General features: G+C 72.2%; 46 protein-coding genes (2 of these 46 cut by a window edge). 22 read left to right on the top strand and 24 right to left on the bottom strand.

What is annotated here, in order from left to right; all coding sequences use genetic code 11:
• Nucleotides 1–972, top strand: partial view of a 1,2-phenylacetyl-CoA epoxidase subunit PaaE gene (paaE, locus tag LPA41_RS31035; RefSeq protein WP_229074587.1) — the 3' portion only. It extends 84 nt beyond the left edge of the window; the window shows 972 of its 1,056 coding nt (coding positions 85–1,056); the start codon falls outside the window, past its left edge; its stop codon occupies nucleotides 970–972.
• A 122-nt stretch (nucleotides 973–1,094) separates the two neighbouring features.
• Here the strand turns inward: paaE and LPA41_RS31030 are convergent, their stop codons facing one another.
• The 5 genes from LPA41_RS31030 to LPA41_RS31010 form a co-directional block, all read right to left on the bottom strand.
• Nucleotides 1,095–1,697, bottom strand: a complete 603-nt coding sequence (locus tag LPA41_RS31030) for a class I SAM-dependent methyltransferase (RefSeq protein WP_229074586.1) — start codon at nucleotides 1,695–1,697, stop codon at nucleotides 1,095–1,097.
• 43 nt (nucleotides 1,698–1,740) lie between these two features.
• Entirely contained in the window at nucleotides 1,741–2,445 is a 705-nt protein-coding gene (locus LPA41_RS31025) for a TIGR03089 family protein (RefSeq protein WP_229074585.1), read from the bottom strand.
• A 53-nt stretch (nucleotides 2,446–2,498) separates the two neighbouring features.
• Nucleotides 2,499–2,780, bottom strand: a complete 282-nt coding sequence (locus tag LPA41_RS31020) for a peptidoglycan-binding protein (protein ID WP_229074584.1) — start codon at nucleotides 2,778–2,780, stop codon at nucleotides 2,499–2,501.
• Nucleotides 2,781–3,022: 242 nt separating this feature from the next.
• Nucleotides 3,023–3,496, bottom strand: a complete 474-nt coding sequence (locus tag LPA41_RS31015) for a DUF732 domain-containing protein (protein WP_229074583.1) — start codon at nucleotides 3,494–3,496, stop codon at nucleotides 3,023–3,025.
• Entirely contained in the window at nucleotides 3,493–3,666 is a 174-nt protein-coding gene (locus tag LPA41_RS31010; protein WP_229074582.1) for a hypothetical protein, read from the bottom strand. The genes LPA41_RS31015 and LPA41_RS31010 overlap by 4 nt, the downstream gene beginning before the upstream one ends.
• 280 nt (nucleotides 3,667–3,946) lie before the next feature.
• Between LPA41_RS31010 and LPA41_RS31005 the strand changes: the two genes are divergently transcribed.
• Nucleotides 3,947–4,813: a S1C family serine protease gene (locus LPA41_RS31005; protein WP_229074581.1), complete on the top strand. Its 867-nt coding sequence runs from the start codon at nucleotides 3,947–3,949 to the stop codon at nucleotides 4,811–4,813.
• Between the two features lie 69 nt (nucleotides 4,814–4,882).
• Here LPA41_RS31005 and LPA41_RS31000 read toward each other — a convergent pair whose 3' ends face one another.
• The 5 genes from LPA41_RS31000 to LPA41_RS30980 all read right to left on the bottom strand — a co-directional run bounded on the left by LPA41_RS31000 (nucleotide 4,883) and on the right by LPA41_RS30980 (nucleotide 13,206).
• Nucleotides 4,883–8,377, bottom strand: a complete 3,495-nt coding sequence (locus tag LPA41_RS31000; protein ID WP_229074580.1) for an ABC transporter ATP-binding protein/permease — start codon at nucleotides 8,375–8,377, stop codon at nucleotides 4,883–4,885.
• Between the two features lie 91 nt (nucleotides 8,378–8,468).
• The gene (locus LPA41_RS30995; RefSeq protein ID WP_306469719.1) at nucleotides 8,469–9,713 is read right to left on the bottom strand and encodes a styrene monooxygenase/indole monooxygenase family protein; all 1,245 of its coding nucleotides are present in this window, start codon (nucleotides 9,711–9,713) and stop codon (nucleotides 8,469–8,471) included.
• Between the two features lie 1,014 nt (nucleotides 9,714–10,727).
• The gene (locus LPA41_RS30990) at nucleotides 10,728–11,132 is read right to left on the bottom strand and encodes a hypothetical protein (protein ID WP_229074578.1); all 405 of its coding nucleotides are present in this window, start codon (nucleotides 11,130–11,132) and stop codon (nucleotides 10,728–10,730) included.
• Between the two features lie 98 nt (nucleotides 11,133–11,230).
• Nucleotides 11,231–12,421, bottom strand: coding sequence for a metallophosphoesterase (locus tag LPA41_RS30985; protein WP_229074577.1), 1,191 nt, complete (start codon nucleotides 12,419–12,421; stop codon nucleotides 11,231–11,233).
• A gap of 113 nt (nucleotides 12,422–12,534) precedes the next feature.
• Nucleotides 12,535–13,206 (bottom strand): nucleoside/nucleotide kinase family protein, encoded by a 672-nt coding sequence (locus tag LPA41_RS30980; RefSeq protein WP_229074576.1) that lies wholly within the window; start codon nucleotides 13,204–13,206, stop codon nucleotides 12,535–12,537.
• 133 nt (nucleotides 13,207–13,339) lie between these two features.
• Here LPA41_RS30980 and LPA41_RS30975 point away from each other — a divergent pair, with 133 nt between their 5' ends.
• Complete coding sequence (locus LPA41_RS30975; RefSeq protein WP_229074575.1) at nucleotides 13,340–14,413, top strand: ScyD/ScyE family protein; 1,074 nt, start codon at nucleotides 13,340–13,342, stop codon at nucleotides 14,411–14,413.
• A 9-nt stretch (nucleotides 14,414–14,422) separates the two neighbouring features.
• Here the strand turns inward: LPA41_RS30975 and LPA41_RS30970 are convergent, their stop codons facing one another.
• On the bottom strand, nucleotides 14,423–15,088 hold the full coding sequence (locus tag LPA41_RS30970; protein WP_229074574.1) for a hypothetical protein: 666 nt from the start codon (nucleotides 15,086–15,088) through the stop codon (nucleotides 14,423–14,425).
• Between the two features lie 466 nt (nucleotides 15,089–15,554).
• Here LPA41_RS30970 and LPA41_RS30965 point away from each other — a divergent pair, with 466 nt between their 5' ends.
• The 3 genes from LPA41_RS30965 to LPA41_RS30955 all read left to right on the top strand — a co-directional run bounded on the left by LPA41_RS30965 (nucleotide 15,555) and on the right by LPA41_RS30955 (nucleotide 18,821).
• Nucleotides 15,555–16,517, top strand: a complete 963-nt coding sequence (locus LPA41_RS30965; protein WP_229074573.1) for a sulfotransferase domain-containing protein — start codon at nucleotides 15,555–15,557, stop codon at nucleotides 16,515–16,517.
• Nucleotides 16,518–16,585: 68 nt separating this feature from the next.
• Nucleotides 16,586–17,497 (top strand): hypothetical protein, encoded by a 912-nt coding sequence (locus LPA41_RS30960; RefSeq protein ID WP_229074572.1) that lies wholly within the window; start codon nucleotides 16,586–16,588, stop codon nucleotides 17,495–17,497.
• Between the two features lie 337 nt (nucleotides 17,498–17,834).
• Nucleotides 17,835–18,821: a serine/threonine-protein kinase gene (locus LPA41_RS30955; RefSeq protein WP_229074571.1), complete on the top strand. Its 987-nt coding sequence runs from the start codon at nucleotides 17,835–17,837 to the stop codon at nucleotides 18,819–18,821.
• Between the two features lie 13 nt (nucleotides 18,822–18,834).
• Here LPA41_RS30955 and LPA41_RS43105 read toward each other — a convergent pair whose 3' ends face one another.
• Nucleotides 18,835–19,749, bottom strand: a complete 915-nt coding sequence (locus tag LPA41_RS43105; RefSeq protein WP_229074570.1) for a universal stress protein — start codon at nucleotides 19,747–19,749, stop codon at nucleotides 18,835–18,837.
• The gene (locus LPA41_RS30945) at nucleotides 19,746–21,200 is read right to left on the bottom strand and encodes an amino acid permease (protein WP_229074569.1); all 1,455 of its coding nucleotides are present in this window, start codon (nucleotides 21,198–21,200) and stop codon (nucleotides 19,746–19,748) included. Before LPA41_RS30945 ends, LPA41_RS43105 begins: the two co-directional genes overlap by 4 nt.
• A gap of 296 nt (nucleotides 21,201–21,496) precedes the next feature.
• On the opposite strand from LPA41_RS30945, the gene LPA41_RS30940 reads away from it, so the two are divergent.
• The 3 genes from LPA41_RS30940 (at nucleotide 21,497) to LPA41_RS30930 (ending at nucleotide 23,228) form a co-directional block, all read left to right on the top strand.
• Nucleotides 21,497–21,829, top strand: a complete 333-nt coding sequence (locus LPA41_RS30940) for an STAS domain-containing protein (RefSeq protein WP_229074568.1) — start codon at nucleotides 21,497–21,499, stop codon at nucleotides 21,827–21,829.
• A 2-nt stretch (nucleotides 21,830–21,831) separates the two neighbouring features.
• Complete coding sequence (locus LPA41_RS30935) at nucleotides 21,832–22,569, top strand: arginase family protein (protein WP_229074567.1); 738 nt, start codon at nucleotides 21,832–21,834, stop codon at nucleotides 22,567–22,569.
• 62 nt (nucleotides 22,570–22,631) lie between these two features.
• A complete protein-coding gene (locus tag LPA41_RS30930; protein ID WP_229074566.1) occupies nucleotides 22,632–23,228 on the top strand; it encodes a hypothetical protein in 597 nt (198 codons plus the stop codon).
• Nucleotides 23,229–23,235: 7 nt separating this feature from the next.
• Here LPA41_RS30930 and LPA41_RS30925 read toward each other — a convergent pair whose 3' ends face one another.
• Genes LPA41_RS30925 through LPA41_RS30910 form a run of 4 tightly spaced genes read right to left on the bottom strand, consistent with a single transcriptional unit; the run spans nucleotide 23,236 to nucleotide 29,128 of the window.
• Nucleotides 23,236–24,504, bottom strand: coding sequence for a cytochrome P450 (locus tag LPA41_RS30925; protein ID WP_229074565.1), 1,269 nt, complete (start codon nucleotides 24,502–24,504; stop codon nucleotides 23,236–23,238).
• A gap of 34 nt (nucleotides 24,505–24,538) precedes the next feature.
• Entirely contained in the window at nucleotides 24,539–26,746 is a 2,208-nt protein-coding gene (locus LPA41_RS30920) for a glycoside hydrolase family 9 protein (protein WP_229074564.1), read from the bottom strand.
• 32 nt (nucleotides 26,747–26,778) lie between these two features.
• Nucleotides 26,779–28,017, bottom strand: coding sequence for a RimK family alpha-L-glutamate ligase (locus LPA41_RS30915; protein WP_229074563.1), 1,239 nt, complete (start codon nucleotides 28,015–28,017; stop codon nucleotides 26,779–26,781).
• Between the two features lie 16 nt (nucleotides 28,018–28,033).
• Nucleotides 28,034–29,128: an esterase family protein gene (locus LPA41_RS30910; protein ID WP_229074562.1), complete on the bottom strand. Its 1,095-nt coding sequence runs from the start codon at nucleotides 29,126–29,128 to the stop codon at nucleotides 28,034–28,036.
• A gap of 77 nt (nucleotides 29,129–29,205) precedes the next feature.
• Between LPA41_RS30910 and LPA41_RS30905 the strand changes: the two genes are divergently transcribed.
• The 6 genes from LPA41_RS30905 (at nucleotide 29,206) to LPA41_RS30880 (ending at nucleotide 37,035) form a co-directional block, all read left to right on the top strand.
• On the top strand, nucleotides 29,206–29,649 hold the full coding sequence (locus tag LPA41_RS30905; RefSeq protein ID WP_229074561.1) for a DUF5990 family protein: 444 nt from the start codon (nucleotides 29,206–29,208) through the stop codon (nucleotides 29,647–29,649).
• A 197-nt stretch (nucleotides 29,650–29,846) separates the two neighbouring features.
• Nucleotides 29,847–33,164, top strand: a complete 3,318-nt coding sequence (locus LPA41_RS30900) for an SNF2-related protein (RefSeq protein ID WP_374238230.1) — start codon at nucleotides 29,847–29,849, stop codon at nucleotides 33,162–33,164.
• On the top strand, nucleotides 33,157–33,918 hold the full coding sequence (locus LPA41_RS30895; protein ID WP_229074559.1) for a hypothetical protein: 762 nt from the start codon (nucleotides 33,157–33,159) through the stop codon (nucleotides 33,916–33,918). The genes LPA41_RS30900 and LPA41_RS30895 overlap by 8 nt, the downstream gene beginning before the upstream one ends.
• 588 nt (nucleotides 33,919–34,506) lie before the next feature.
• Nucleotides 34,507–34,782: a DUF6412 domain-containing protein gene (locus tag LPA41_RS30890; protein WP_229074609.1), complete on the top strand. Its 276-nt coding sequence runs from the start codon at nucleotides 34,507–34,509 to the stop codon at nucleotides 34,780–34,782.
• A gap of 435 nt (nucleotides 34,783–35,217) precedes the next feature.
• The gene (gene yidC / locus LPA41_RS30885) at nucleotides 35,218–36,108 is read left to right on the top strand and encodes a membrane protein insertase YidC (protein ID WP_229074558.1); all 891 of its coding nucleotides are present in this window, start codon (nucleotides 35,218–35,220) and stop codon (nucleotides 36,106–36,108) included.
• A gap of 309 nt (nucleotides 36,109–36,417) precedes the next feature.
• Nucleotides 36,418–37,035 (top strand): hypothetical protein, encoded by a 618-nt coding sequence (locus LPA41_RS30880; RefSeq protein ID WP_229074557.1) that lies wholly within the window; start codon nucleotides 36,418–36,420, stop codon nucleotides 37,033–37,035.
• Nucleotides 37,036–37,089: 54 nt separating this feature from the next.
• Here the strand turns inward: LPA41_RS30880 and LPA41_RS30875 are convergent, their stop codons facing one another.
• From LPA41_RS30875 to LPA41_RS30865, 3 genes are all read right to left on the bottom strand, one after another.
• A complete protein-coding gene (locus tag LPA41_RS30875) occupies nucleotides 37,090–38,511 on the bottom strand; it encodes an SDR family oxidoreductase (RefSeq protein ID WP_229074608.1) in 1,422 nt (473 codons plus the stop codon).
• 169 nt (nucleotides 38,512–38,680) lie between these two features.
• Nucleotides 38,681–43,747: an MMPL family transporter gene (locus LPA41_RS30870; protein WP_229074556.1), complete on the bottom strand. Its 5,067-nt coding sequence runs from the start codon at nucleotides 43,745–43,747 to the stop codon at nucleotides 38,681–38,683.
• A 79-nt stretch (nucleotides 43,748–43,826) separates the two neighbouring features.
• Nucleotides 43,827–44,684 (bottom strand): hypothetical protein, encoded by an 858-nt coding sequence (locus tag LPA41_RS30865; protein ID WP_229074555.1) that lies wholly within the window; start codon nucleotides 44,682–44,684, stop codon nucleotides 43,827–43,829.
• 237 nt (nucleotides 44,685–44,921) lie between these two features.
• On the opposite strand from LPA41_RS30865, the gene LPA41_RS30860 reads away from it, so the two are divergent.
• The gene (locus LPA41_RS30860; RefSeq protein ID WP_229074554.1) at nucleotides 44,922–45,437 is read left to right on the top strand and encodes an FKBP-type peptidyl-prolyl cis-trans isomerase; all 516 of its coding nucleotides are present in this window, start codon (nucleotides 44,922–44,924) and stop codon (nucleotides 45,435–45,437) included.
• A 65-nt stretch (nucleotides 45,438–45,502) separates the two neighbouring features.
• Here LPA41_RS30860 and LPA41_RS30855 read toward each other — a convergent pair whose 3' ends face one another.
• From LPA41_RS30855 to LPA41_RS30845, 3 genes are all read right to left on the bottom strand, one after another.
• Entirely contained in the window at nucleotides 45,503–46,294 is a 792-nt protein-coding gene (locus LPA41_RS30855; RefSeq protein ID WP_229074553.1) for a YaaA family protein, read from the bottom strand.
• Nucleotides 46,295–46,358: 64 nt separating this feature from the next.
• On the bottom strand, nucleotides 46,359–46,703 hold the full coding sequence (locus LPA41_RS30850) for an STAS domain-containing protein (RefSeq protein WP_229074552.1): 345 nt from the start codon (nucleotides 46,701–46,703) through the stop codon (nucleotides 46,359–46,361).
• A gap of 71 nt (nucleotides 46,704–46,774) precedes the next feature.
• Complete coding sequence (locus LPA41_RS30845; RefSeq protein ID WP_229074551.1) at nucleotides 46,775–48,526, bottom strand: copper resistance protein CopC; 1,752 nt, start codon at nucleotides 48,524–48,526, stop codon at nucleotides 46,775–46,777.
• 110 nt (nucleotides 48,527–48,636) lie between these two features.
• Between LPA41_RS30845 and pgm the strand changes: the two genes are divergently transcribed.
• The 3 genes from pgm (at nucleotide 48,637) to LPA41_RS30830 (ending at nucleotide 54,039) form a co-directional block, all read left to right on the top strand.
• On the top strand, nucleotides 48,637–50,286 hold the full coding sequence (gene pgm, locus LPA41_RS30840) for a phosphoglucomutase (alpha-D-glucose-1,6-bisphosphate-dependent) (RefSeq protein ID WP_229074550.1): 1,650 nt from the start codon (nucleotides 48,637–48,639) through the stop codon (nucleotides 50,284–50,286).
• A 78-nt stretch (nucleotides 50,287–50,364) separates the two neighbouring features.
• On the top strand, nucleotides 50,365–52,650 hold the full coding sequence (locus LPA41_RS30835) for an EAL domain-containing protein (protein ID WP_229074549.1): 2,286 nt from the start codon (nucleotides 50,365–50,367) through the stop codon (nucleotides 52,648–52,650).
• A 45-nt stretch (nucleotides 52,651–52,695) separates the two neighbouring features.
• Nucleotides 52,696–54,039 (top strand): MFS transporter, encoded by a 1,344-nt coding sequence (locus tag LPA41_RS30830; RefSeq protein WP_229074548.1) that lies wholly within the window; start codon nucleotides 52,696–52,698, stop codon nucleotides 54,037–54,039.
• 18 nt (nucleotides 54,040–54,057) lie between these two features.
• Here LPA41_RS30830 and gndA read toward each other — a convergent pair whose 3' ends face one another.
• Entirely contained in the window at nucleotides 54,058–55,497 is a 1,440-nt protein-coding gene (gene gndA, locus LPA41_RS30825; protein WP_229074547.1) for an NADP-dependent phosphogluconate dehydrogenase, read from the bottom strand.
• A 135-nt stretch (nucleotides 55,498–55,632) separates the two neighbouring features.
• Here gndA and LPA41_RS42785 point away from each other — a divergent pair, with 135 nt between their 5' ends.
• The 3 genes from LPA41_RS42785 to LPA41_RS30810 all read left to right on the top strand — a co-directional run.
• Complete coding sequence (locus tag LPA41_RS42785; protein WP_229074546.1) at nucleotides 55,633–57,021, top strand: GGDEF domain-containing protein; 1,389 nt, start codon at nucleotides 55,633–55,635, stop codon at nucleotides 57,019–57,021.
• A gap of 127 nt (nucleotides 57,022–57,148) precedes the next feature.
• Nucleotides 57,149–57,463 carry a type II toxin-antitoxin system PemK/MazF family toxin gene (locus tag LPA41_RS30815; protein ID WP_229074545.1) on the top strand — a complete coding sequence of 105 codons (315 nt, stop codon included), beginning with the start codon at nucleotides 57,149–57,151 and terminating at the stop codon, nucleotides 57,461–57,463.
• Nucleotides 57,464–57,620: 157 nt separating this feature from the next.
• On the top strand, nucleotides 57,621–57,671 hold the start of the coding sequence (locus LPA41_RS30810; RefSeq protein WP_229074544.1) for a SpoIIE family protein phosphatase. 1,782 nt of this gene lie beyond the right edge of the window; only the first 51 of its 1,833 coding nucleotides appear in the window; it begins with the start codon at nucleotides 57,621–57,623; its stop codon lies off the right edge, out of view.

The raw sequence follows: 57,671 nt of genomic DNA, 5'->3' as shown, positions 1-57,671 counted from the left end.
CCGCCCGAGCTGGCCGGCCGGTTCGACTTCCGGCCGGGCCAGTCGCTCACCGTGCGGCGCGGCGGGGGCGTCGACGAACGCCGGACGTACTCGATCTGTGCCCCGGCCGGTGCGCCACCGAGGATCGGGGTCCGTGAGGTGCCCGGCGGGCTGATCTCCAGCTGGATCGTGCGCGACCTGCGGCCCGGCGACCTGATGGAGGTGGCGCCGCCGTCCGGCAGCTTCACCCCCGACCTGAGCACCGGCGGCCGGCACGTGCTGATCGCGGCGGGCTCGGGCATCACGCCGGTGCTGTCGATCGCCGGTTCGCTGCTGCGGGATGCGGCGGCCGAGGTGGTGCTGCTCTACGGGAACCGGCGCTCCGGGACGGTGATGTTCGCCGAGGAGCTGGCCGACCTCAAGGACGCGTACCCGGACCGGCTCCAGATCGTCCACGTGCTGTCCCGGGAGCCCCAGGAGGTCGACCTGTTCAGCGGGCGGCTCGACGCCGACCGGCTCCGGGCACTGCTGCCGCTGCTGGTCGACGTGCCGGCGGTCGACCACTGGTGGCTGTGCGGGCCGTTCGGCATGGTCACGGCGGCGACCGAGACCCTCGGTGAAGCCGGGGTCGAGCCGCAGCGGATCCACCGTGAGCTGTTCTGGGTCGACGAGGCGCCACCCGAGCCGGTCCGCGACGAACCCGGGCCGCAGGGCCCGAGCAGCGAGGTGACGGTGGTGCTCGACGGGCGGTCCACGACGGTCGACGTCGAGGACGGCACGGCCCTGCTCGACGGACTCCAGCGATCCCGGCCCGACCTGCCGTTCGCGTGCAAGGGCGGGGTGTGCGGCACCTGCCGGGCCCGCGTGGTCGACGGCGAGGTGACGATGCGGCGCAACTTCGCGCTGGAACCCGCCGAGGTGGCCGCCGGGTTCGTGCTCACCTGCCAGGCACGGGCGGTGTCGCCGAAAGTGGTGGTCGACTTCGACCAGTGAGGCACGTCCGGCGAGAGCCAACGGCCGGGACCCACGCACGCGTGCGTGGGGGTGAACGCGGGCCCGCCGGCCGGCGGGGTGAGCGCCCGGCACGACCGCCGGTGCCCACCCCGCACCGCATGTCATCCCGGCAGCTGGGCCAAGGCGAAGATCTGGCTCTCCGGCGGACCGCCGGCGGGGGTGAAGTCGACGGTCTCGATGCTGAGCACGGTGAAACCGGTGCGCTCCAGCAACGCCGTCAGGTCGGGCTGCGGATATCCGGACACCCGCACCGGCATGCCGAGGAACTCGACCGGCACACTGTCGGCGTCGAAGTTGACCATGCCGATGGCGACGTACCCGCCGGGCGTGAGCCAGCCGGCGACCTTCCGCAGCGTCGTCTCGATCCTGGCCTTGCTCAGCATGAGCAGGGAGAAGAACGCGGTCACCGCCTGGAACGACCCGAAGTCGGCGGGCAGTTCGGCGAAGTCGCCCTGCACGAACTCGGCCGCCGGCACCTGGGAACGGGCCGCGGTCAGCATGCCCGCGGAGATGTCGACCCCGACGACGCGGTGGCCGGAATCGGTCAAGGTCTTCGCCGTGGGTACGCCCGTGCCGCACCCCAGGTCGAGCACCGACGAACCGGCGGGAAGCAGGTCACTGATGCGCTCGGTGAGCGCGGCCTGGAACGGATTGTGGCTGTGCTCGCCCTGGTATTTCTCGGCGAGCTGATCGAAAACCTCCATGCGCGGGACGGTACGGGGAAACGATCTACAGTGGAACGTCCGTTCAGAGGAGACGGGTGATGCGTTCGGTGGCGATCCGCCCGTCCAGCCGGCCCCGGTCCAGGTTCGCGCACAACACGATCGACGCCCCCGCGGTCAACGGGGCCATCAACCAGATCATCGGCTCCTCGACGGTCGACGTCTCGATCAGCACCCGGTCACCGGCGACGATCCCGCGCGACCGGGCCACTTCGGCGGCCACCGCGCCGTACTCCCCGAACGTGGTCCCGTCGACGGTCGCGACCTCGCGTTCGCCACCGCTGCCCGACGGCGGCTGCGCACCCCAGTGAGCCAGCGCGGCCGGCGGATAGTCGCGGTACCCCATCGGCACGTCCGGGGTGGGCGCGCCGGCGGGCGCGAGCCCGAGCACGAACCGATGCGGCGCCGCCGGGATCTCCTCGAGCCAGCTGCCGACCCGCCGGCGCTCCACGAACGTGACATCCAGCGCCGGACCCCGGTCGGGGGAGAGCCCGGCCGACGCCCAGCCCCGGAACGACACCTCGATCCCCGCCGCCCAGACACCGAGCAGCACGACGGCGGTCTGCCAGTGCGGCGGCAGCAGGACGCCGGCCCGGTGGCCGGGCCGCAGACCGCACTCGCTGGTCAGCAGGTCCGCGGTGGCGGCAACCCAGGCGCCGAGCTCGGGCGCGGTGAGGCCGGTGCGTTCCCCGGTGGCGTCGTCGTAGAAGGTGAGAATCTCGCTGCCCATCGCCATCCCACGATATCGGTGGCGGGGCGCGGCCCGGAATCACCCGCTGGGGGTCAGGCCGCGTGGAGCAGGTGGCGGTCGCGGGCGCCGGCGGCGTACCGAACCAGCAGGTGAACGGTCTCCGGCCCGGCCTCGCCGTCCGCGTCCAGACCGGTCCGGGCCTGGAAGTAACGCACCGCCTCGGCCAGTTCCGCCGCGTCGGGCCCGATCGTGACACCCAGGTCCGCGAAGAGGGCACGCAGCGTCACCGGATCGGCGGGCGGGGTGTGATCCGTCCAGCCGATCAGGCCGCCGACGGCGGTGCCGACCACGCTGAGCATTCCTCGTGCGGACATCGTTGCCTCCCGGTGCGAGCTGGTACATCCAGCTTCGCGGGACACCCTGTGCACGACATCTGACGGAAGGCTGCGGTTCCGGTGGGCCTCTGCCACTTTCGGCCGAGGCCCCCTGCCACCCGAGGGCGTCGGGCTAGGCGATCAGATTCGGCCACTGATCGAGTACGAGCTACGCGTCCCACCCCGGGCGGAGGGCACCGGAACTCCCGCATGCAACGGCATCGCGGCACCCACGGCCGAACTCAGGTGTGGCAGAGGTGGGACCGGGCCAGTCTCACGAGTTCGCGGGCGTCGGGAGTGCTCAGGCCGTACTCGCCGAGGCTCTTGGCCACCACGACCCGCCGCTTGCCGGCGGCGAGTCCCTGGCAGGCCTGATCTCCCAGCTCGCTGATCTCTTCCGGTCGCAGGTCGAGCGCTACTGCGGGGATCTCGGTGCGTACCGCGGCGACGAACCCGGCCGACGGCGCCGGCGCCGGCCAGACCGGCTCGAGCACGGCCGGTGCGCCGGGTGCCGAGGGCGACGCCGCCGAACCGAGGGACGCCGACACGGCGGGTGACGGTACGAGGCGGACGGTCAACGATGCGGAGGGTGACGGCGCGGGGGAGGTGACGGCCGGGGCTGCTTCCTTCCACTGCGGTACGGGCTGCGGCGCCCCGCATCCGGTGACCGCCGGGACCGCCGCGGCGGCCAGCAGGACGAGGCCGGCTCGCCTCACCGCTGCTCCGGTTCCGCGTCCGGAGCAGCCACCGCGTCGGTGTCGCGCTCGGTGGCGAAGCGGGGGAGCAGCGTCGGCAGCGCGCCACGCAGAGCGGCCGCCGGTTCGGTGATCGTCGGGCCGAAGGGACGACGTTCGACAACCGTTCGTGTGGTGTTCGTGGGGGACACGCGGGGAACCTTAAAGGCCGCCGGCCCCGGTGCCCGGCGGCGCGCCGGACGCGCCCGGATGTCCAGGCTGAGCCACCCGGACGGGCGACCGCGCTCACTCCGACGAGGGACAGTGCGCGCTGTCGGCGACGGGCGCAAGCGACGGCGTGGGCCGCGCGGACCCGGCGGTGGGCGGCGCGGACCCGGCGGTGGGGTGCGCGGGGATCGAAGCTGACGCGCGCACAGGGAAGTCACAGACAGCTCACCGCTTCGCGACAACGTGGCGGCGCATCGTCGAGGCATGACCGATCTGCTGATCCGCCCCGCGAACCTCGACGAGCAGCCGCCCACCCCGCCGGCGCCGCCCCTTCCGCCGGTCATGGCCGGGCCACCGCGGGATCCGCGCTGGGCGAAGCGGATCGCCGGTGGCGCCGCGGTGCTGGTGCTGATCGGCGGGGGTGGCAGCGCCGGTGCCTACCTGATGGAGGAGCACCTGGCGAGCCGGGCAGCGGCGGTGCCGGCCGGCCAGGCCGCGGCTGTCAGCGAGACCGTCACCGAGGGCAGCGACCTGGCGCCGATCGTGGCGAAAGTGCAGCCGAGCGTCGTGACCGTGCTGGTGGACGGCGCGCGGTCGTCGTCGCTCGGTTCGGGTGTGGTGATCGGCGCCGACGGCCTGATCCTGACCAACAACCACGTGATCGAGTCGGACGGCACGGTGAGTGTGCGGTTGTCGACCGGCCGGACGGTTCCGGCGCGGGTCGTCGCCGCCGACGCCACGCACGACCTGGCCCTGGTGCAGGCGACCGGCCTGTCCGGGCTGGCGCCTGTCACGTTCGCCACCGACGACAGCATTGCCGTGGGCGACACCGTGCTCGCGTTCGGGGCGCCGCTGGGCCTGGAAGGAACCGTCACCTCCGGCATCGTCTCGGCCCTGGATCGCAGCCTGGACACCGAGGGCGAGCAGCTCGGCGGCCTGCTGCAGACCGACGCCCCGATCAACCAGGGCAACTCCGGCGGCGCCCTGGTCGATCTGTCCGGCCGCGTCGTCGGCATCAACGTGGCGATCGCGACCGCCGGGGACAGCACCGGGAGTGTGGGTCTCGGTTTCGCCATCCCCGCGGACATGGTCACGTCGGTGGTGTCCCAGCTGAAGGCGCAGATCAGCTGACGAGCCGGCCCGAGCTCAGGCCAGGCCCCGGCTCGGCGCCGGATCGAGGACCGGCGCCAGCCGGGACGCTCAACCCGCCAGGTGACCCCAGCGGCCCTCCAGCTCCTGCCACGACCCCTGCGCCTCCGCCCGGCCGCCGATCAGCACCAGCACCCGGTCGGCCTGTGCCAGCGCGGCCCGTTTCGACGTCGAGCCGACCACTGTCACCCCGTGCGCGCGCAGCGCCCGCCACAGTTCCAGCTCCGTCGTCACGTCCAGCGCGGACGAGACGTCGTCGGCGATCAGCAGCTCGGTACGCGGCGCGAGCGCCCGGGCCAGCGCCAGCCGTTGCAGCTGACCACCGGAGAGCCGGGTGCCCTTGTGCCCGATGAGCAGCTGCAACCCGCCGCCCGCCGTGGACAGGTCGTGTTCCAGCTGGGCCACCTGCACCGCGTCGGCCGCGTCCACCTCATGACCGAGCTGGATGTTGTCGGCCACCGTCCCGGAGAGGACCCGGGGCAGCTGGGCGACGTACCCCACCTGGTTGGGCCGCAGGAACATCTCCGGTTCGCGCACCGGGTCGCCGTTCCACCGCAGTTCGCCGGTGTGGTGCACGATGCCGGCGAGGGCACGCAGCAGCGACGACTTGCCGGAGCCGACCGGGCCGACGACGAGCACGAGTTCGCCACGTTCGACGGTGAGGTCGATGTCCCGTACGCCCACCGCTCCGTTCTCGTGCACCGCGCTGAAGTGACGCAGTTGCAGGGCGCGCAGCGGGTTGCGGGGTGCCGACGGCGGCGCGGGCGCCGTGCCGGTGGAGATGTCGACCCCGGGCACCGCCGAGGAGTACGCCGAGACGCCGGACATCGCCACCGTGCGCTTCGTCCACACCCGCGCCGACGGGAAGTGCGACACCAGGGACGCGATCGTCCACGCGAACCACCGCGCCGACCCCAGCGTCGCCACCGCGATGAGGGTGGCGGCCGGGCTGAGCTGGCCGGTCAGGTAGAGGTACCACGCCGCGATGGGCAGCAGCCCGCTGGCGACGGACGGGGTGGAGCGCGCCCACACCTGGATCGCGATCTCGCGTCGCTGCAGCTCACTGCGCTCGCCGTCGAGGCGGGCCAGATGGCGCAGCACCGGCTCGGTCGCACCGGCCAGTTTCACCGTGCGCGCCGCCGACAGCGACGACACCAGCGAGGTGGCGAACGCGGCCCGGGCCGCCACCGTGCGCCTGGCCGCCTTCTCCAGCCGCGGCCCGAACAGGGTCGCCGCCAGCCCGGACAGCACCATCGTGCCGACGAACAGTGCCGCCGGCACCGGTGACTGTGCGGTAAGCGTCATGACCACGACGGTGATCACCGCAACCCCGTTGTCGATCAGGTTGTCGGCGAGCATGACCACCCGCTCGGTGTCGCCGCCCTGCGCGACCACCTCGGCCGGGGTGTGCTTGCTGACCCGGCGCGGGCCGATCTGGCCGTGCACGAGCCGCAGACTGATCCGCAGCATCTGCCGGACCCACCACTCCGGGAACCAGGCGCCGGTGAAGTAGAGCGTCGGGATCAGCGCCAGCAGTGCCGCCGCGATGCCGATCGCCGGCGGCAGCGGGCTGCCCTGCCCGTCGACCACGTCGGCCCAGAGCAGCGGCAGGATCGCGCCGTCCAGCCCGAACAGGACCAGCAGCACGAACAGGCCCACCGCGCCGAGGCCGAACCGCTTGTCGTTCGTCGCGAGCCGCACGATCTCGCGCATGGTGCGGGTCGGCGGCACCTCGGGCAGCGGTGGCGGCTCCACGCTGGGCAGCGGGCCGGTGAGCGCGTCCGGGCCGAGCTCCACCTGCAGGGCGGTGTCCCAGTCCGGGTCCTCCTTCTCCGCGACGAGCACGCCGCCGGTGGTGGTGGGCTGCGCCGCCGGTACCGCGAGGTTGCTGCTCGCCAGCAACTCGGCGAACCGGCGTGACTCGTGCAGCGGGCCCTGTTCGAGGACGCGGCCGTCGGCGAGCACGACCACCTCGTCGCAGCGCTGCACCGAGGAGAGCCGGTGCGCCACGATGACCCCGATCCGGCCGTCGAGCAGGCGGTCGGTCGCGCGCTGCACCCAGGCCTCGGTCACCGGGTCCATCCGGGCGGTGGCCTCGTCGAGGATCACCACCTGCGGGTTGCGGACCAGGATCCGGGCGAACGCCACCAGCTGTTCCTGACCGGCGGAGAGCTTGTAGCCGTTCTCGCCCAGCCGGGTGCCGAGACCGTCCGGCAGGCCGGCGGCCCAGGCGGTCAGGCCCAGTTCCGCCAGCGCGTCACCGGCGGCGGGGAGCAGCTCCGGGTCGAAGAGCGCGATGTTCTCGGCGAGGGTGCCGGCCAGGATCTCGGTGCGCTGCGGGACGATCGCGGTCCACCGGCGCAGGGCTTCCACGCCGATGTCGTTCACGTCGGTGCCGCCGAGGAACACCGTGCCGCGCGGCACGTCGACCGCCCTGGTCAGGACCTTGGCCAGGGTCGACTTGCCGGAACCGGTGCGGCCGATGAGCGCGTAGGAACGCCCCCTGCGAAACGTCACGCTGACATCCCGCAACGCCGGCGGCCGGTCGCTGTCGCTCTCGCCGTACCGGAAGGTCAGGTTCCGCACCTCGAGATCGCCGGCCACCGGGTCGACGCCCTCGGTCGGCTCCTGCGCGACCTGGCTGAGCAGCTGCACCCGGCTCCAGGCGCCGAGCGCGTTCTGCAACTCCGGGACCATGCGGGTGACGTGTTCCAGCGTGCCGCCGAACCCGAGGGCCAGGAGCCACACCCCGGTCAGGCGCGCGCCGTCGATCTGCCCGGCCACGAGGGCCCAGGCCCCGGCGACGACCAGGACCGCGATGAGCGTACGGGTGATCGCGCCGGCGCCCATCGTGATCTTCGACGACGATCGCCACACCAGCCGGCCACGGCGCAGCACCTCGGCCGCGCGCGCCGCGTACAGCCGCAGCACGTAGGGCGCCGCCAAGCTGGTGCGTACGTCGTCCTGGCCGTGCACCGCCTCCTCCATCACCGCCGCGAGGTCGGACCAGGCCTCCTCCTCGGCGATGCGCAGCGGCGAGATCCGCTGCACCGGCTTGTTCATCACGACGAAGAGCAGCACCGACACGACGATCATCGCGAGCGCCGCGGGCACCCAGACGAAGAACGCGGTGACGATCGAGAGGGTCGCCACCGCGAGGGACTGCGCCAGCCGGACACCGCTGCCGCGCAGCTCCGCACCGACCTGGTAGACGTCCGAGTCGATCCGGTCGAGCAGCTCACCGACCGGCGTGTTCTCCAGGGTGGGCACGTCCTGGCCGAACGCGACCCGGTTGAGGTTGCGCCGCACCCGGGCTGCCCAGTCCGCGGTGAGACGGGCGACCACCAGGCCGACCACGACGTCGCTCAGCACGCCCGCGACGAGCGCCCCGACCAGCACGGTGAACAGCGGCCACGAGCGGTCCACCAGCACCGGGCCGGCGACGGCGAGGGCGATCGCACCGCCCGCCGCGCCGAGGACGATCAGGAACGCGACGAGCGCGGTGCGACTTCGGCTTGTGGCCCACAGGTCGCGGAGCAGACGCATGGAGGAGTCCTCGAGCAGTTGGAACGGGCGGTGCCCTCATCCTGCTCGGCGGCCGGTAGGCGGCTCAACCGGTTTATTGCCGGCTTTCAGCTCAAGCCGCCTGCTGAGCGACATTCCGCAGGAATGCCTCCGCGGACTGCGGGTCGGCGAACCAGCCGAGCAGGTCGTTGGGGTCGGTGAACCCGTACGCGAACCGTCGCGCCACCACCGGATTCGTCGCCGCCGCACCCAGGAGCTGCTGCACGTGCGGCGGCAGCGGCCGCACCATCGCGTTCGTCCAGAGCGTCGCGGCCCGCCCGTGCCGCTCCCAGAACGACTCGAACGTCGCCGTCATCCACGCCTCGTCGAACGGCTCGTCACCCCGTCCCAGGATGGCGCGCAAGTAGTGCGCGGCCGCCTTCGCCGCGGTGTTCGCGCCCTGCCCGGTGACCGGATCGTTGCAGATCACCACGTCACCGATGCCGAGCGCCCGGCCACCGCCGGCCAGGTGCGCGACAGGTCTGCGCATGGTCGGCGTGAACCGGCCGGTCAGGGTGGCCCGGTCACCGGCGAGCCGGACGTTCGCGCACCGCTCGTAGAACCACGGCACATTCTCCTTGATCAGGGTCAGCGTCGTCTCGAGGTGCTGCTCCGGAGCCGTACCCTCCCAGACGTCCAGCGGGCCACCCGGCACCACCTCCCAGAACAGGATGTGGCACGGCCCGGCGGCGGTGAGAGCCGGGATCACGAACAGCTCGCCGTGCCCCGGGACCGCGTGAAACTCGACGTGCGGCTCCGGGCGGGCCGGGTCCGGCACCAGCCCCTGGACGTACGCGACCGCGAGTCCCCGCTGCGGCGCCTCATACGGTGACCGTTCCGGATCGCGCTCGAACGCCTCCATCAGATCGCCGCGACCGGCCGCGACGACCGTCAGGTCGTACCGTCCCGTCGACGCCAGCACATTCAAGTAGTCAAGACTGACCGGCTGGTAGACCACCTCGACGCCGGCCTGCTCCGCATCGGTCAGCCAGCGCGCCATCTTGATCCGCTGGTCGACCGCGAAGGCCGGCCTGTCCAGCGGCGCGGTGAACTGCAGCACCCGGTTCCCCGGCGGCGCCGCCAGCGACATGTGCAAACCCTGGATCGCCGGCGCCACCCGGTCGTAGTGGCTCAGCCCATAGGCCCGCTCGGCCGCCAGCGCCGGATCGAACATCACCTGCGTCGACATCGGCCACCCGTCAGTGAGCTCCCGAGGCGTCCGCGCTGCCATGAGGGTGACCTGATGGCCTTCGGCTTTCAGGCTGAGCGCGAGCTGCAGGCCGGCCTGTCCGGCCCCGACTATCAGGATGTTCCGCAAGATGTGTCCCCCCGTGGTCCTTGGAAGCGTTGATCGAGCACGCTCCCACGGGAAAACGGTACACAGTGAAGTCCGAATATGACTATCGGTAAGATCACTGCCTTATGTAGATCCTCCCCAAAGCCTCAGGCCTCACAAACACGCCACCCCGCCCGTCGCCGCTCACCCGACTCGCCAGCCGCGTGCGCCATGCCGCCGGCGTTCGTCGTGCTGGCCGCCGCCCCCGGCCGGCCGCGTCCGCCGCCCCCGGCCGGCCGCGTCCGCCGCCCCCGGCCGGCCGCGTCCGCCGCCCCCGGCCGGCCGCGTCCGCCGCCCCCCGGCCGGCCGCGGACCGCCGTCCTGGCGGGTCAAGACTGCTTCCCCCGCCGTGGCGCCCAGTCGACTGGGTCCCTGTACGCCATCACCAGCCCTGTCAATGCCGTGCCGCCGTGAGTTTCGGCTGCATCGGTGCGGCGTCCTGGAATACGTGTTCATTCAGGACGAACAAAGGTGAGTTCAGGGGCGCTCGGGAGCAGTGTGTGGAGTCTCGGCGGGCCTATGGCGTCTCTCAAACTCCACGAACGCCTCCGTAGCCGTCTCTAAGACTCCACGAACGCCTCGGTATGTCGTCTGCCGTCGGCCTTCGGTGGTGGCCGCTCGCCACCGACGGACGTCCACCACTGCTGGAGAGGGGTGCGGGGAAAACGCAAACCGGGCGCGTGGCAGCGACACGGCCGGAGTCGACTGGTGCCGGCTGAGCCGGCGCGGGTGGTGAGTTGTCCGGGCGCCGCGGCCGCAAGGGGTCGCGTGCTGCGGCAGCCTGATCTTCGGTGCGGGACTGCTCGGTCGCCTGACCCGGCATGACTTACCGCCCCGGTCGTGCGCGTGGTCCGTTGTCACCGGGCAGGGTGGCTCCGACCGCGCCGCCCATGGCGAGATGTTGATCTGCCGGCGCTACGACATCGCTGTGATCAAGGGGTCAGAACCGCGATTTCGCACCGCTGGCAGGTCAACACCGCCCCGCCAGATTCAGCGCTACGACCGGCGGGGCCGTTGCAGGGGTGGGTACAACGCCTCGGCCGGCCCGCGCCGGAACAGTGCCGCTGGCCGACCGGTGGGAAGGCTGCGCAGGTCTCCGGTGGGTTCCACGTTGATCTGGTTGCGTCGGGGCGAGCCGGGCGCACGCCACCTTCGAGATCCGCGCAGTCCAGCGGCGGGCCCACCGTCTACCAGGCGCAAATGCCCGCGCAGCACCGGGTCGTGGTCGAAGGCGAGCCCGCCCGGGCCGGGGCCGACCGGCGCCCAGCGCGGGCGCCGCGTAGGTGGCGACCTGCCGCAGGTCCGGGGGGTGATGCCGCGCAGCCTGGTCTCCTCGGCGAGCTCGCGGGCGGCGGCGTCGAGCAGGTCCTCGCCGGCCCGCAGGACCTTCCACCAGCGCAAACCGGGCAGAGAGAGTTGGCGCCGGCTGCTTGACAAGGCCATAGGAACCCCCGGGCCGGCCGGGGGGCAGAAGCCGGGCCGGCCGGGGGCGTGCGGGGCTAGTGCGGGGTGGGCGCGGCCCGCAGGGTGAGGAGGGTGATCTCGCTGGGGGCGAAGATGCGGAACGGTGGGCCCCAGAAGCCGGTGCCTCGGCTGGTGTAGAGCTGGGTTCGTTCGGAGTGCCGGGACAGGCCCTGCAGGACGGGCTGGTCGAGGCGGACCAGGTAGTGGAAGGGCCACATCTGGCCGCCGTGGGTGTGGCCGGAGAGCTGGAGGTCGACGCCGTGCTGGACGGCGGCGTCGATCTGGTGGGGCTGGTGGGCGAGGAGCAGGACCGGCAGGGACGGGTCGGTGCCGGCCAAGGCGGCCTCGTGGTCGGCGTGGTGGCCGGGGAGGCCGGAGCCGGCTGCGGTGCGGTCGTCGACGCCGGCGATGATCAGGGAGTCGCCGCCGCGGGTGATGACGATGTGACGGTTGTGCAGGGCGTCCCAGCCGAGGGACGTCATGTGGTCGACCCAGCCGAGGGCGCCGCTGTAGTACTCGTGGTTGCCCGTCACATAGACCCGCGCGAACGTGGCCCGCACGTCACCGAGGGGCGCGGCCTGTGAGGTGCGCTGGGCGACCTGGCCGTCGGCGATGTCGCCGGTGTGTGCGACGACGTCCGGCTCCAGCGAGTTGATCACCCTGGTGACGCCCTGGGACCAGCGGGAACGGTCGATCGGGCCGTAGTGGGTGTCGGTGATCTGGACGACCTTCAGCCCGTCGAGCCCGGGACCGAGGCGTGGCACTGTCACGTCGACGCGGCGCACCCGGGACACGCGCATGGCCTCCGTGTGACCCCAGACCAGCAGCACCACGGAGATCAGCAGGACCACTGCCGTGACGACGCGGGAACGCACCGGGTCGTCGACGCCCGCGAGCCGCAGCACCAGGTCGAGCACCTGCCCGATCACCGACCACGTGAACAGCACCCAGACGACGCCGAGCAGCGTGTCGGCGATGACCGACGCGGTGTCGCTGTGCCCGCCGTGCCCGCGGAACATCAGCACCGGGAAGGCGAGCGCGACGAGCACGAACACCGCGGTCCCGGCGAGCCGCACCTCGAGCGGCCACGCATTGCCCGAGAAGAACAACGTCATCAGCGGCACGCCGAACAGCAGCGCGACCACCGCGAGCACCACAAATCCGAAGATCGCGCGCCGCGGCGAACGCCGCTTCGGCTCGCTCTCGACCGCCTCACCCACCGACATGAGCGCAAGCATGCCACCGGGGTCCGACAAACCCCAAGGAGTACGGTCACCGGCCGCCCCCAACCGCGGCCTACCCCGCGCCCGGCTGCGCCGCTACCGCATGTCTCCCCAGCTCACCGTGGCGAAAGGCATCGCAGAAGACCGTCCGGGACGAGGAGGTCCGCCCGATCCCGGGTGGCCGCGATCACTGCTGCGTTGCGTTCGTCGCTGCCGGTGGCCCAGGCCACCGCCCGGTCCTGCGGCTTGCCGTACCGCACGTGCCGCTCGATCAGCCGCCGCAGCCGTTCGCCCCGGTCGAGGTCGGTGTACCAGACCTCGGTCAGCAGCTCCCGCACCGCGCGCCAGCCGGGTTCGTCGAGCAGCAGGTAGTTCCCCTCGGTGACGATCAGCCGGGCGGCCCGCGGCACCGGCACGGCACCGGCGATCGGCTGTTCGAGGACCCGCTCGAAGCCCGGCGCGTAGATCACCGGGTCGTGGTCGTCGTGCAGGCGGCGCAGCAGGGCCGCGTACCCGTAGGCGTCGAAGGTGTCCGGCGCACCCTTGCGCTCCCGCCTCCCGAGGCGGTCGAGTTCGGCGTCGGCGAGGTGGAAGCCGTCCATCGGCACGTACGCCACCCAGTCCGCCGCGGCGCCCTCCGGCGGGTCGGCCGCGAGCGCCTCGACCAGGCGTTCGGCGAGGGTGCTCTTGCCGGCACCGGGTGGCCCGGCCACCCCGAGGACCGCCCGCCGGCCGCCGGTGACCAGGCCGCGGGCCCGGGCGACGAGGCCGGGGAAGGTGAGCGTCATGCGGGTGACCGTACCCGTACGCCGGCCGTGGTCGGATCGAGGACTCTCCGGGCTGCCGGTCCGTTCGGCCCATATGCGGGTTCCGGTGGCGGGCGGAGTCTGGCGACGGAGAATTTCGAACACGGGGGAACAAATGATCGCAAAAGGAATCGTCGCGGCCGTCGTGGGGGCTGCCGCGCTGATCGCCGCGAGCCCGCCCGTCACCGCCGCTCCGGCGCTGCGGACGGTCGCGAGCGGACTGGACAATCCGCGGGGGATCGCCTTCGGGCCGCGCGGTGAGCTCTATGTCGCCGAGTCGGGCCGGGGCGGCCCGGGTCCGTGCCAGGCCGGTCCGGAGGGCGGGCAGGTCTGTTTCGGCAGGTCCGGCGCGATCACCGTGCTGGCGGCCGGCCGGCAGTGGCGGGTGGCGACGGGGCTGCCGTCGCTGGCCTCGCCGGCGGGCACCGAGGCGTCCGGTCCGTCGGACGTGTCGGTCGGCGCCGACGGGCGGCTGCACTACACGGTCGGCCTGGGTGGCAGCCCGGACCTGCGCACGCGGGTGCCGCAGCTGGCCGGCACGGCGAAGCTCTACCGGGCCGGCCGCACCCCGGTCGTGCTGGCCGACCTGGGCGAGCACGAGCGCAGCGCCAACCCGGACGGTGTGACACCGCCGGACACGAACCCGACCGCGGTGCTCACCGCGAAGCGGGGCCAGCTGGTGGTGGACGCCGGCGGCAACTCGCTGCTCCGGGTCGCCGCGCGGGGGCGGGTCGCCACGGTGGCCGTGTTCGGCGCTCGCACCGTGCCCGGGCCGGACGGCACGCCGGTGCGGATGGAGTCGGTGCCGACGTCGGTGGCGCGCGGCCCGGACGGCGCCCTCTATGTCGGCGAGCTCACCGGATTCCCGTTCCCGCCCGGTCAGGCCCGGATCTGGCGGATCGCGCCGGGGCAGGCGCCCCGGGTGTGGGCGACCGGCTTCACCAACGTCATCGACCTGGCCTGGGCGCCGGACGGCCGGCTCTACGTGCTGGAGATCGCCCATCGGGGACTGCTCTCCGGCGACCGGACCGGCGCGCTGATCCGGGTGGATCGCGACGGCGGGCAGCGGGTGGTGGCGTCGGCCGGGCTGACGGCGCCGGGTGGGCTGGCGGTGCGCGGCCGGTACGCGTACGTCAGTAATTGCAGTGTCTGTGCGGGGACCGGCTCGGTGGTGCGGATCGGGCTCTGAGTCCGGCGATCAGGCGTGGTGGACGCTGAGCCCGAGCCGCAGGCCGGCGACGCCCGCGGGGGAGAGCGGCCGCGCGGTGGCCCGGCACAGGTCGGCGCGGATCGGGGACGGCAGCTCGTCGCCGAGCGCGCACAGCACCGGGTAGAGGTCGAGCACCTGCCGGTGACTGAGCGCCCCGGTGCCGATCAGCAGGCCGTTGAGCGCGGTGCGGCTCTCCGCGAGCTCGGAGCAGAGCTGCATCCGCCACGCCACGTCGTGCACGTGGTCGGCGAACTCGCGCGCGATCCGGTTGCCGGAGGGCGCCCGCAGGCCGCCGATCGAGGACTGCCGGAACCGGGCCACGGACGGGGCGAGCCGGCAGGCGATGCCGAGCCGGCGGGCCAGCTGCGGGACGGTCAGCACGTCGAGCCCGGCGGAGCAGCTGTCGCAGAGCCGTTCGTAGGTCTTGGCGTGCACCACGGAGGCGGGGCGCTGGCAGGCGCCGTCCAGTCCGCAGATCGGGTCGAGGATCACCTCGGTGAGGGTGCCCTCGTGGTCGAAGCGCCCGACGGCGAACCAGGTCGCCGGGGTGGTGCGGTATTGGGCCAGCGCGGCACGGGCACTGACGTAGCCGTCGGGGTCGACGCCGATGCGGGGCACACCGTGCTCGGTGTGCAACTGGATGAGTCGGAACATGGTGCGCGCTCCCGGGGTAGAGCGGTCTTCGGTGTCGTTCTCCGATACGTCCGCTGACGAATAAAGGTTCACTTGTCACTCTTAGTTAGCAATCAGTGACGACGTCTGTGCAGCTGAGCGTGTTGGAGGTGAGTGGAGATTACTCGCTGTAGCGAGTAAAGGCCAGCGTCAGCCGGGGCTTTTCCGGATCGCTAACGTGGTGTGATGGCAACCGATGACGCGGCCTGTGTCTGCGGGCACGAGCGCCGCGCACACGACCATCACCGGGCGGGCACCGACTGTGCGCAATGCGGCTGTCCCCGGTTCCGCCGGGCTGGCGGCTGGTGGCGCCGCCTGCTGTTCGGCCGCTGACGGGACAGCGGGGCGCGGGCGATGCCGGCGCGGGCGGTGCCGGCGACCCCGTCCAGCACGTGGACCCGGGATGCGAAGTCCTAGTTGATCTGTAGGCTAAGTTCCGTCGAACGGAGTGCGAGTCGCCACCTGGGGGTACCCGATGCCACTGCCCGACTTCCTGATCGCCGGCGTCCCCAAGGCCGGGACCACGGCCCTGCACGCCGCGCTCACCGGGCATCCCGACCTCTTCCTGTCGCCAGTCAAGGAGCCGAAGTTCTTCCTCTCCGACGGGCCGCCGCCGGCCGTGGGCGGTCCGGGGGACGTGCAGACCTATCAGGAGCATGTCTGGCGGCAGCCGGACTACGAGGCGCTGTTCGACCGTGCGCCGGCGGGCGCGCTGCGCGGTGAGGCCACGCCCTTCTACCTGTACGACCTGGCGGCCCACGGGCGGATCAGGAAACTCGTCCCGGACGTCAAACTGATCCTGCTGTTGCGCGACCCGGTGGACCGCGCGCACTCCAACTGGACGCACCTGTGGGTGGCCGGCCTGGAGGAGAAGGCCGACTTCCTCGAGGCGTGCCGGGCCGAGGAGCAGCGCAAGGCGGCCGGCTGGGCGGACTTCTGGCACTACGTCGGCCTGGGGCTGTACGGCCGGCAGTTGCAGCACCTCTATCGGCACTTCGCACGTGACCAGGTGCTGCTGCTGCGGTACCGCGACCTCAAGGACGACCCGGCACGCACGCTGGACCGGGTCTGCTCGTTCCTCGGCGTGCGGACCGGGGTGCTGTCGTCGATCCCCAAGGAGAACGTGAACCGGCACTTCGTCGAGGACAACGCGGTGAACCGGGTGCTGCGCGGCCTGCTGCGCACCGGCGGGACCGTCGGGCACCGCTTCCCGGTGCCGCTGCGCCTGGCCGCCCGGGGTCCGCTGCTCACCCTGCTGCACCGCCGCGCCGGCAACCGGCCGGTGACCACGCCGGCCGAACGCGCCGCGCTGCTGCCGCACTTCGCCGACGACATCGCGCTGCTCCAGGACGTGACGGGGGAGCGGTACGACGACTGGCTCAGCCTTGATCGACACGCCCGCGCCGCCTGAAAACCCACTTGACCGATAGATGATGCAAGACTCGACGGGTTCCGTCGCCGTGACCCAGGGGAGCCCCATTGACCACCGGAACGACCGCCCTGCCACTGCCGCGCTGGGAGGACTCCACCGTCGTGGTGGAGCCGCCCGGCACCGAGCCCGGCGCCTGGTCCGGCGCGCCCAGCACGGTCGTGGCCGACGGCCAGATCTACCTCGCCTACCGCCTGCGCCTGCCGATCGGCGCCGGCCGCGGCATCGCCAACGTGGTGGCCCGCTCCGCCGACGGCCTGCGCTTCACGGTGGTGGCCGAGATCGGCAAGGACGGCTTCGGCGCCGAGTCGCTGGAGCGCCCGGCGCTGGTCCGTACGCCCGAGGGGCGCTGGCGGCTCTACGTCAGCGCCGCCACCCCGGGCACCAAGCACTGGCGGGTCGACCTGCTGGAGGCGGCGACGCCCGAGGGGCTGGCCGACGCGGTGCCGCGGACCGTGCTCGCCGGTGACCGGGAACAGGGCGTCAAGGACCCGGTGCTGCACCACGACGAGCACGGGTGGCACCTCTGGGCGTCGGTGCACCCGCTGGAGTCGTGGGACGACGCCGACCGGATGACCACGCGGTACGCGACGAGCCCGGACGGCGTGCGGTGGACGTGGCAGCGCACCGCCCTGTCCGGCCGGCCCGGCACGTGGGACGCCCGCGGTGTGCGGGTGACCTCGGTGCTGGTCACCGGCGACGAGATCATCGCGTCCTACGACGGGCGTGCCACGGCCGGGGAGAACTGGGAGGAGCGCACCGGGGTGGCCCGGGGCGTGCGGCTTGCCGACGGTACGTTCGGCGACCTCACCGCCGACGACCGGGACCCGGTGGGCAGCCCGTACCCGCCGTTCGGCCTGCGCTACCTGAGCCTGGTCGGCCTGCCGGACGGCCGGCAGCGGCTCTACTACGAGGCGACCCGGGCGGACGGGGCGCACGACCTGCGTACCGAAGTGGCTTGATTGTCGCTCTGAGTGACCCACCCGGAGCGTGCGAAATTCGCTGAGCTGGCCATTCCCTGGCCCGGAGCTCGACAGCTGAGAGTCCGGTCACTCTGGGTGGGGTTGGATCATCGTTGGTGCCGTCCGTGCCCTACCGTTCTCCAGGACGCCAGGTGCACCGGAAAACGGCCGCACTGTCCGATGGCGGAGCCGCGCCCACAAGGCGGCGGCTCCGCCATTTCCGTCCCTCGGCCACCCGTGCGAGTGCCTGCGGCCCGGGGTGGCGGTTTGTGCCTGGGAAGCCCGGGTAAGTCCCCGTCGGTCCGGGTGGGGTCCCGGAGGGCTGAAGGGGGCATTGATGCGCACGTTGGGCGGGCGTTACCAGCTCGTGAACCGCATCGGCCTCGGCGGGATGTCGGAGGTCTGGCGCGGCCACGACGCGGTGCTCGACCGCCCGGTGGCCGTCAAGATCATGACTCCGGCGGTGGAGGGCACTCTCGGTCAGATCGGCGTCGACCTGGTCCGCACCGAGGCCCGCTCGGCCGCCCGGCTGGCGCACCCCAACGTCGCCGGGGTGCACGACTTCGGCACGTCGCCCGCCGGTGACCGCGACCTGCCGTACATCGTGATGGAGCTGGTCGAAGGGCAGACGCTCAGCGCACACCTCGCCGCCGGCCCGATGGACTGGCAGATCAGCGTCCGGATCTGTGCCGAGGTCGCCGCCGCGCTCGCCGCCGCGCACGCCGAGAACGTGGTGCACCGCGACATCAAACCGGCCAACATCATGCTGACCCCGGCCGGCGCGAAGGTGCTCGACTTCGGCATCGCCGCCGCCGTCGGCTCGCCCGACCCGGACCCGGACGGCCCGGTCATGGGTACCCCCGCCTACATCGCCCCGGAACGCTTCGAGGGGATGCCGGCGACCCCGGCGAGTGACATGTTCGCCCTGGGCACGCTGCTCTACCACTGCCTGAGCGGCCGGTTGCCCTGGCGCGCGCGCACCAACACCGAGCTGGTGATGGCGCAGCGGTACGAGGACGCGCTGCCGCTGCCGCCGATCGAGGGACTGGCGCCCGAGGTGATCGACCTCTGTTCACGCTGCCTCTCCCGCGACCCGGCGGAACGGCCGACCTCGCTCGTCGCCGCACTGCTGCTGGCCGAGGCGGTGGACGCGCGGGTCTACGTGCCGATGGCCGAGTTCGGCCTGGAACCGCACCGGCCGGCGGCGGTGTCGCCGTGGGACGAACAGGCCGCCGGGGCGCCGACCACCGCCGCGCCGGACGTGCCGGAGCCCGTGTGGGCGGGTGGCGACGGCGACCGCGTCGGCCGCCACCGCAAGGACTGAGCCCGCACCGGTCTCACCCGGCGCGCGGGACCACCACCACGGGACGGTGGGCGCGGCGCAGCAGCCGGGCCGACACCCCGCCGAGCAGCACCCGGCGCGCCGGGCCGTAACCGCGGGAACCACAGAACAGCACGTCCACCTCGGTCAGCTCGGCCAGCGACTCCACCACGTCGCCGGAGCGCAGCTCCCACCGCACGGCCACGTCCGGTACGGACTCGGCGGCCCGGTGCAGCGCCTGCTCGTACGTCTCTCGCGCGGTGTCCAGGAAGGCCCGCTCGGCGTCCTTGCCCAGCATGAAAGGCATCGCCGCGTCGCCGCGCGCCACCACCGTGACCAGCAGCAGCGGGACACCGGTGCGCCGGGCCAGCCGAGCGGCCGCCTCCAGCGCGGCCCGGCCGTCCGGGGTGTCCACGTAGGCGACGCCGATCCGCCCGATCGTGCCCGGCGGGTCGGGCAGCCCGGCCGGCGCCACCGCGACCGGGCAGACGCTGCCGGCCAGCAGGCGCTCGGCGGTGCTGCCCGGGAACAGCCGGCTCGTCGGCGCCGCCGCCCCCGAGCCCACCACGAGCAGCGCCGCCTGCCGGTGCTCGGCCAGGTCGTGCAGGCCGTGCGCGGCCGAGCTGGACGCGACCACCTGGTACTCCACGCCGGGCGGGTCGCCGAGCGTCTCCCGCGCCGCGGCGAGCACCCGCTCGGCCGCGGCGTGCCGGTCGGCGATCCACTCCGCGTCCACCCGGCCCGAGCCGAGCGCCGACGGCGCCGGGTGGACCACCGCCACGACCAGCGGGACGTCCAGGGTGGTCGCCGCCCAGTGGCCGAGCGCGAGGGCGTCCTTGGCAGCCGCGCCCGGGTCGGCGCCGACCACGACCGGACCGGCGGTCACGGCTGTTCCGCGTCGCTGCGCGTCGCCGGCCGCACCGGCGGTCACGGCTGTTCCTCGTCGCTGCGCGTCTCGGGCCGCTCCGCCGGGCTGTCCACCGCTGCGGCGGGCCGGCGCAGCCGGGAGTGGCGGTACCCGTAGAACGCGTAGATCAGCAGGCCGGCGACGAGCCAGGCGATGAACCGGAGCCAGGTGTCCAGCGGCAGGTCGGACATCAGGTAGACGGCGAACGCGATGCCGATCAGCGGCAGCAGCGGCGACCACGGCACCCGGTACGGGCGGGGCATGTCCGGCCGGGTCCGCCGCAGCACGATCACGCCGATGTTGACCAGGACGAACGCGAACAGTGTGCCGATGTTGACGAGCTTCACGATCTCGCCCAGCGGGACCAGCGCGGCCAGGACGGCGATCAGGATGCCCAGGCCGATGGTGAGGCGCGCCGGAGTGCCGTACCGCTGGTTGACCTTCGCCAGGCGCTGCGGCAGCAAGCCGTCGCGGCACATGGCGAAGAAGATCCGGGTCTGGCCGTAGAAGATCACCAGGACCACGCTGGTGATGGCGACGACCGCGCCGAGGGAGAGCACCGCGGCGGCCCAGGTGATCCCGGCGCCCTCGTCGAGTGCGGTGGCCAGCGGCGCCTCGCTGCCCGACATCTGCTCCGGCGTGGCGATACCGATCGCGCCGCCGACCGTGAGCACGTAGAAGACCGTGCAGATGAGCAGCGAGCCGATGATCGCGAGGGGCAGGTCCTTGGCCGGGTTCCGCGCTTCCTCGCTGCCGGTGGAGACCGCGTCGAACCCGATGTAGGCGAAGAAGATGATCGCCGCGGCCGCCGTCACACCGTCCACCCCCTCCGGCGCGAACGGCTTGAAGTTGCCGGTGCTGAAGTTCGCGGCCGCCACGACGATGAAGAAGATCAGCACGGCCAGCTTGATCACGACCATGACCAGGTTGGCGCGGGCGCTCTCGGTCACCCCGCGGACCAGCAGGAACGTGATGGCCAGGACGATGAAGACGGCCGGCAGGTTGAAAATGCCGCCGTCCTCGGGGGACTTGGCTATCGCATCCGGCAGGGCCACCCCGAACGCCGCGTCCAGGAACGCGTTGAGGTTGCCGCCCCAGCCGACCGCGATCGCGGCGACCGACACCCCGTACTCCAGGATCAGGTCCCAGCCGATGATCCAGGCGACCAGCTCGCCGAGCGTCGCGTAGGTGTAGGTGTAGGCGCTGCCGGAGACCGGAATCGACGATGCCAGCTCGGCGTAGGACAGCGCCGAGAACGCGCACGCCACGGCGGCCAGCACGAACGACAGGATCACCGCCGGGCCGGCCAGGTCGGCTCCCTCGCCGATGACGACGAAGATGCCGGTGCCGATGATCGCGCCGACCCCCATTGCGGTCAGCTGCGTGGAGCCGACCGCCCGCTTCAGCTGCGCATCCCCCGACGTATCGGTGATCAGCGATTTGACGTCGCGGACCGCGAAGATTCCCGGCTTCATGGCGCCTCCCTTCGGCAGCCCCCGCCGCCGTGCCTGTCACCGTGTCCCGCCGGGACGCGATGTCGCAAGATGATCGGCGCGATACGCCCAATCGGCTCGCTCGAGTTGCGCACGGCCGTGACGGCGGGCGGAAAACCGCCCCGCGTCCCTGCCGGTGGGCGGAAAACCGCTTGCGGCGTACGCCGTGTGCGCCGTGATCGCCGAACGACGCGGCAGCCTGCGAGAGGCCCGATCCGGGCGGTACGGTGAGGCTGACGGGCACGTGCCCCGGCTCGGAGGCGAGAATGGGTGAGGCCGTGATCACGACACGGCGACAGGCCGACGGCGCGATCGTCGTCGAGATCCGGGGCATCCTGGACGCCGCCACCGTCGACCCGGTCCGGTCCCAGTTGCTCGGCGTCCTGCAGCGCGACCGGCCCCGGCTCCTGGTCGTCGACATGATGTTCGTGACCTTCATGGACTCGTCGGGCATGCGCGCGCTGGTCGCCGCGCACGGAGCGGCGCGGGACATCGGCGCCCGGGTGCAGTTGCGGAACCTCAGCGAGTTCGTCCACCGCCAGCTGCGGATCACCGGCCTGACCGACCTCTTCGGAGTGCCGGCGGTGAACACCGGCGGTTATAGGCTGTGAGCGTGACGATCCTGGTGCCGTTCCACCAAGACACGCCCGTCGACCTGCCGGCCGCCGGCACCGCCGTCTCGCCGGTCCTGGACGCTCCCGGCCACTGGGACCGGATGGCCGCGGTGTGGGAGGCGACAGCAGCCGCCGTGGCCGCCGCCGGTCCTCGCCCGCTCGTGCTCTCCGGTGACTGCCTGATCGCCGGCGCGGTCGTCGCCGGCGTGCAGCGCACCGGCGTCGACCCGGCGCTCGTCTGGTTCGACGCGCACGGCGACCTGCACACGCTGGAGACCAGCACGTCCGGCTACCTGGGCGGCCTGTCGTTGCGGCTGGCGCTGGGCGCGCACCCGGAGCGGTACGCCGACCGGATCGGCCTGCGCCCGGTCGACCCGGCCCGGGCCGTCCTCGTCGACGGGCGCGACCTGGACCCGGCCGAGGCGGCCTATCTGGCCGGCGGCGCGGTCCGGCAGATCCCGGTCGGCGAGGCCGGTCCCGGCACGGTGCCGGAGGGGCCACTTGTCGTGCACGTCGACGTCGACGTGGTGGACGGCGCCGAGATCCCGGGCCTGCTGTTCCCGGTGCCGGGCGGCCCGTCCGCCGACGCGGTGCTGGCGGCGTGCGCCCGCCTCGCGGCGACCGGGCGGGTGGTGGCCTTCGACGTGGCGCTGCCCTGGCACCCGGCGACCGGCGAGCGGGAGCAGGCGACGCGGGCGGCCCTGGTGACCCGCCTGGTCGCCGAGCTCGGCGCCTGACGGATGCCTGTCCCGCTTCTCGGCGCACGCCCGCCTACACCAGCAGCGGCGCCTGCTTCGCCATGAGCGGCGTCATCGACGCACCCCACAAGTCGATGAGCAGCACGGTGAGCGACAAGATCCCGGAGATCGGCTCGCTCTCGATGACCTTCCTCGTCATCGAGGCCGAGAAGCACTACGCGAAGATCGGCTTCAAGCCGGCCTCGGTCGGCAAGCGGCTGGGCGTGCCGGCGGGCTGGCTCACTGTCGACCCCGCGAAGATCGATGACCTCGGCGACAGCCCGTACTCCTACGACGGCGAGACCGACCCGCTCGGCGCCCGCCAGCTGCTCGGAACCTCCACCGACATCGAGCGGACCGGCGACGGCGCCTTCACCGGCACCGCCGACCTGAGCGATATCGCCGCGTCGCACCCGGTGCTCGACGAGGAGGAGATCGCCTCGCTCGGGGCGAAGGCGAAGAAGGTGCCGTTCTCGGCGACCGTGGACACCGCGACCGGCAAGCTGGCGAAGGTCACGGTGACGATGCCGTCCGGCGGCAAGGTCAAGGGCGGCACCTGCACCCTGGCCTACAGCGGTTACGGCAGCACCGAGGCGCCGGCCGCGCCGACGGAGCCGAGGAAGGCGAACGCGACCGTGTACAGCATGCTCAACGGCTGAGCGCCGCCTACGGTCGGTGTGGGGTGAGTATCCGCTGGTCGGCGCGGACCGGGAACTCGATCGGGCCGCGGATGATGGTGGCGTTGCGGCGGCGGACGGCGCCCGCCCGCCGCAGGCCCGGCAGGCGCTCGGCCAGCCGCTGCAGGGCGATCACCGCCTCCAGCCGGGCCAGGGGCGCGCCCACGCAATAGTGGATGCCGCTGGAGAAGGCCAGGTGGTCGGCCTCCGGGGTGCGGTGGATGTCGAACCTGTCGGCCCGGGAGAAGATCGCCGGGTCGCGGTTGGCCGCCCCGATCAGCGTGATCACGAACTGGTCCGGGCGGACCACGCGGCCGGCAAGCTCGATCTCCTCGAAGGCGCACCGGGCGGTGCGCTGCACCGGTGGGTCCCAGCGCAGCGTCTCCTCCACCGCCTTCTCCGCCAGGCCGGCCGGGTCGTCGCAGAGGTCGGCCCACTGCTCGGGGTGGTCGAGCAGCGCGTTCACCGCGTTGCCGATCAGGTTGACGGTGGTCTCGTAGCCGGCGACGAGCAGCAGGCGGCACATCGGCAGGATCTCCGACGACTGGATCTGATCACCCTCGGCGGCCAGGATCTTGGAGACGGCGTCGTCGGCGGGTGTCTGCCGGCGCAGCGCCAGCAACGACGCGAGCACCGCGTCGAGGGCGTCGCTCGCCTGCTTGAGCCGGGCGGCGTGGCGCAGCCCGCGAATGCCGTCGAGGGCGCCACCGATGACGGCGCCGTGCGCGGCGAACCGGCCGGCGTCGGCGTCCGGCACGCCCAGCAGGTCCGAGATGACCGCGATCGGCAGGGGCGCGGCGAACGCCGGCACCAGGTCGAAGGTCTCCCGGGCGAGGGCCCGGTCGAGCAGGTCGTCGACGGTGCGTTCGATGAGCGGCCGGTACCCGGCGATCTGGCGCGGGCTGAACGCCGGCTGCGCGACGCGGCGCAACCGGGTGTGGTCCGGCGGGTTCCGGTCGAGGAACGACATGTCGACGGCGTCGCCGGGCGCACCCGGGCCGTTGATGTCGGCGGACCGGACGCCGAAGCGGCGGTCCCGCAGCACCGTGTCGCAGGTCCGGTAGGACGCGGTGACGTAGTTGCCGAGGCGGGTGGTGACGAGGTCACCACCCGCCCGGATGCGTTCGTAGATGTCGTACGGATTGTCGCGCCCCGGCTTCAGGTGCAGCCGGGACATCGGGTCGCGCCGCACGTAACCGTGGTAGACGACGCCGAACCGTTGCCGGTACAGCGCGGCGGCGAATCGAAGAGCTTGCATGGGCATACCCCCCTCGCAAGGAGGGTATGCGCCGTCAGTCGTTCTCGGCTACGTAAGCGCTGACCCAGGCCAGTGCCGCGTTCCAGTTGATCGTGAGTTCGTTCGTCGCCCAGGACTGGATGTCGTCGATGTAGCAGAACTGGCCCACACAACCGGCCAGCTTGGCCTGCGCCACCGGGTCCTGGATCGACGAGTTCGGCCCACCGGCGAGGGTGCCGGGGGGCGGGTTCGGCAGGGACGGGTCGAGCTGGCGGGCGTACCAGCGGCTGTGCTGGTTCTGGGAGCTGACCTCGCCGTACCCGGTCACGTAGGAGATGTTCAGGGCGTTGCGGCCGAACAGGTAGTCCAGCCCGATGAGCACGCCGTCGCGGTAGCGGTCCCGGCCGGTGAGCTTGTGCGCGGCGGCGACCACCACGAGGTTGTTCGCGATGATGCTGCTGGAACCCCAGTCCCAGACGTTGTTCGCCGGTGCGTAGGCGACCCCGTACCCGTGGCCGCGCTGGATCGCGAGGTACTTGTCGGCGCCGCGCACCACCGACGCCTTCACCGCGGCGAGGCCGGGCAGCCGGTTCGGCACGAGCGCTAGGTCGATGCGGGCGGCCGCGGCGGTGGCGGCCCAGTCGAAGGCGACCGGCCCGAACACGTCGGCGGTGTGCTCCGGGGAGGCGAGCACGTCGTCGCGGTACTTCTTCTCGCCGGTGGACAGGTAGAGCTCGGCCGCCGCCCAGTAGAACTCGTCGGTCACCTTGTCGTCGTTGTAGGCGCCGCCGCCGATGCCGTCCTCGACCGGTGCGTACCGGACCGGGTTGGTCTTGGCGGCGTCGTAGGCGACGCGCGCCGCGGCGAGCGCGCGCTTCGCGAAGGCCACGTCGAAGGGCCGGTAGATCCGCGCGGCCTGCGCCGCTGTCGCGGCGACGTTGAGCGTCGCGGCGGTGGAGACCGGGTGCAGCTCACGCGGCTGCGGATCGAGGTGGGGCAGCAGCGGGAGACCGGTCCAGGCCGCGTCGTGGATCTTGTGGTGGACCATCCCGGCGTACGGGTGACCCGTCGGCACCTGCATGGACAGGAGGAACTCGAGTTCCCAGCGCGCCTCGTCGAGCAGGTCCGGGGTCCGGTTGCCGCTCTCCGGGATGGCCAGGTTGACCTTCCGGGAACCCTTGAGGTGCTCGTACTCGCTGAGCAGGCCCCACACCGAGATACCGCCGTTGACGACGTACTTGCCGTGGTCACCGGCGTCGTACCAGCCGCCGCGCACGTCGAGGGTGTAGTCGCAGACCCCGGGCTGGCACGGCACGGCGCCGTCACCCTGGTTGGGTACGACGTCGACGTGCCCGGCCGGGCGGCCGTAACCGGGTCGCAGGTCGTCACGGATCTCGATGCCGCTGCGCTGGGTGTAGTAGAGCTTGAGGGCGTCGGTGCGCAGTTGCGCGTACGCCCGGGTCCCGATGTCGAAGGGCCGCGAGGTCTCGCCGTCCGCGCTCAGGGTGAGTCCCGCGGTGGTGCGCCGGTAGCGGCTGAAGTCGATGGTGTGCACGTTCTGCCCGGACGACTCGTCGATGCCGTGCGGCGTGGTCCGGCCCTTGGCGAGGGTACGGCCGGACGCGTCCTTGAGTTCCCAGCCGAGCGGGGTCGTCGCCGCGGTGACCACTGTGGCGTTCTTCGGGCCGTCGGTCAGATAGCCCACCTGGTTGACCCGGACCCGGGGGCCGGTGTCGGGCTCGTAGACCTCGGGCGGGACGCCGCCGACGAGGCTGACGTTGTCGACGCAGAAGCGCCACGGCTCCGGGCTGCCCCCGACCTGGAAGGCGACCTGCCCCTGCGCGGTGGAGGTGCTGGCGGTGAACGTGTACTCGTAATGCGTGAGGTCGCCCAGGATCGGCGACTGTTCGAAATAGGTGTCGTACGGCGCGACCGCGAGACCGGCCACCGCCCGGACCACGTGGCCAGCGTCGCCACTCGCGTCGAAGGAGAGACGGTAGGTCTCGCCGGCGACCAGGTCGATGTCGTTCTGGCCGATCGCGGCGTCCCAGCGGTTGGTGGTGCCGCCCGGCACGTCGACGCAGGCCCGGCCGTCGTCCAGGGCGATCGGCATGCCGGCGGTGGACCAGAACGGGTCTGCGGTGCCGTCGAAACCGCCGTTGACGATCTGCTCGACCTCGTCGGCGTGGGCCGGCGAGGCGATGCCGACCGTCAGTAGGACGGCCGTGAGGCCGATGATGCGGGAGCGCTCCCATCGAGACATGGACCTATGTTTATTACGTACTTGTTTCCACGTCAACGGCCCTGGTCGCGGATCCACGCATCGATCAGGCCCCCGAAGTGGGCAAGGAACTTCTCGTGCTCGTGCACCGGATACATCGCCCGGACCGTCTCACGCAGCAGCGACCGGAACTCCTCGGAGACCACCCAGTCGTAAACGATCTCGTCGACGTTGCTCAGATGCTTGTCGCAGAACTCCCGGTAATGATCGATCTCGAAGTAGTCGTCGGCGAGCCGGCGGTAACCGGCGAGCTTCTCCGCATAGGAGAGCCCCGGGTCGTCGGCGATCGCGAAGTACTGCGACATGTCGGTGTCCAGTCGCGGCTTACGCCCGGTCACCACGCAGAACACGGTCCACCTGACCAGGGCGGTCATCGCCCACGGGAAGTAGTAGTGCAGCGAGGTGAGCGAGACGTCCGGGCAGGCGTTGGCGTAATCGATCGGGTGCACGTCGTCGCCGCGGACCAGGGACTCGCAGCTGTTGAACTCCCACCGGAAGAACGCGTTCACCAGCCGCGAGATCGTCACCACCTCGTCGCCGGCGGAGTCCGACAGGAAGTTGTGGTCCACCTCGTAGCGGGCGTGCATCGGCTGGTCCGGCCGGAACTTCATCACCATCGTCTCCGGGCCGATGCTCAGGCTCCGGGCGAACACGTCGTAATCCTCCACCGACGCCTGCAGATGCATCAGCCGCGCACCGGACGCGTCGTAGGCGGCGTGCAACTCCGTCTCGTTGCGGATCCGCGAGACCCCGACCCAGGCGCCACCGTCGTACGGCTTCATCCAGAGCGGGTAACCGACCCCCGCCGCCGTCGCCTCCAGGTCGAACGGCCGGTTGTACCGCGCCGCCGTGTACGCCCAGCGTGAGTTCTCCAGGGGGTTCTTGAACGGCACGAGCACCGTCTCCGGGATCTTCAGGCCGAGCCGCATCATCGCGCAGTACGCCGCGTGCTTCTCCATCGACTGGAACGTGAACGGGCTGTTCAGCAAATACACGTCGTCCATCAGCGCGATTTTCTTGAGCCACTCGCGCGGGTGGTAGTACCAGTACGCGAGCCGGTCGATGACCAGGTCGTGCCGGGGCTGGTACCGCAGGTTGAACGGCTCGATGGTGACACGCACCGGACTGGCCCGGTGCGTCCGGCCGTCCGGCCCGGTGACGAGGCTGACGCGGCGCAGCAGCGCCTCGTAGGCGCGTGGCCAGTCGTCCTCGGTGCCCAGCAACAGTCCGATGGTGTGCTCGACGTCGGCCACGGCCGCCTCCTTCAACTCAATCGGGCCATACCCGGCACAGCAGGGAGGTGAGGTGCGGGTCCAGCGTGTCGCGCCAGCCTGCCCAGGTGTGCGCGTCCGGGTTCTCGGTGAGGACAATCGGATACCCCTGATCGCGCAGCGCATCCGCCATGTCCCGGTTGTTCGCCAGGTTCTCCTCGGCCACGCCGCACGTCAGCGTGGCCGGCACCGCGGGGCCACGGCCGGCCCGCAGGACCTTCTCGGTGAAACGCACGATCCGCCCCCACTGCGCGAAACCCGCCTCCTGGCTGTCATGGCGCGGCTGGAAATAGCTGCCGGACTGCAAGAACAGCCCGGCGAACCCGGCTGGGTGCCGGCGCTGCGCATGCAGCATGGCGAGCGCGCCGAGGCTGGCGCCGACCCCGACGACGGCCGGGCTCTGAAATTCCGTGCGCAGGCGCGGCACGATCTCGCCGGCCAGGGCCAGGGCATAGGCGGGGGAGGCCGAGTACCACTCGTCGCGGTCACCGGGCGGCAGGAGCGCCAGATGGTACGCCGGGACGCGCCCCGCCCGGATCATCACCGACGTATATCGCACCAGTCCGGCGAACCGCTCGTAATCGCCGCCGTCGTGGGCGATCAGCAGCCGCCCGCGCGGAGAGGCCGGACCGTCCGGCGACCAGATCCGGATCTCACAGGTCGCGCGCAGGCCCCGGAGCGGCACCAGCACCGTCCGCCAGGTGCCGTCCGGGCTGTTCGTGCCGTCCGGGCTGTTCGTGCCGTCCGGGCCGTTTGTGTCTTCCGGGCCGTTTGTGCTTTTCGGGTCGGATCGGTGCAGCCAGTCGGGCTCCCGGTAATCCGGGGCGTGCACCACCGAGGAATCACCGAAACCGCCCGGCGCCAGCGACGGATTGCCCGGATCGGTCACGGTCTCCCGGGTGCCGTCCGGATGGGTTAGCTCGAACCGGTACTCGATGCGCCGCACCGGCGGGGCCTCCAGGCGAAGCTCCCAGGCGGCACCGGCGAACTCCAGGTCGGTGTGCCGGACGGAGGCGAGCAGCCGCACGCCCGCGAGACGCTTCTCCGGATCGGGATAGCGGAACCGCACCGTGGCACCGTCCCAAGCCTCCATGAACGCACCCTACTGCCGGGCCGCCCCGCTCGCCCGGCGCCGGAAAATTGTCGGAGGCACGGCCTAGAGTCGTCGGCGTGCGGATTCGGATCGAGGGCCACGACCTTCCCGGCCGGGCGGGCGCTCCCCAGGCGGAGGCGTTGCGGCTCGGCGGGGTGCACGTCGGCGTGCAGCGCAAGGCCGAGGTGGTGCAGCGGGTCCCGGTCCACGCCGAGCGGGCGGTCTGGGAGTTCGACGTCGACGTGCGGCACGTCGACGGCCTGCTCGACGTCGGCGGCCCGTGGGTGCACGGCCGCCCCGGCCGGCGGTTCCTCTACCTCAGCTGGGGCGCCGTCGACGGCGACGCGTTCGCGATGTTCCGCCGCGCCAAGCTGCTGTTCGGCGACATCCCCGGCGACCTGCTGAGCGCGGCCGCCGCCGGCGCGGGCGTCCTGGTCGCCCGCCTCGGCCTGACCGACGCCGAGGGCGGGCCGCGGTGTGCCCGGGTGGCCCCACCCGACCTGACCTGGGAGCTGGCATGAGCGCCGGCGGACCGGCCGTGGACGACGGTGGCAGGGCCGGGGCTGGCATGAGCGCGGCCGATCCGGTCGTGGGCGGCGTGGACGATGACGACCGGGCGGGGGCTGGCATGAGCGCGGCCGATCCGGTCGTGGGCGGCGTGGACGATGACGACCGGGCGGGGGCTGGCATGAGCGCGGGCGATCGGGCAACGGCGGGGATGAACGTCGGGGACCCGGCTGGGGCCGCGGGGCCTCCGGTGCCGGCGGGGGTGCGGGTGCTGCACGGGTTCGCCGGGCCGGACGGCGGGCTCAGCCTGTGGGCCGAGGACAGCTCCGCCACACCGGCCGCCCGGCGGCCGGCGGAGCGGGGCGGCGTGCCGTGGCATCCGTTCGCGGCGCCGGTCGAGCGACTACCGGCCGGCGAGACCCGGGCGCCGGCGACGCTGGTGCTGCCGTCCACGTCGTCCGGGCCGCTCGGGTCGCCGCAGCTCGGTCTCGCGCCCCGGCGGGGCATCACCAAGGCCCGCTCCTGGCGGGTGCCGGCGGTCCGCGTGCCGTTCGTCGACCCCGACGTGGTCGCCGAGTTCGACGGGCGGATCGCGCCGTCCGCGGCCTGGCTGGTCGAGCTCTGCGGGTTCGCCGCCGGCCTGGTCCGGCGCGGGCGGGTGCTGCCGTCGGTGCGCGTCGACGGCCCCCGGCCGGTGGCCTTCTGGCGCCCGGTCGTGATCGGCGCCGACGCGGTCCGGCGGGCCGCCCTGATCGAACGGATGCCACCGGCCTGCCGCGCCGAGGCCGCCACCAGCTACACGACTCGCGCCGGCTCCGCGATCCGCGCCGACTCCGTAGGCGCCGCCGGTTCCGCGGCTCGCGCCGGCTCCGCAGCCCACAAGGGCTCCGTGATCGCCGCAAATCCCATGATCGTCGCAGATTCCGTGAACGGCGCAGATTCCGTGACGCCTGCCGGTTCCGCAGCCGACGCGGGCTCCGCAGCCGGCGCGGGCTCCGCAGCCGACGCGGGCTCCGCAGCCGGCGCGGGCTCCGCGACTCGCGCCGGTTCCGCGTCGCCCGCTGGTTCCGCGTCCCCCGCTGGTTCCGCGTCCCCCGCCGGCTCCGCGATTGCCGCTGCGGACCTGGTGGAGGTGGCCCTGGAACGGCTGGTCGACGGGCTCGTGCGGACCCGGCTCGCCGTGGCCGGTGTGTCCCTGGCCGACTACGGCTGGCTGGCCGCGCTCGGTGGTAAGCCGGGGTTCGAGGCCGCTCCGGCGCTCGTCGACGAGCTGGTCGGGCGCCTCGACGCGTGGTTCGACCAAGCGGCCCGGGGTGCCGAGGTGCGGGTCTGTTTCCGGCTCGGCGACCCCCGCGAGCACGAGCCGGTCCTGCCCGACGAGGTGCCGCTGCCGGAGGACGCCTGGCGTCTGGAGTTCCTGCTCCAAGCGGCCGACGAGCCGAGTGTCCTGGTGCCGGCGGCCGAGGTGTGGCATGACCGGTTCGCCCCGCTGAGCCGATGGACCAGCCACCCGCAGGAGCGGCTGCTCGCCGGCCTGGGGCGGGCCGCCCGGCTCTACCCGGCGCTCGGCGAGGCCTTGCGGGACGCCCGGCCCGCCGAGATGCTGCTCGACACCGAGGGCGCGCACGGGTTCCTCAGCCATGCCGCGCTGCTCGAGGAGGCCGGTTACGGTGTGCTGCTGCCTGCCTGGTGGCAGCGCCGGCCCGGGCTCGGCCTGTCGCTGAACGTGCGCAGCCGTGAGCCGGTCTCGGCCGTGCTGCGCGACCGGGCCGTGGGCAAGAAGGAGCTGGTGGAGTACCGCTGGGGCCTGGCCCTGGGCGGGCGCACCCTCACCGAGCACGAGCTCACAGACCTGGCCCGGGCCAAGGTACCGCTGGTCCGGCTGCGCGGGCGGTGGGTCCACCTCGACCCGCAGCGGCTCGCGGCCGGGCTGGCCTTCCTGCGCCGGGGCGGCGGCACGATGACCGCCGGGGACGCGCTGGCGACGATGCGCCTGCTGCCGCCGGAGGAACTGCCTCTGCCGGTGACCGACGCCCGCGGCGAGGGCTGGCTGGCCGACCTGCTCACCGGGCGCCTCGACGAGCGGCTGGAAGTGCTCGATCCGCCGGAAGGGCTGGCGGGGGTGCTCCGGCCGTACCAGATGCGGGGTTTCTCCTGGCTCGCCTTCCTCGACCGGATCGGGCTCGGCGCGTGCCTCGCCGACGACATGGGGCTCGGCAAGACGGTGCAGCTGCTGGCGCTGCTGCTGCACCACCGCGCGGGGCCGGCGCTGCTGATCTGCCCGCTCTCGGTGCTCGGCAACTGGCAGCGCGAGGCCGAGCGGTTCGCGCCGTCGCTGCGGGTGCGGGTGCTGCACGGCGCCGACCGGGCGGACCCGGCGACCCTGGCCGAGGGCGCGGACCTGGTGCTCACCACGTATACGACGGCGGTCCGCGACGCGGACGCGCTCGCCGGGGTCGAGTGGGACCGGGTGGTGCTCGACGAGGCGCAGCACATCAAGAACGCCGGCAGCGGCGCCGCGAAAGCGGTCCGGCGGTTCCCGGCCCGCAACCGGATCGCGCTGACCGGCACCCCCGTGGAGAACCGGCTCGCCGAGCTCTGGTCGATCCTCGACTTCCTCAACCCGGGCGTGCTCGCGTCGGCGCACACGTTCCGGGCCCGGTTCGCGGTGCCCGTCGAGCGCTACGGCGACGAGGACGCGGCGGCCCGGCTGCGGCAGGCCACCCGGCCGTTCCTGCTGCGCCGCACCAAGAGCGACCCGATGATCGCCGCCGAACTGCCGGCCAAACGGCACGTGCGGCACCTGTGCGGGATGACTACCGAGCAGGTCAGCCTCTACCAGGCGGTGCTCGACGACCTCACCGGCCGGCTCGACGAACCCGGCGACAACTGGCGCAAAGGTCTCGTGCTGGCCGCGATGACCAAGCTGAAACAGGTGTGCGTGCACCCGGCGCTCGCCCTGAAGGACAACTCGCCGCTGCCCGGGCGCTCCGGCAAGGTGGACCGGCTGGAGGAGATCCTCGACCGGGCGCTCGGTGCGGGGGAGAGCGCGCTGGTGTTCACCCAGTTCGCCCGGTTCGGCCAGATGCTGACGCCGCATCTGACGGCCCGCTTCGGCGTACCCGTCACGTTCCTGCACGGAGGCACGCCGCGCGCCGCGCGCGACGCCATGGTCGCGGAGTTCCAACGGGCCGCGCAGCCCGGGATCTTCGTGCTGTCGCTGAAAGCCGGCGGTACCGGCCTCAACCTGACCGCGGCCAACCACGTGATCCACGTCGACCGCTGGTGGAACCCGGCGACCGAGTCGCAGGCCTCCGACCGGGCCTACCGGATCGGGCAGCGCCGCGACGTGCACGTGCACAACCTGGTCTGCCTCGGCACCCTCGAGGAGAACATCGACAAGGTGCTCGCCGACAAGGGCGTGCTCGCCGAGCGGGTGGTCGGCACGGGGGAGGGCTGGCTGAGCGCGCTCTCCACCAGCGAACTGCGCGACCTGGTCGCCCTGGCACCGGAGGCGATCGTTGACTGACCTGCCCCTCGCCTTCCTCGGCATGTTCGAGGCCCTGCGGATGGGCCCGACGTTCGCCCGCGGCCGCCGCGACGAACGCGCCGGCCACGTCCGCAGCCTCACCATCTCGTCCAGCCTCGTCGTCGCCCAGGTCCGCGGCCCCGACGACCCGGCCGCTTTCCGCGCACGCATCGCCGTCCGCTCCTTCGGCGCCACCGAATGGGCGCGCGTCGAGAAAGCCCTGGTAACCGAGGCCCGCTACGTCGCCTCGCTGCTCGACGGCCGGATGCCGGACGGCATCGAAGCCGTCTTCGCCGAAGCCGGGCTCGGCCTGCTGCCGCTCTCCCTCGACGAGGTCGCGCTCGACTGCACGTGCGAACGCTGGCCGATGCCCTGCGAACATCTCGCCGCCACCTGCTACGCCTTGGCGCGCACGTTCGAGAGCGACCCGTTCGAGGTTTTCACCTGGCGCGGCCGCTCCCGCGACGAACTCCTGATGCGCCTGCGCCTGCTCCGCGAGTCCGCCGCCATCGACGGCCTGGTCGCGGCGGCGTCACCCGCACCGGCACCCCCGCCCCGGCCCCTCATCGACCCGGCGGACCCGGCGGCCTTCTGGGGCACGGATCCGCCGGCGGCCGCGGCGGCACCTTCCGGGATACGGCCGGACGCCCTCCTCGACCAACTCGACGCACCGCCACTCAGCCACCACGGAAAGCCGATCGTGGAGGTGTTGCGACAGGCCTATGCCGCCCTGCCGGACGACGACACACCCTGACGCCCGCGCCGTGACGCTCGCTCACGTCCGCACGTACAGGCGGAGCAAGCCGAACGCCGTCCAGCCGACACCTCCCGCGCACCAACCCGCGTCCCCCGGCCCCGGCCCCGGTCGTGCCGGACGCGCCGTCCCAGTCGGAGATGTTGATCTGCTAGCGGTGCGAAATCGCTGTGATCAAGGGTTTAAGACCGCGATTTCGTAGCGCTAGCAGATCAACATCTCCGCGCGGACGCCACGCAGCCGACCTCAGCGACTTGTTCGGAGGGACCGCGACGGAGGCGAGGGCAGGCAGCACCACGCCGCACTCGTCTGCCTTGGCCGCCGCCGTGTTGGCGTCCCGCGCGCCATGCTTCGCACCCGAACCCTGCTAACCAGCACAAACCGGCAGAAGAGCTCGTACTCGCTGCTTGACCGGACGATAGGAGACTCCCGTCGCGACGCTTCGGTTGCGCGCCTACCTCGCCGGTGACGTTCGCCTGTGGCGCTCGCGCGTGATGTTCCGGGCTTGGTTGTGGGCGGCGGGTCTGATGATCCGGGGTCGGTTGCGGGCTGCCGGGGGTTGCGAGGGGAGGCTAGGGTGAACGCGTGATGTGGTGGGAAGCCCTTTGGCGCCTGGTCGGTCTGCTGACCGATGCCGGCCCTGCCGCGATCCTTGTCGGAGCGGGCGCCGTCGCCGGTGTCCTGCTGCTGGCCGCGCTCACCGCCGGTGCCCTGCTCAACTTCCGGACGGTCGTGACCTCCCCGGTCAGCCGTTCGGAGATGCGGGAGCGCGCCCGGCGTACCGGTGTGCCACGCCACCGCGACCCCGACGCACCCGGGCGGACCCGGCCGCGCGGTCCCACCGTGACGCCCGTGGCCGCCTGAGCATCTTCGTCCGCCACGCCGCGTTCCCGCGCCCGGCCGCGTCTCCCGACGCGCAGCCGCCGAGGCGCACCGGCCAAGGTCCTGACGCGCACGCGCCGGGGTCCTGACGCGCGGCAGCCGAGGTCTTGGCGCGCAGCGCCCGAGGGCCCCTCGCGCACCGGCACGGTCGATTCCCGCAATCCAGCTCGAGTCGGACTCCGCGCCGTCGTCACTGGCCCCGATCAGTGGGTGCCGGATGCGCCGGTGTTGCTGCCGACCGCGGGGTCCGTGCCCGGGATCGAGCGCCGCGCGTGCGGTAGTGACCGCGGCGCCCGATCCGCGGCGCTGACATCGGCATTCGCCGACCTCGCGTGCGGACAGCCGGAGCGATGATGCTCGGCTCGGCCACTGCTGACTGTCCACCAGTCCAGTGCGTCCTTTGGAGCCTTCCCGATGATGGAATTCGTCTATACCGCCATCTCCGCCGTTCTGCTGTTCTGGCACGCCGCCTGGGAGCGGGTGCTCGGCGACGCAGCCGGGCTCGCCACCTCGTGGTCGTGGGTGCTGGGCATCGTGTTCCTGGTGCTCACCGTCCGTGTCGCGCTGTTCCCCGTGATCGTCCGGCAGGTGCGGGCGCAGCGTGCGACCCAGCGGGTGCAACCGCAGGTCAAGGCGTTGCAGGAGAAGCATCGGGGTGATCAGGTCACCCTGCGGAAGGAGTTGGCGGAGCTGATGCGGCGGGAGAACGCCAGCCCGTTCGCACAGTTCCTGCCGATGCTTGTCCAGCTCCCGATCGTTCTCGGTCTTCTGCACGTGCTGCGCCACCTGCGTCCGGAGATCACCAGCGAGGCGTCGCGCACGCTGTACGGCTGGACGCTCACCCAGTTCGACGGTGCGGTGCAGGCGAAGCTCTTCGGGGCCCCGATCGTTGCCGGGTTCACCACCGGCGGCACGGTCGTCAAACTCGTGGCGGCGGTTCTGATCCTGCTCATGACGGTGACGACCTACCTCAGCACCCGCCAGATGATCAGTAGGTCGGGGTGGGCGCAGGACGAGCCGGCCCGTACCGTCCAGCGCCTCATGCTCTACGGTATCCCGGTGTCCCTGCTGGTGTCCGGCGTGCTCTTCCCCATCGGCGTCGTCCTCTACTGGGTGACGCAGAACCTGTTCGCTCTCGGTCAGCAAGCCTGGATCCTGCGCCGTTACCCGCTGCCGCCGGTGCCGGACGCGGGCGGCAAGCCGGTCACGCCGCCACCAGCTCCGGGACGGCGGGTCACCCCACCCAGGGTGGGTGCCAAGCCGGCCGGGCGCAAAGCACGGGGGTACGGCCGGAGCACGACCCGCTGAGTCCGCGCATTCTCATAGCGACGGCCGGGAATGGCGTCCCGATTTCGGCGACATTTCCAGCGTTCTCTCAGGTGGGCCCGGGTGCGGGGGTGCCGGGACGGGACGGTCGCTTACCCCGTACACAAAAGAAATGCCTGATAGGAAGCTCTTTCGCTCTTGAAACATTGTGGCGCCGACTATCTGTATTCATGGCGGTACGGACACTGAAAGGGTCATCCAAACGGTCAACTTTCCGGGAAACGGCGGAGCGGCTTTGCGGTCCGTGATGAGCTGACCCACGTCATAACGTTATGTCGGAAAAGGTGTGACATGAGAAAAGCAACGCGAATGTTGGCGCTGGCGGGCATGGGACTCGCGGCCGGCGCGATGATCGGGGTCGGACCGGTTCAGGCGGCTCCGGCCGGCTCGGCCGCGGAGCGCTCCGGTGTCGCCGGTGCCGCGGAGAACAGGCCGGCCGATCGGGACTACATCGTCGGCAAGTACCGCGGGGAGCGCTCCTGCGTGCGGGCCGGTCGGACCGGCATCCGGTTCGGCGCGTGGGACGACTTCGATTGCATCCCGGTGCGCAACAACTGGCGCGGCTGGCGTGGCTGGTCCTGGCTCCTCGAGGTCGAGCAGGACGACTGGAGTTGGCGCGAATGGCGCGGCAACTGGCCGGACCGCTGGCCGGACCGCCCGGACATCATCGTCCAGCCGTTCCGGGTCGACGGTGGCGACCGGGACCGGGACAGGGACCGGGACCGCGACCGCGGGCCGTGGGGGGACGGCGACCGTGACGGCGACCGGGGTGGCGACCGTGACGGCGACCGGGGTGGCGACCGTGACGGCGACCGAGGCGGCGACCGGGGTGGCGACCGTGACGGTGACCGGGGCGGCGACCGTGACCGGGGCCCGCGTGGCGACGGTGACCGGGGTCCGCGCAACTGACGTGTAGTTGCCGAAACTGTGGGCCGCACCCGATCGGGTGCGGCCCTCACCGTGTCACCAGGCGACCGGCACGTAGTCCTTCAGGAAGCAGCCGTACACGTCCTCGCCCAGTTCGCCGCGCACGATCGGGTCGTACACCCGGGCCGCGCCGTCGACCAGGTCCAGCGGTGCGTGGAACCCTTCTTCGTGCAGGCGCATCTTCGTCGGGTGCGGTCGTTCGTCGGTGATCCAGCCGGTGTCCACGCTGGTCATCAGGATGCCGTCGGCGAACATGTCGACCGCGCTCGTGCGGGTCAGCATGTTCAGCGAGGCCTTCGCCATGTTCGTGTGCGGGTGCCCGGCACCCTTGTAACCGCGGGCGAAGATGCCCTCCATCGCGGACACGTTCACCACGTAACGCCGCGGGAACTCGGATGCCGCCATCGCCTTGCGCAGCCGGCTGACCAGGATGAACGGCGCCGTCACGTTGCACAGCTGCACCTCGAGCAGTTCCAGGGGCTCGACCTCGTGGACCCGGTCGCTCCAGCTGTTCGTCGGCGTCACGTCCGGTACCAGGCCACCCGCGTCGATCGCCGTGGACCGGGCGGTCAGCGCCAGGCTGGTGATCTCCTGCGGCGTGAGGGTGCCACCGGCCGTGAGGGCCGCCGCAGGGGACGCCGCCCCGAGCGTTGTCGCGCCGCCGAAGAACTCCAGTTCCGGTAGGGGGCCGTCCGGCAGCGGAGCCGACTCGGCCGCTACGAGCTCCGCGTAGGCGCCTGCCGTACGCCGTACCGTCTGTGCCGCGTTGTTGATCAGAATGTCCAGTGGTCCGCGCGCCGCCACCGACTCGGCCAGAGCCACCACCTGCGCCGGGTCACGCAGATCGATGCCCACCACCCGCAGCCGGTGCAACCAGTCGGCGCTGTCCGGCATCGCGGCGAAGCGGCGGACCGCGTCGTGCGGGAACCGCGTCGTGATCGTCAGATCCGCGCCGTCGCGCAGCAGACGCAGCGCGATGTACATGCCGATCTTGGCACGCCCGCCGGTCAGCAGGGCTCGGCGGCCGGTCAGATCGGTGCGGGCGTCGCGCCGGGCGTGGTTCAGCTCGGCGCACGACGGGCAGAGCTGGTGGTAGAACGCGTCCACCACCGTGTACCGCTGCTTGCACACGTAACATCCGCGCGCCTGCTTCAGCACCCCCGCCGACGCACCACGCACGCTGCTGCGCAACGGGATGCCGGCGGTCTCGTCGTCGATCCGGCCCGGCGCCCCGGTAGCCGTCGCCGCGGTCACCGCCCGGTCGTTCTCCAGCACCGCATCCCGCCGGTCCCGGCGCCGCTGCAACTTCGCCGTCTTGAACAGGGCGGCGGTCGCCCGCCGCACCCGCACCGCGTCGGGATGCTCCACCGGCAACGACTCCACCTCGGCCAGGACGGCCAGGCAGACCGCCAGGCGATCCGGATCCACGCCCGTAGCGTTGTCGACACTGCCGGTCATTACCGCGTCCCCCTCTGTTCTCACCGCAGGCACTGTACTTACCCGGCCGTCCTATCGGCCGCCGGTGTGCCGGGGCAAGGGGTCCGGGTCACGCTTCCCGGCTCGTTCCCGTCACGTCCTTCCGCGCGCCCGGCCGGTTCCGGTGCCGGCCGTGCGTCGCTTCGTGCGCCTACTGCTTCTTCTCCTGGTCGGCGCCGGCGGGCTTCGGCGCGGTGATGTGCTGCTGATCGGCGAGGCTGGTGGGCCGGCCGGCCGGCGGCTTGGGGCCGCTGAGCCAGTCGTCGAGCGTGCGGGGCCGGGCCGCGTGCGCCGGGTTGGCAGCCTCGTCCGCCGGGTTGGCGGCCTCGTCCGCGGATGCCATGGCATCCGCCTTCGCCGGCCGCGTCGTTCCGTTGCCGCCGGACTTCGGGCGCGAGGTGCTGAGCCACTCATCGAGCGTCTGCGGGCGCCGGCTTGGCGCGGGGGGAGAAGGCACGGGTACGGGTACGGGTGTGCCACCACCCAGCAGATCGCCAAGCGTACGCGGCCGTCGCGTCCCCGGCGTCCCGTCGCCCGGCGTGCGTTCCTCCCCGGTCCGCTCCGGCGCGGGCGCGCTCACCTGTTCGCCGGCCCCAGCCGAGTCGGCACGCTCCGGTTCGGCCGGTGTGTCAGGCTTCTCGCCACCACGGGACAGCCACCCGAACGAGTCGGCGCCGGGCGCGGTGAGGATGGCCAGCCGCGGATCGTTCCGCCAGGCGAACGGGTCCGCAACCGGCGCCTCGTTCCCGCCGGCCTCTCCACCAGCGGCGCCTCGGGGCTCGCCGGAGGCTCCTTCGCCGGGCCGTCCTTCGCCGGGCCGTCCTTCGCCGGGCCGTCCTTCGGCGGGCCGTCCTTCGGCGGGCCGTCCCTCGCCGGGCTTTTCCGCACCGGGCACCTCGTCCGAGCCGGTGTTGTCCCCGGCTTCCCGTTCGTCGGCCGCGGTGTGAGCCGGCCGGGCGGCATCCCCGGCGTCCGACGGCTCGTCCGGCTGTGCGCTGCCGTCCGGAAGCGACGCGTGCTCCGTTTCGGCGGCAGGGGGCAGCTCCGTTTCGGCGACGCGAACCGTGGAATCCGGCCGTCCTTCACGGTGGGCGCCCAGATCCGACGCCTCCCGGCCCGATCCAACTCGATCGGGCGTGCTCTGACCCTGCGCCCCCTGGCTCAGCGAATCCTGGCTCAGCGCGTCTCGACCCGGTGCGTCTCGGTCCGGTGCGTCTCGGCCCGGCGTGTCTCGGTCGGGTGCGTCTTGGCCGAGTGCGTCTTGGTTCGGCACGTCCTGATCCGGCGCGTCTTGGCTCGGCTCGCCTTGACTCGGTGCGGCCTGATCCGGCTCGGTTTCGTCTGACGGGGACTGGACCGAGGTGGTCTGGCCTGTCACAACCCGGCCTTCCGCGTCCTCGTCCGCTGCTGCCTCGTCCGGAGTGGCCGTGGTGACGGCGCTGGTGGCGATGCTTTCCGCCGTGGGCTGTTCGGCAGCCGGGGAGGCCGGGTCGATCGAGGCCGCGGACGGAACGGGGTGCTGTTCCGGCGCGGTGTCCTGCGCCGCAGCGTCTTCCGGCTGAGGGATGAACGCCGAATCGGACGCTGAGACGGCGTTCCCGGCAGCAGGCGCCGGTGCCTCCGCCACCGCACGTTCCCCGTCGGCTTCATGGGCGCCGCGCTCCTGGTCCGGCGAGGTGACTTCCGGGGCGGGCACGGCCCGCTCCAACGTGGGTGCGGCCTCTTCCACCGCTGAGACGTGTTCGGCTGAGACGTGTTCCGCTGCGGGCGCGACCTGTTCCGGCCGTACGGCCTCCTCCACCGGCCCGGGCGTGGCGCTCCCGGCGGCAGGGATCCGATCCGATGCGGCCCGGTCCGTGTGGTCGCGCTCGGGGAAGCCGGCGAGGTCGGTGGGAGCAACAGATTGCGCAGCGGAGGCTGTTGCGGGAGTGGACTCCTCGGTCGAGGAATCCTTGGTCGCCGACTCCCGTGCAGCAGCGTCTCCGCCCTCAGCGTGAGCGTCCTCTTCGGTCCCCAGGTTTACCGGTAAACCGGAAACGGGCCGAGACAGTTCGCGAATTTCCGGGCGGCTGTCACTGTCGGTGACCGTCGTGCCCAGCTCACCCGCGGAGTGATCACCCGATGAAGCGAAGGCGGAGGTCGGGGCGCCGAGGTCTGTGCCGACCGGCTCGTCCTGCGCCGCTGATTCGTTGTCTGTCGCCGGCTCACCATGCGCGGCCTGCTCGTCGTGCGGGGCGCGCGCATCGCGCGTCGCCGGCCCGCCATCTGCGGTCCGCTCGTCGTGCGGGGCGCGCACGTCGCGCGTGGCCGGCTCGTTGGGCGCGGGGGAGTCGGCGTGGTTGGTGGCGGAGATGGTTCTGAGGAGCTGGGTGGGGTGGTCCTCGTGGCCGGGCGGGGTCGGCAGCTTGATGACTTGGGAGACCTCGGCGCCGGCGGCCAGGGTGGCTTCGACCTCGGCCCAGATGGCTTCGCTGTCCACGGGTGGGGGTTCGGTGGCGGTGCGTGCCTCGGCGAAGATGGGCGGTTCCTCGGCCGCGCTGGTTGCGGGGTCGTCGGATGACCTGGCGCCTGCGACGGGGTCAGCGAACGCGGGCGACGCGGAGGTGATGGGCGACAAGTCGGGAATGTCGGCGGGCGGAGTGGGTGCGATCGGCGGCGGGCTGGGAATGTCGGCGGGGGAACCGGCAGAGGCGCGGGGCGCGAGGGAGGAAGCCTGATCGGTGCCGGTGCCGGTGCCGGTGCCGGTGCCGGTGGGGCTGGGGGCGGGTTCAGCGTGGGCGCGAGGGTTGGGGCTCGCGCCATCTGCGTGGGCGCGAGGGTCGGGGCTCGTGGCCTCCGCGCCGGGGGGCGGGGTGTGGCTTGCGCCGTCCACGTTGATGACCGGGAGGACCGTGGTGTCGTCAGTGGGGGCGGCGGGCAGGGCGGCCATCGGGGTGCCGGCGGAGGTGGTCGCGGATACGCGTTCCTTCTCGGCCAAGTAGTCGAGGACGTCGGCGTAGTCCAGGACCACCGTGTTGTTCTCGTGGGCCGGACCGGTCAGAGCGGGGCGGTTCGCGCCCTGCAGGGCGTGCGCGGGGCGGCGGTGCAGGACCACCGTGTCCAGGCCGGCGGCCTCGGCGAAGGAGGGTTCGCCGGGGCGGGCCGCGTGCTTGCCGTCCAGGTCTGCCTCGCCGGCGTGTTCGGCCAGGCCGGCCCGTTCCTGGAGGCGGCGCAGGGGGCCGGGCGCCCACCAGGCGGCGTCGCCGAAGAGGGCGAGGACCGCCGGGACGAGCAGCATGCGTACCACTGTCGCGTCCAGGACCAGGGCGATGATCATGCCGACGCCGACGAAGCGCATCGTGGTGACCGAGGAGAGGGCGAAGGCGCCGGTCACCATGATGAGCAGCAGGGCGGCCGCGCTGATCACCCGGCCGGTGCGGGTGAGCCCGATCGTCACGGCCTCGGTGGAGGAGGCGCCCTTCACGCGGGCCTCGACCATCCGGGACAGCAGGAAGACCTCGTAGTCGGTGGAGAGGCCGAACACCACGGCGCCCATCAGCACCACGATGCCGGCCTCCAGTGGCGCCGGGGTGACGTCGAGCAGGCCCGCGCCGTGACCCTCCTGGAAGATCCAGACCAGGATGCCGAACGTGGCAGTGAGACTGAGGCCGCTCATCACGACGGCCTTGATCGGCAGCAGGATCGACCCGAACGCCAGGAACATCAGGATCAGCGTGGCGCCGGCCAGCAGCCCGATCATCAGCGGCAGGCGGTCGCCGATCGCGGCGATGCTGTCCACGTTGCGGGCGGTGGCGCCGCCGACCAGGACCTCGGCACCGGCGGGGGCGGGCAGCGCGCGCAGGTCTTCGACGACCTGCCGGGCGTCGCTGCCGAACGGGTCGGCGGCGGTCAGCGCGGCGTTCAGGACCACCAGGTCGTCGGTGGCGCCGGTGGTGGTGACGCCGGCGACGCCGGGAACCTTGCCGGCCGCCTCGCCGAACTCTTTCACGTCCGTGGAGCCGCGGACCACGATCTGGACGCCACCCGTGCTGAACTGCGGGTAGTCGGACTTGAGGGTTTCGATCGCGACCCGCGACGGGTCACCGGCGGGCAGCACCCGTTCGTCGTTCTCGCCGAAGCGGACACCGGCGATCGGCAGGGCCAGCACCACCAGCCCGGCCAGGATGGGCACCGCGAACAGCAGCGGCCGGCGCAGCACCGTGCCGGCCAGCCGGGCCCAGCCGTGGCCGGTGCCGGAGCGGCCGGGGAGACGGACGGGCAGCTTGTCGACGCGCGGGCCCAGGATCGCCAGGATCGCCGGCAGCAGGGTCAGCGACAGGAGCATGGCGAGGAAGACGGCGGCGAGTCCACCGTACGCCAGGCTCTTCAGGAAGCCCTGCGGGAAGAGCAGCAGACCAGCCAGCGCGGTCATCAGCAGGGTCGCGGAGAACAGGACGGTCCGCCCGGCGGTGGCGACGGTGCGCCGGACCGCCTCGGCGGTGGGGTGTGCCGCCTGTTCCTCGCGGAAGCGGCCGACCATGAACAGGCCGTAGTCGATCGCCATGCCGAGGCCGAGCAGGCTCGCCACGTTGACCGCGAACGAGTTGACCTCGTGGGTCAGCGCGACCGTGTTCAGCACGCCGAGGGAGCCGAGCACCGCGGCCCCGCCGACCAGCACCGGCAGCGACGCGGCGACGAGGGAGCCGAAGATGAACAGCAGCAGGACCAGGACGATCGGCAGCGAGATCATCTCGGCGAAGACCAGGTCTTCGGAGGAGCGGGCGCTGGAGGCGTGCGAGAGGGGTACGCCGCCGGCGAGCTGGAGGTGCGCCCCGGGTACGCCCAGATCGTCCTCGATCTCGCCGTAGGCGTCCATTTTCGCGGCGTCGTCGTCGCCGGCCAGGGTCAGCACGGCGGCCGCACTGGACTTGTCCTCGGCGGCGAACCGCGGCGCCTTCTTGTCCCAGTACGAGTTCTTGCCGATCACCGCCGTCGCGGGCAGCGCCGCCAGCCGCTCCTTGATCCGCTTGGTCAGCGCGGCGTCGTCGATCGTGCCCCGGTCCGGCGTCCAGATGGCGATCACGTCGCCGCTCTGCCCGCCCAGCGCCGTGGCCACGACGTCGGCGCTGCGCGCGGACTCACTGCTCGGATCGGTGTAGCCGCCCTCGGTGAGCCGATCGAAAACGCCGAATCCCCAGATGCCCGAGCCGAGCACCGCGACGAGCGCGACGATCAGCACCGGCCACCTCAGGACGGCGACCCGAGATCCCCAGCCCGCGAACACAAGCTCCCCTTTCCGAGGGTACGAATGGTGCAGGTCAGCTAAGGGTTGCTGCCTGCAGGGCGACGCCTCCGCAGTCCGCGTCGAAGGACTCGTCGGTGATCCACTTGATGGAGATCTTGCCAGTTCCCGAGGCGGTGTAGCTCACCGTGTAGGCGGCCGTCGCCATCGAGCCTCCGCGCTGCTCCCAGGTGTCGGTCACGACCTTGCCGCCGGTGGAGAGTTTGACCTCCAGCGAGCCGCGGCCGTCCAGCATCCCGACGTAGAGCCGCAGCGTGGCGTCCTGGGTGCCGGCCGGCGCGGAGAGGGTGAAACCGCCGCCCGCCTCGCAGGCCCGTACCCCGCTCGTCACGCTCTTCCCCTTGGCGAGCGGACTGCCCCCGGACCAGCTGAACGCCTCCGGGCTCACGGTGTGCCGCCGCCGCGACGGGTTCGGGGTGCCCTCGAGGATCGCGAAGCCACCACCGGCGTTGCGTTCCAGCGAGTAGCGCCCCAGCTCGGCCCAGTGCACCCAGTCGATCGTGCCCTCGGCGGAGAGGTCGACCCGGTCCGGGACCGTTGACCGTTCCACCGCGATCGCGTCGACCGGGGTGATGCTGGGCGCCACCGACGCGCTGGGCAGCGGGATCGGCAACTGCTCGGCGGTCGGCCCACCGGTGGTCGGCGTGGTCTCGGCGGGCTTCGGCCGGTCCCGGGCGTGCACCACGACGACCAGGCCGAACGCGACCACGACGAGGACGCCCAGGAAGATCACGAGACCGGGAGCCGCGTACTCGCGCCAGGACCGCTTCTCCTCGAACAGCATCGCGGGCACGCCCGGCTTGGGCCGGACCACGAGGCTCTGACCGGGCGGCGGTTGCTGGTGCCTGCCGTCCGGTGGCGTCTGATCGGACAAGGGGCCTCCGGATCAGGCGGGTCTGTGTAAGGGGGTGTCTCCCGGCCAGTGGTCAGGAGGCGTAAACGATCTCATCTTGTGGTGCTCAGGAGAAGAGTGGGACCGGCCACCGGACGTACGGACGATCTTTCGCCTCGGCGATTCGGCGGAGATCGGCGCGGCTTTGATCCGGATGACGAGTACGGTGTCCGAAGTTTCCGCACGCCACCGGCGTACCGACCTGAGCTGAGGACTGCGATGATCGAGCAGACCGCCACGGACAAACCCCGCCGCGGCCGGGCCGTCGCCGGACTCGCCACCGCGGTGGTGGTCTTCGCGATGCTGGCCGCCGTCGTCCTCCTGGTCGGTTCCGGTGACGACACCGACCCGGTGCCGGCCGCGCGGTCGTCGTCGGCGCCGGTCGACCCGCTCACCGTGGAGCCGCAGGTCAGCAAAGGCACCGGCACCCTCGACAAGCTTGTCGTCGAGGAGCTGATCCCGGGCACCGGCCCCGCCGTCGAGGCCGGGCAGACCATCTCGGTCAACTACAAGCTGGTCTCGTACGCCACCGGCGAGCTGATCGACTCCTCCTGGACCGGCGGCGCGCCGTTCTCCACCCGGATCGGTGTCGGCGAGCTGATCAAGGGCTGGGACGAGGCCATCCCCGGTCAGAAGGTGGGCAGCCGGATCCAGCTGGACGTGCCGGCGGACCTGGCGTACGGGCCGCAGCGCGGTGACCTGCGCTTCGTCGTCGACATCCTCGCCGCGAAGTAGCCGTCCTCACCACGAAGCAGCCGTCCCCGCCGCGAAGCAGTCACCGGCTCCCGGGCCGCCGGTCGTCAGATCTCACTGACGACGATGTCGAGCTGACGCGGCCGGTCCTCGCCGACCGGCCGCTCCTCGACCGTGAACTTCAGGTCCCGCAACGCCGTGACCAGCTCGTCCACCGACTCCGGCGCCGCCCGGTCGGCGGCCAGCGCCCGCACCAGCCGGCCCTTCGCCGCCTTGTTGAAGTGGCTCACCACGGACCGTTTCGGCACCCCGTCCACGGTGCGTTCGTGCAGCACCCGCACCTGCGCGCTCTGCGCCCCCGGCGCCCACATCGCCACGTAGGCGCCGGACCGGAGATCCAGCACGGGTCCGGCGAGGCGGTCCAGGGCCGGCTTCAGAGCCTTCTTCCAGTACGGGGTGAGCCCACCCACCGGCGCCGGCAGGCTGACGCCGATCGAGCAGCGGTACGCCGGGATCCGATCGCCGAGCCGCACCACACCCCAGAGGCCGGAGAACACCACCGCGGTCTCGTGCAACCATCGCTGCGACTCCGGTGCCAGCCCGGCCGGGTCGAGCGCCTCGTAGAGCACGCCCGTGTAGATCTCCGACGCCGGCGCGGCCGGCGCCGCGTACAGTCCCGCGTTCCGGACGATCTCGTCGCGCTGCCCGGCGCTGAGACCGAGCACGTTCAGCGAGTCCTTCACGGAGCGCTCACTTGTCCGTTTGCAGAGCGCGACGAGGCTCTTCAGGACCCGGGCGCGGGCCGGGGCCAGCTCGGGCAGCCAGTGTTCGCCCAGGTCGACCGGGTCGCCGGTGGTGGCGGTGGTCTTGCCCTCGGACGGCGGCAACAGGATCAGCACGCCGCGAGACTAACCGTCCTGGCGGCACCTCCCCGGCGCAACCCGGCACCGGGTGACGCCCGGCTCAGTCGTCGCGGCGACCGGCCAGGGCGTCGTCGACGCTCGGGTAGACGCCGATGCGCCGGAGCAGGCCGACCGTGTCGAGCAGCCGTTCCAGGAACTCGCCGGGCGAGGCGAGACGCAGCCAGCCACCCGCCGCGCGGGCCCGGTTGTAGCCGGTCACGAACGTGCTCAGCCCGATCGAGTCGCAGAAGTCGACGCCGGACAGGTCGACCACCACCCGCGGTTCGGGCCGCGACAGCGCCTGCGCCAGCCGGTCGGCCAGCTCCGGGGCACTGTCGAGGTCGAGGTTGCCACGCACCGCCACGACGACGGCGCCGGACGTTTCCACCAGCGACACCTGCACCACGCCTCACCTCCGGACCCCTATTGCCCCGGAACCGACGCGCCGTCACCTTCCGCGACACCCCGGGAGGAGGCTCAGGAACCGGGCGGGGGAACCGTCACGGTCGTCTTCACGGTGGCGCGGTTCAGATCGTCGACCCGGATCGTGAAGGCGAGCTCGTAGGTGCCCGGGATCGGGAAGGTGACCGAGCCGAGTGCCTGGTTGCCGACCGGCAGCCCGGCGAACGGCTCCGGCACGGCCTGCAGGTTCTCGCTGACGAGCCGCGTGCTGAGCTGCCATTCCGCCGGGGAGAGCGCCGCGCCGGCGGGGGTGTAGAGGAACGCGTGCACCGTGTTGTACTCGCCCAGCTCCACCGGGTAGACGTTGAACTGCAGCGTGTAGAGCGGGCTGCTCAGCGTCTCCGACAGTCCCTTGCCGGTGATCGCCCCGCTGCGGGCGGCGGCGGTGCGGCCGGGGTCGACCTGCACGAGCACGGCGCTCATCGCGAGGATCACCACGGTCGCCACCACCTCGACGCCGACCGTGCGACGCAGCCGGGACGCCCCGGCCGTGGACACCCGGGTGACGAGCCGGCGGGCGAGCGCGGCCAGGGCCAGGACACCGGCGAGCAGGGCGACCTTGGCGAGCAGCAGCCGGCCGTACCCGGTCTGCCAGAGCGCGGGCAGACCGCCCAGCTGGACCACCGACTGGACCAGACCGGCGACGGTGAGCCAGACGACCGCGACGACGGCCCAGCGGGACCAGGCAGGGAGCAGCACGCCGAGCACGCGGCGGTCGGTGCCGTGCAGCAGGAACCCGAGCAGCGTGACGAGACCGCCGATCCACACCCCCATGGCCGCCAGGTGCACGACGCCCACCGCGACGGTCACCGCGGGGATGGGCGCGGCGATCGCGTGACCGGTCAGCGGCCAGGTCGCCAGACCACCGAGACCGAGCACGAGTACGGCGCCGGCGCGCACCCGCCGGTCGGCGGAGGGTTCCCGGGTGACCGTGGCGGCGGGCACCGCGGCGCCCGCCTGCGGCGCGGGGGGCGACCCGGCACCGGCCGCCACCAGGGCCGGCTGCGGTGCCGGCGCGGGGGATGACCGGGGCGGGCGGCCCCGCAGCAGCGGTGGCAGCAGCACCGCGAGGAGGGCGAGAACGACAAGCCGGCCCACCAGGAGCAGCCCGAACGAGCTGGACAGCACGGTGCTCAGCTCCGCCCAGGAGACCTGCCAGAGTGCGCTTCCGCTGCCCTGCTGCGCCTGGGTGCCGAGCGCACCCACGGTGGCGATCGCCGTGAGCGCCAGGCCGATCCGGATCAGACGCAGCGGGCCGGTGCGGGAGCGCCTGCGGGGCCACAGGAACGCGAGGAAGAGCGCCGGTCCGGCGATCAGCGTGATTCCCCCGTACCCGAGCAGGCGCAGGAGGGGAACCGCCAGGGTGACCGACGGATGGGAGCCGGTGGTGGTCGCGGCCTCGGGTGTCGCCGACGGCGCGCCGACCGAGAACGTGACGGCGCCGCCGACCGGGTGGCTGTCCGCGGAGATGACCCGGAAGCTGATCAGGTAGGTGCCGAGGGGGCGGTTCGCCTTGCGGACCGGGATGCGCAGCACGGTCCCCTCGACGACGGGTGTCGCGTTGATCCGCTCGCCGTCCGGGGCGATCACCTGGATCTGGCCGGTGACCGGGCTGACGGGTTCACTGAACCGGACCAGGACCTCGGTGGGTGAGCTGCCGACGACGCTGCCGGGCGCCGGCGTCGAACCGACCGTGGCGGCGTGCGCGAGAGCCGGCCGGGGGATCACGGCGAGCGCGCCGGCGAGCACGAGCAGGAACAACAGCACACGCGGAAGGAGCCGGATCACATGAGGTAGTTCGGATGGTGCGGGGGAAAGGTTCAACCTGGCGGCTCGATACGATTCCGCACAGGTCCACGCTCCCTGAGGAGGCCGCGATGTCCACCCATGCCCGCGCCGGCAAGCCCGCCGGACCGGCCGATCTGATCGACGTGCCGAAAGTCATCTCGCGCTACTACACCGAGCACCCGGATCCGGCCGAGGCCGGGCAGCGGGTCGCGTTCGGCACGTCCGGGCACCGGGGGTCCAGCCTGCGCACCGCGTTCAACGAGGACCACATCGCGGCGACCAGCCAGGCCATCGTGGAGTACCGCCGGGCACAGGGCACCGACGGCCCGCTCTTCCTGGGCCGGGACACGCACGCGCTCAGCGAACCCGCCATGATCACGGCGCTCGAGGTGTTCGCGGCCAACGACGTGACGACGCTCATCGACAGCCGCGACGGCTACACGCCGACGCCGGCGCTGTCGCACGCGATTCTGACCTACAACCGGACCCGGAGCCGGTCCGACGGGCTCGCCGACGGCGTCGTGGTCACGCCGTCGCACAACCCGCCGGACGACGGCGGGTTCAAGTACAACCCGCCGAACGGCGGGCCGGCCGACACCGACGCCACCAAGTGGATCCAGGACCGGGCCAACGAACTGATCGCCGGCGGCCTCAAGGACGTGCGGCGGATCAGCGCGGTGCGGGCCCGCGAGTCGGCCACCGTCTCCGGGTACGACTACCTCGCCACGTACGTGGACGACCTGCCCAGCGTGATCGACATCGAGGCGATCCGGCGGGCCGGCGTCCGGATCGGCGCCGACCCGCTCGGCGGGGCCAGCGTGCACTACTGGGGCGAGATCGCCGACCGGCACGGCCTGGACCTGACCGTGGTCAACCCGCAGGTCGACCCGCGGTTCGGGTTCATGACCCTGGACTGGGACGGCAAGATCCGGATGGACTGCTCGTCGCCGTACGCGATGGCGTCCCTGATCGAGCAGAAGGACCGGTTCCAGATCGCCACCGGCAACGACGCCGACGCCGACCGCCACGGCATCGTCACGCCCGACGGCGGCCTGATGAACCCGAACCACTACCTCGCGGTGGCGATCGGCTACCTGTTCCGGGCGCGCACCGACTGGCCGGCCACCGCCGGCATCGGCAAGACGCTTGTCTCGTCGTCGATGATCGACCGCGTCGCGGCCGACCTGGGCCGCCGCCTCGACGAGGTGCCGGTCGGCTTCAAGTGGTTCGTGCCGGGCCTGCTGGACGCGTCGATCGGCTTCGGCGGCGAGGAGAGCGCGGGCGCGTCCTTCCTGCGCCGCGACGGCAGCGTGTGGAGCACCGACAAGGACGGCATCCTGCTGGACCTGCTGGCCTCCGAGATCATCGCGACGACGGAGAAGACGCCGAGTGAGCACTACCGGGCACTGACCGAGCGGTTCGGCGAGCCGGCGTACGCCCGCATCGACGCGCCGGCGACCCGGGAGCAGAAGGCGGTCCTGGGCAAGCTGTCGCCGGAGCAGGTGACCGCGACCGAACTGGCCGGTGAGCCCATCACCTCGGTGCTGACCAGCGCGCCCGGCAACGGCGCGGCGATCGGCGGCCTGAAAGTGGTGACCGGGTCCGGCTGGTTCGCGGCCCGCCCCTCGGGCACCGAGGACGTCTACAAGATCTACGCGGAGTCGTTCGAGGGCCCCGAGCACCTGGCCCGCATCCAGGAAGAGGCCCGCAACGTCGTTTCCGCGGCCCTCAACGGTTAGATCTCAGTTTCGGTGCTTTCCCGCCGACTGGTATGCCGCAGGGCAGGGCTACCAGTCGGCGAGGAGCAATACGACACCGTGGATGCACCTGAGAGGCAGCGGGCCGGCGGGCTCGCTCCGGTGGTGGTGGCTGTCGCGGCCATCGCCGCCGTGCTGGTGTGGCTGCTGGCCCGGCACGAGTCCGACGTCTTCCTCGGCTACGCCGGTGGTCCGCTCGCCATGGCCGCCGCGGTCGTCGCGAGCCGGCAGGTGGCCCGCCGGGCGGGTCCGCCCCGGCCGGTGCGCACGTTCTGGCGCCGCCTGCAGTTCGCGTCCGGGTGGCTGCTGATCGCCTCCTGCGTCTCGCTGGCCCGGGCCAACAACAACACCGGCCTGTCCCTGCAGACCGCGGTGCCGATGCTGTTCGGCGTCGCGATGATCATGTTGGCGCTGCTCGGCCTGCCCGGCCCGCGGCGTACGGCCCTCGGCTGGCTGCGGGCGCTGCTGGACGCCGCGACGGTGGCCGTGGCCAGTGCGCTGATCTTCTGGTACGTGGTCCTCGACCTCGCCCCGGCCGGAACGTCGCTCGTCACCCGCACCGCCGCGGCGGTCATCGGGGTCGGCGGCGTCCTGCTGCTCGTGATGGTCGGTAAGGCCGCCGCCCGGCCGGAGACCCTCGTCGACCCGGTCGCGCTGCGGGTGATGACGGTGGCGCCGCTGGCCGCGATCGTCGGCAACATCCTGCTGATCGCGGGCGACGACTGGAGTCGCCTCGCACTGTCGGTGCTCGCCATGCCGCTGGTCGGCGCGGCCGTCTGCCTGGCCGCCCGGATCCAGGGCCGGGTGCTGAACGGCGAGCCCCGGCCGGCACCCACGCACCGGTCGCTGTTCAATCTGCTGCCCTTCCTGGCGGTCGTCGCCACGGCCGGCCTGGTCGTCATGGTGAGCGCCCAGGACATGACCACCCGGCAGCGGACCATCATCATCGGCGCCGTACTGATCACCGGCTTCGTGGTCGCCCGCCAGCTGCTCAGCCTGCACGAGAACACGGTCGCGCTGCGCGGGATCCAGCGGCAGCAGGCGGAGCTGGAGCGGCTGGCGCTCACCGACTCGCTGACCGGGCTGCCGAACCGGACCCGGTTCGGGGTGTCGCTGGCCGAGCGGCTGGAGGCGGAGCTGCCGGCCACCGCGCTGCTGATCGACGTCGACGACTTCAAAATGATCAACGACACGGTCGGCCCGACCGCCGGTGACCAACTGCTCTCCCAGGTGGCGGGGCGGCTCCGCGAGCAGTGCGCGGCGGGCGAGACGGTGGCCCGGCTGGGCGGTGACGAGTTCGCCGTGCTGCTGCCGGTGGGTGCGCCCGCCGCGGCCGAGAGCGCCGCGGATCGGCTGCTGCGCGCGCTCGGCGAACCGTTCCACCTGGGTGACCAGCATCTGCTGCTGCACGCCAGCGCCGGCATCGCGATCGCCTGCGCCGGGGACACCGCCGACGAGGTGCTGCGCAACGCGGACATCGCGATGTACGCGGCCAAGGAGTCCGGCAAGGCGTCCTGGGCCCGGTTCGAGCCGCAGATGCGGCAGGACATGGTGAGCCACGCCCGGGTGGCGAGCGAGCTGCGCAACGCCATCCTGCACGGCGAGCTGCGCCTGCTCTACCAGCCCGTCTTCGACCTGGTCACCGGCCGGCTCGCCGGCGCCGAGGCGCTGGTGCGGTGGAACCACCCGCAGCGCGGGTTCGTCTCGCCGGGCGAGTTCATCCCGGTGGCCGAGCGGTCCGGGCTGATCGTGCCGCTGGGCGCGTGGGTGCTGCGGGAGGCGTGCGAGCAGCTGACCCGCTGGCGTGCCGAGCACGGCACCGGTGCGATCGAGGCGATAAACGTCAACGTCGCGGTCCGGCAGCTGCGCGAGGCCGGTTTCGTCGACGAGGTGGCGGCCGTGCTCAGTGACAGCGGCCTGACCCCGCACAACCTGATCCTGGAGGTCACCGAGTCCTCGGTGGTGGACGGCTGGCAGGTCCGGGAGACCCTGGAGGCGCTGCACGAGATGGGTGTCAGCCTGGCCCTGGACGACTTCGGCACCGGCCAGTCGTCACTGAGCCTGCTGCGGGAGTTCCCGGTCGACGTGCTCAAGCTGGACAAGTCGTTCGTCGACGGGATCGCCGACGGCGAGGACCGGGGCCGGCTCGCGGTCGCCGGCGCGGTCGCGCAGCTCGCCGAGCACCTGCAGCTCAAGACGGTCGCGGAAGGCATCGAGAGTCAGGCGCAGGTGGATCGGCTGCGGGCGCTCGGTTACCGGTACGGCCAGGGCTTCTTCATGGCCAAGCCGCTGTCCGCCGCCGACTGCGGTGCGCTGATGGCAGCGGATCCGGTGCGCGCCGCGTAAAAAGGGGTAGACCTCGAGCCCCCTTCAGGTCGTACCTTGACTCGCATGACCGCCATACAGGGCCACACGAAGACCTTCTATCACATCCTCGGCAACACCTTGCTTGTGTCGGTCATGAACTACACCGTGTGGTTCGCTGTCACTTTTTGGGTCTATCTGCAGACCCGGTCGGTCTTCGCCACCGGCCTGATCGCCGGCATCTTCCTGGTGCTGACCGCGGCGACCGGCATCTGGTTCGGCAGCATCGTCGACGGGCGGCGCAAGAAGACGGCGATGCAGGGGTCGGCGGCCGCGTCGCTGCTGCTCTACGCGGCCGCGCTGGCGGTCTATCTGGTCACCCCGGCGGACGACTTCCGCGACCCGGCGAGCGTGTCACTGTGGGCGCTGGTCCTGCTGCTGATGTTCGGCGTGATCGCCGGCAACATCCGGGCCATCGCCCTGCCCACCCTGGTCACGCTGCTGATCGAGGAGGAGTTCCGGGACCGGGCGAACGGCCTGGTCGGCACGGTCACCGGCGCCACGTTCCTGGTCACCTCGGTGATCAGCGGCGTGCTGGTGGCGTTCGACGGGATGTTCTCGGTGCTGCTGCTGGCGATGACGACGCTGGGTCTGGCGCTGGTGCACCTGTTCTTCGTGACCGTGCCGGAACGGGGGGTGGCGCACACCGGCGACGGCGGCAAGTCCGGCATCGACCTGCGGGGCACGCTGCGGATCATCGCGGGCGTCCCCGGGCTGATCGCGCTGATCCTGTTCACCACGTTCAACAACTTCCTGGGCGGGGTGTTCATGGCACTCGCCGACGCGTACGGCCTGTCGCTGGTCTCGGTGCAGTCCTGGGGTCTGCTCTGGGGCGTGCTGAGCACCGGTTTCATCGTCGGCGGGCTGGCCGTGTCGCGCACCGGGCTGGGCCGCCGCCCGGTCCGGCTGCTCCTGCTGATCAACGTGGTGCTCTGGGCGATCATCATCGTGTTCCCGCTGCGCGCCTCGATCTGGTGGTTCGCCGCCGGCATGTACCTCTACATGATCCTGGTGCCGTACGCGGAGGCGGCCGAGCAGACCATCCTGCAGAAGGTGGTGCCCTACGAGCGGCAGGGCCGGGTCTTCGGCCTGGCGCAGAGCGCGGAACAGGCCGCCTCGCCGCTTACCGCGTTCCTGATCGCGCCGGTCACCCAGTTCTTCTTCATCCCGTTCATGGTCGACGGGTGGGGCGCGCGCGAACTCGGGCCGTGGTTCGGCACCGGCGCCGACCGGGGGATGGCCCTGGTCTTCGTGCTGACCGGCATCATCGGCGTGATCGCGACGACGCTGGCGCTGGCGAGCCGGCCGTACCGCCGGCTCGACGAGCGGACGGCCCGCGCCACCGCGGAGAGCGAGCCCGCGGTGGCGTGAGCCGGGGTGACACCCGTGTCAGGCGTCGACCTCGCGGCGGTCGTCGGTGGCCCACAGGGTGTGGAACGAACCGTCCTTGTCCACCCGGTGGTAGGTGTGCGCGCCGAAGAAGTCCCGCTGGCCCTGGATCAGCGCGGCCGGCAGGCGCTCGGCGCGCAGCCCGTCGTAGTAGGCGAGGGCGGAGGCGAAGCCCGGTGCCGGGATGCCCTGCTGCGCGGCGGTCACCACGACCCGGCGCCAGGCGTCCTGCGCCCCGGCGACCGCGTCCAGGAAGTACTCGTCGACGAGCAGCGTGGCCAGGTCCGGCTTCTTGTCGTACGCCTGCTTGATGAAGTCCAGGAACTTGGCGCGGATGATGCAGCCGGCCCGCCAGATCTTCGCCATCGCGCCGGGGTCGATGTCCCAGCCGTACTCCGCGGAGGCCGCCTGGATCTGCTGGAAGCCCTGGGCGTACGCCACGATCTTGGAGGCGAAGAGCGCCTGCTCGACGTCCGCCTTGAGGTCGCCGGTGTGCGCGCCGGCGTTCGCCGCCGGACCCGGCAGGGCCGCGTCAGCCGCCGCCTGGCGCACGTTCTTGCCGCCGGAGAGCGCCCGCGCGAAGACCGACTCGGCGATGCCGGAGACCGGGACACCCAGGTCGAGGGCGGCCTGCACGGTCCAGCGGCCGGTGCCCTTCTGCTCCGCCTGGTCCAGCACGATGTCGACGAACGGCTTACCGGTCGCCGCGTCGGTCTGCTTCAGCACCTCGGCGGTGATCTCGATGAGGTACGAGCCCAGCCGGCCTTCGTTCCAGTCGCCGAACACCCCGGCGATCTCCTGCGGCGAGAGCCCGCCGACCTGACGCAACAGGTCGTACGCCTCGGCGATGAGCTGCATGTCGGCGTACTCGATGCCGTTGTGCACCATCTTGACGAAGTGGCCGGCGCCGTCCGGGCCGACGTGCACGCAGCACGGCTCGCCGTCGACCTTCGCCGAGATGTCCTCCAGCAGCGGACCGAGCGCCTGGTACGACTCGACCGAGCCGCCCGGCATGATGCTCGGGCCGTGCAGGGCGCCCTCCTCGCCGCCGGACACGCCGGTGCCGACGAAGTGCAGGCCGCGCTCCTTGAGGGCCGCTTCCCGGCGGCGGGTGTCCGCATAGTGCGCGTTGCCCGCGTCGATGAGCATGTCCCCCTCCTCCAGGAGCGGGGCGAACTCGTCGATCACGGCGTCGGTGGCGGGGCCGGCCTTCACCATGATCACGACGCGGCGGGGGCGCTCCAGGCTCGCGACGAACTGCTCGGCGGTCTCGGCCGGCAGGAACGTGCCCTCGTCACCGAACTCCTCGACCAGTTCCTTGGTGCGGCCGTAGGACCGGTTGTGGACTGCCACGGTGTGACCGTGCCGGGCGAAGTTGCGGGCCAGGTTGCGGCCCATCACCGCCAGGCCGGTGACTCCGATCTGCGCCTTCTGCGACATCCTTGCGTCCTTCCTCGTCACCCGCGGTGTTACGGGCCCCGCGGTCATTCTTACGGGATCCGCGGCCCGGGGGTTCGATCACGTCCACGTGTTGAGCCACTCAGATCCGCGCTGTCACGACCGATGGCTACTCTCGTGACACGTTTTCTGGGCGTGCCCGTCTACCTGTCGGTGGCGGGCGCACTGACGGCTGCCATGCCGGTGGCTGCCCCGTCCGGACGTCCCCTGCTCATGCTGTTCGTCTCGGTGGTCGCCGCGGTGCCGGTGATCGCGGTGCTGCCGCGTGTGGCGGCTGTCGATCGGCGCCCGTACACCCTGTTCGCCCTGGGTTTGTGCTGGCTGGTCCTGAGCAACGTGGTGACCTGGCACAACGGACACGGTGACCTGCTCGTGGTGGTCAGTAACGTGCACCTGCTGGCCGCAGCCGGGAGCATGGTGCTGCGCCGTGGCCGCAACGACGTGGGCGGCCTGATCGACGCGTGCGTGGTGGCGATCGTGGTGGCGGCCCTGGTCTGGACCGTGCTGCTGCAACCCGGCCTGAGCGCCGCGCAGGTGGCGGTCGGCCGGCAGAGCACGCTGCTCGCCAACGTGCTGCTGCTCGCCGGTCTGCTCGGTGGAGCGGTCCGGCTGGTCACGGTGGCGCACCGTCCGCCGGCGGCCCTGGTGGTGCTCACCGTGTCGATCGTGTTCGATGTGGCAGGTGTCGCCGTGGCGGCGTTGGACACCGGCTCGATCACCGGTTCCTCGGCGGGCGGGCAGATGCTGTTCATGATCGCCTACATCCTGGTGGGATCGGCGATGCTGCTGCCGGGCGCGACCCGGCTGGGTGAGCCCGGTCCGGTTCCGCCCGAGCGTCCGTTCCGGGTCCGGGTGCTGTTCCTGACCGGCGCCGCCGCGGTCGTCCCGCTGGTGTCGGCGGTCCGGGACCTGCTCGGCATCCGCGGCGACACCGCGCTGCTCACCGTCGGCAACCTGCTGATCGTCGTGCTGATCGCGATCCGGGTGGCGCGGATCGCCGAGCAGCGCGAGATCGCCGAACGGCGGATGCGTCATCAGGCCACCCACGACCTGCTCACCGGCCTGCCGAACCGGGCCGAGGTGTGGAGCCGCCTCGACGCCGCCCTGGCCCGGGAACGCGCCGCCGGCCGGACCGGGGTGGTGCTGCTCTTCTGCGACCTCGACGGCTTCAAGGCGGTCAACGACCGGCTCGGTCACCTGGCCGGTGACCGGCTGCTGACCGAGGTGGCGGCCCGGCTGCGCGGCGGGCTGCTGCCGGACGAGACCGTGGCGCGGTACGGCGGCGACGAGTTCGTGCTGCTCTCCGCCCACCCCGACGCCGTGGACCGGCTGACCGGGCACGTGCGCGCGGCGGTCGCCGCGCCGATCCTGATCGCGGGGGAGCAGGTCCGGGTCGGTGCCAGCGTCGGCGCGATCCGCTCCGACGGCACCCTCGACGCCGACGAACTGATCCGCCGCGCCGACCAGGCGATGTACCGGGAGAAGGCGGCCGGTCGCGCCGCGTGATGCGGTTCCGCCGGCCGGCCGTGTTGTTTTCCCGGCCCCCGGCGGGGTGGCGGCCGGTGCGATCGGGGCGGCGGTACGCTTCCAGCCATGCCGCGCCGGACCTTCCTGCCCTCCGGAGGGTGCTGAGATGCGTCGCGGCGAGATCTGGACCATCGGCGACCGGTCCGACCTGCGATACCGGGTGCTGGTGCTCTCCGGCGACACCTACAACGAGCGGAACAACGCGGCGCCCTTCTGTGCCCCGATCGTGCGGCAGCGGGGCGTGACCGAGCTCCCGCCGTACGCGGTGGCGCTGACCGAACAGGACCCGATAACCGGTGTCGTGGTGATCAATCGGATGCGCCGGCTGCCCGCCTCCACCGGCGCCGAGCGGATCGGCATGGTGACCGGCGCCAGCATGGCCCGCCTGACCGAGGCGATGCGGTCCCTTTTCGAGCTCTGAGCGACGTCCGGCGTTCGACGCGCCCGAATGCCCGACGCCCGACCGGGTGACCTCAGCGCGGTGATGTCGCAGGCAGGAGGCCTGCCCGGATGATCGGGGGATGCGAGGCGGGCGCGGCCTGGCGTAAGCAGGAACCCAGAGCGGGCGGGAGGTCGCTGTGGGTGGTCAGGCGTATGCGCGGGCGCCGGGTGCGCTGCGTCCCGGAACT

The sequence above is a fragment of the Actinoplanes sp. DH11 genome (genome assembly GCF_020873875.1).
Taxonomy (GTDB): Bacteria; Actinomycetota; Actinomycetes; order Mycobacteriales; family Micromonosporaceae; genus Actinoplanes.
This window is presented reverse-complemented; position numbering and strand designations above follow the sequence as displayed.

Excerpts from the sequence above, each read along its gene's own strand:
- LPA41_RS31030 (WP_229074586.1), bottom strand. The coding sequence starts at position 1,697 with ATGGAGGTTTTCGATCAGCTCGCCGAGAAATACCAGGGCGAGCACAGC.
- LPA41_RS31025 (WP_229074585.1), bottom strand. The coding sequence starts at position 2,445 with ATGGGCAGCGAGATTCTCACCTTCTACGACGACGCCACCGGGGAACGC.
- LPA41_RS31020 (WP_229074584.1), bottom strand. The coding sequence starts at position 2,780 with ATGTCCGCACGAGGAATGCTCAGCGTGGTCGGCACCGCCGTCGGCGGC.
- LPA41_RS31005 (WP_229074581.1), top strand. The coding sequence starts at position 3,947 with ATGACCGATCTGCTGATCCGCCCCGCGAACCTCGACGAGCAGCCGCCC.
- LPA41_RS31000 (WP_229074580.1), bottom strand. The coding sequence starts at position 8,377 with ATGCGTCTGCTCCGCGACCTGTGGGCCACAAGCCGAAGTCGCACCGCG.
- LPA41_RS30985 (WP_229074577.1), bottom strand. The coding sequence starts at position 12,421 with ATGTCGGTGGGTGAGGCGGTCGAGAGCGAGCCGAAGCGGCGTTCGCCG.
- LPA41_RS30980 (WP_229074576.1), bottom strand. The coding sequence starts at position 13,206 with ATGACGCTCACCTTCCCCGGCCTCGTCGCCCGGGCCCGCGGCCTGGTC.
- LPA41_RS30975 (WP_229074575.1), top strand. The coding sequence starts at position 13,340 with ATGATCGCAAAAGGAATCGTCGCGGCCGTCGTGGGGGCTGCCGCGCTG.
- LPA41_RS30970 (WP_229074574.1), bottom strand. The coding sequence starts at position 15,088 with ATGTTCCGACTCATCCAGTTGCACACCGAGCACGGTGTGCCCCGCATC.
- LPA41_RS30955 (WP_229074571.1), top strand. The coding sequence starts at position 17,835 with ATGCGCACGTTGGGCGGGCGTTACCAGCTCGTGAACCGCATCGGCCTC.
- LPA41_RS30945 (WP_229074569.1), bottom strand. The coding sequence starts at position 21,200 with ATGAAGCCGGGAATCTTCGCGGTCCGCGACGTCAAATCGCTGATCACC.
- LPA41_RS30930 (WP_229074566.1), top strand. The coding sequence starts at position 22,632 with ATGAGCGGCGTCATCGACGCACCCCACAAGTCGATGAGCAGCACGGTG.
- LPA41_RS30925 (WP_229074565.1), bottom strand. The coding sequence starts at position 24,504 with ATGCAAGCTCTTCGATTCGCCGCCGCGCTGTACCGGCAACGGTTCGGC.
- LPA41_RS30920 (WP_229074564.1), bottom strand. The coding sequence starts at position 26,746 with ATGTCTCGATGGGAGCGCTCCCGCATCATCGGCCTCACGGCCGTCCTA.
- LPA41_RS30910 (WP_229074562.1), bottom strand. The coding sequence starts at position 29,128 with ATGGAGGCTTGGGACGGTGCCACGGTGCGGTTCCGCTATCCCGATCCG.
- LPA41_RS30900 (WP_374238230.1), top strand. The coding sequence starts at position 29,847 with ATGAACGTCGGGGACCCGGCTGGGGCCGCGGGGCCTCCGGTGCCGGCG.
- LPA41_RS30890 (WP_229074609.1), top strand. The coding sequence starts at position 34,507 with ATGTGGTGGGAAGCCCTTTGGCGCCTGGTCGGTCTGCTGACCGATGCC.
- yidC (WP_229074558.1), top strand. The coding sequence starts at position 35,218 with ATGGAATTCGTCTATACCGCCATCTCCGCCGTTCTGCTGTTCTGGCAC.
- LPA41_RS30880 (WP_229074557.1), top strand. The coding sequence starts at position 36,418 with ATGAGAAAAGCAACGCGAATGTTGGCGCTGGCGGGCATGGGACTCGCG.
- LPA41_RS30875 (WP_229074608.1), bottom strand. The coding sequence starts at position 38,511 with ATGACCGGCAGTGTCGACAACGCTACGGGCGTGGATCCGGATCGCCTG.
- LPA41_RS30860 (WP_229074554.1), top strand. The coding sequence starts at position 44,922 with ATGATCGAGCAGACCGCCACGGACAAACCCCGCCGCGGCCGGGCCGTC.
- pgm (WP_229074550.1), top strand. The coding sequence starts at position 48,637 with ATGTCCACCCATGCCCGCGCCGGCAAGCCCGCCGGACCGGCCGATCTG.
- LPA41_RS30830 (WP_229074548.1), top strand. The coding sequence starts at position 52,696 with ATGACCGCCATACAGGGCCACACGAAGACCTTCTATCACATCCTCGGC.
- gndA (WP_229074547.1), bottom strand. The coding sequence starts at position 55,497 with ATGTCGCAGAAGGCGCAGATCGGAGTCACCGGCCTGGCGGTGATGGGC.
- LPA41_RS30815 (WP_229074545.1), top strand. The coding sequence starts at position 57,149 with ATGCGTCGCGGCGAGATCTGGACCATCGGCGACCGGTCCGACCTGCGA.